The organism is Sphingopyxis sp. CR5, assembly GCF_059693785.1.
The window spans coordinates 1-53,058 of record NZ_JCATIE010000020.1 but is presented as its reverse complement, the minus strand read 5'-3'; the positions used below and the strand labels follow the sequence as shown (position 1 = coordinate 53,058).

General features: G+C 64.0%; 52 protein-coding genes, 2 tRNA genes and 4 pseudogenes. 18 read left to right on the top strand and 40 right to left on the bottom strand.

Going from position 1 to position 53,058, the window contains the following annotated elements; all coding sequences use genetic code 11:
- Window positions 1–123: pseudogene (locus AC58D2_RS20485) on the top strand (IS5 family transposase); the annotation flags it as partial.
- A 516-nt stretch (window positions 124–639) separates the two neighbouring features.
- On the opposite strand, the gene AC58D2_RS20480 reads toward AC58D2_RS20485, so the two are convergent.
- The 23 genes from AC58D2_RS20480 to AC58D2_RS20370 form a co-directional block, all read right to left on the bottom strand.
- Window positions 640–900 carry a DUF1467 family protein gene (locus tag AC58D2_RS20480; protein ID WP_497392868.1) on the bottom strand — a complete coding sequence of 87 codons (261 nt, stop codon included), beginning with the start codon at window positions 898–900 and terminating at the stop codon, window positions 640–642.
- 3 nt (window positions 901–903) lie between these two features.
- Window positions 904–2,538: a ribonuclease J gene (locus tag AC58D2_RS20475; RefSeq protein WP_497392867.1), complete on the bottom strand. Its 1,635-nt coding sequence runs from the start codon at window positions 2,536–2,538 to the stop codon at window positions 904–906.
- The gene (locus AC58D2_RS20470) at window positions 2,535–3,320 is read right to left on the bottom strand and encodes a type III pantothenate kinase (RefSeq protein ID WP_497392866.1); all 786 of its coding nucleotides are present in this window, start codon (window positions 3,318–3,320) and stop codon (window positions 2,535–2,537) included. Before AC58D2_RS20470 ends, AC58D2_RS20475 begins: the two co-directional genes overlap by 4 nt.
- A gap of 3 nt (window positions 3,321–3,323) precedes the next feature.
- The gene (locus tag AC58D2_RS20465; RefSeq protein WP_497392874.1) at window positions 3,324–4,157 is read right to left on the bottom strand and encodes a biotin--[acetyl-CoA-carboxylase] ligase; all 834 of its coding nucleotides are present in this window, start codon (window positions 4,155–4,157) and stop codon (window positions 3,324–3,326) included.
- Between the two features lie 5 nt (window positions 4,158–4,162).
- Window positions 4,163–5,593 (bottom strand): NADH-quinone oxidoreductase subunit NuoN, encoded by a 1,431-nt coding sequence (gene nuoN / locus AC58D2_RS20460; protein WP_497392865.1) that lies wholly within the window; start codon window positions 5,591–5,593, stop codon window positions 4,163–4,165.
- Window positions 5,590–7,137, bottom strand: coding sequence for an NADH-quinone oxidoreductase subunit M (locus AC58D2_RS20455; RefSeq protein WP_497392864.1), 1,548 nt, complete (start codon window positions 7,135–7,137; stop codon window positions 5,590–5,592). Before AC58D2_RS20455 ends, nuoN begins: the two co-directional genes overlap by 4 nt.
- Before the next feature lie 8 nt (window positions 7,138–7,145).
- On the bottom strand, window positions 7,146–9,215 hold the full coding sequence (gene nuoL, locus AC58D2_RS20450; RefSeq protein WP_497392863.1) for an NADH-quinone oxidoreductase subunit L: 2,070 nt from the start codon (window positions 9,213–9,215) through the stop codon (window positions 7,146–7,148).
- Window positions 9,216–9,219: 4 nt separating this feature from the next.
- On the bottom strand, window positions 9,220–9,525 hold the full coding sequence (gene nuoK / locus AC58D2_RS20445) for an NADH-quinone oxidoreductase subunit NuoK (protein ID WP_089214633.1): 306 nt from the start codon (window positions 9,523–9,525) through the stop codon (window positions 9,220–9,222).
- Window positions 9,522–10,133: an NADH-quinone oxidoreductase subunit J gene (locus tag AC58D2_RS20440; RefSeq protein ID WP_497392862.1), complete on the bottom strand. Its 612-nt coding sequence runs from the start codon at window positions 10,131–10,133 to the stop codon at window positions 9,522–9,524. Before AC58D2_RS20440 ends, nuoK begins: the two co-directional genes overlap by 4 nt.
- Before the next feature lie 12 nt (window positions 10,134–10,145).
- Complete coding sequence (gene nuoI, locus AC58D2_RS20435; protein WP_204992745.1) at window positions 10,146–10,634, bottom strand: NADH-quinone oxidoreductase subunit NuoI; 489 nt, start codon at window positions 10,632–10,634, stop codon at window positions 10,146–10,148.
- The gene (locus tag AC58D2_RS20430) at window positions 10,631–11,077 is read right to left on the bottom strand and encodes a hypothetical protein (protein WP_497392861.1); all 447 of its coding nucleotides are present in this window, start codon (window positions 11,075–11,077) and stop codon (window positions 10,631–10,633) included. Before AC58D2_RS20430 ends, nuoI begins: the two co-directional genes overlap by 4 nt.
- Window positions 11,074–12,120 (bottom strand): NADH-quinone oxidoreductase subunit NuoH, encoded by a 1,047-nt coding sequence (nuoH, locus tag AC58D2_RS20425; protein WP_497392860.1) that lies wholly within the window; start codon window positions 12,118–12,120, stop codon window positions 11,074–11,076. The genes AC58D2_RS20430 and nuoH overlap by 4 nt, the downstream gene beginning before the upstream one ends.
- Before the next feature lie 91 nt (window positions 12,121–12,211).
- Window positions 12,212–14,224: an NADH-quinone oxidoreductase subunit NuoG gene (gene nuoG / locus AC58D2_RS20420; protein WP_497392859.1), complete on the bottom strand. Its 2,013-nt coding sequence runs from the start codon at window positions 14,222–14,224 to the stop codon at window positions 12,212–12,214.
- The gene (locus AC58D2_RS20415) at window positions 14,217–14,486 is read right to left on the bottom strand and encodes a hypothetical protein (RefSeq protein WP_497392858.1); all 270 of its coding nucleotides are present in this window, start codon (window positions 14,484–14,486) and stop codon (window positions 14,217–14,219) included. Before AC58D2_RS20415 ends, nuoG begins: the two co-directional genes overlap by 8 nt.
- The gene (nuoF, locus tag AC58D2_RS20410; protein ID WP_497392857.1) at window positions 14,486–15,775 is read right to left on the bottom strand and encodes an NADH-quinone oxidoreductase subunit NuoF; all 1,290 of its coding nucleotides are present in this window, start codon (window positions 15,773–15,775) and stop codon (window positions 14,486–14,488) included. The genes AC58D2_RS20415 and nuoF overlap by 1 nt, the downstream gene beginning before the upstream one ends.
- Entirely contained in the window at window positions 15,765–15,983 is a 219-nt protein-coding gene (locus tag AC58D2_RS20405; RefSeq protein WP_497392856.1) for a hypothetical protein, read from the bottom strand. The genes nuoF and AC58D2_RS20405 overlap by 11 nt, the downstream gene beginning before the upstream one ends.
- On the bottom strand, window positions 15,983–16,144 hold the full coding sequence (locus AC58D2_RS20400) for a hypothetical protein (protein ID WP_317151121.1): 162 nt from the start codon (window positions 16,142–16,144) through the stop codon (window positions 15,983–15,985). The genes AC58D2_RS20405 and AC58D2_RS20400 overlap by 1 nt, the downstream gene beginning before the upstream one ends.
- 112 nt (window positions 16,145–16,256) lie before the next feature.
- Window positions 16,257–16,925 (bottom strand): complex I 24 kDa subunit family protein, encoded by a 669-nt coding sequence (locus tag AC58D2_RS20395; RefSeq protein ID WP_497392855.1) that lies wholly within the window; start codon window positions 16,923–16,925, stop codon window positions 16,257–16,259.
- Window positions 16,918–17,073, bottom strand: a complete 156-nt coding sequence (locus AC58D2_RS20390) for a hypothetical protein (protein WP_497392854.1) — start codon at window positions 17,071–17,073, stop codon at window positions 16,918–16,920. Before AC58D2_RS20390 ends, AC58D2_RS20395 begins: the two co-directional genes overlap by 8 nt.
- A 26-nt stretch (window positions 17,074–17,099) precedes the next feature.
- Window positions 17,100–18,317, bottom strand: a complete 1,218-nt coding sequence (locus AC58D2_RS20385) for an NADH-quinone oxidoreductase subunit D (protein WP_497392873.1) — start codon at window positions 18,315–18,317, stop codon at window positions 17,100–17,102.
- Window positions 18,318–18,352: 35 nt separating this feature from the next.
- Window positions 18,353–19,294: an NADH-quinone oxidoreductase subunit C gene (locus AC58D2_RS20380; protein WP_497392853.1), complete on the bottom strand. Its 942-nt coding sequence runs from the start codon at window positions 19,292–19,294 to the stop codon at window positions 18,353–18,355.
- Window positions 19,295–19,411: 117 nt separating this feature from the next.
- Entirely contained in the window at window positions 19,412–19,945 is a 534-nt protein-coding gene (locus tag AC58D2_RS20375; protein ID WP_497392872.1) for a NuoB/complex I 20 kDa subunit family protein, read from the bottom strand.
- Between the two features lie 17 nt (window positions 19,946–19,962).
- Window positions 19,963–20,337, bottom strand: a complete 375-nt coding sequence (locus tag AC58D2_RS20370) for an NADH-quinone oxidoreductase subunit A (RefSeq protein ID WP_497392852.1) — start codon at window positions 20,335–20,337, stop codon at window positions 19,963–19,965.
- A gap of 223 nt (window positions 20,338–20,560) precedes the next feature.
- Between AC58D2_RS20370 and AC58D2_RS20365 the strand changes: the two genes are divergently transcribed.
- Window positions 20,561–21,043, top strand: a complete 483-nt coding sequence (locus AC58D2_RS20365) for a YbjN domain-containing protein (protein ID WP_497392851.1) — start codon at window positions 20,561–20,563, stop codon at window positions 21,041–21,043.
- 157 nt (window positions 21,044–21,200) lie between these two features.
- Here the strand turns inward: AC58D2_RS20365 and AC58D2_RS20360 are convergent, their stop codons facing one another.
- The 3 genes and pseudogenes from AC58D2_RS20360 to AC58D2_RS20350 form a co-directional block, all read right to left on the bottom strand.
- Window positions 21,201–22,019: an inositol monophosphatase family protein gene (locus tag AC58D2_RS20360; protein ID WP_497392850.1), complete on the bottom strand. Its 819-nt coding sequence runs from the start codon at window positions 22,017–22,019 to the stop codon at window positions 21,201–21,203.
- A 121-nt stretch (window positions 22,020–22,140) separates the two neighbouring features.
- Window positions 22,141–22,704 (bottom strand): elongation factor P, encoded by a 564-nt coding sequence (gene efp, locus AC58D2_RS20355; protein ID WP_497392849.1) that lies wholly within the window; start codon window positions 22,702–22,704, stop codon window positions 22,141–22,143.
- A 108-nt stretch (window positions 22,705–22,812) separates the two neighbouring features.
- Window positions 22,813–24,778, bottom strand: a pseudogene (locus tag AC58D2_RS20350) (OPT family oligopeptide transporter).
- A gap of 128 nt (window positions 24,779–24,906) precedes the next feature.
- Here AC58D2_RS20350 and AC58D2_RS20345 point away from each other — a divergent pair.
- The gene (locus AC58D2_RS20345; protein ID WP_497392848.1) at window positions 24,907–25,062 is read left to right on the top strand and encodes a hypothetical protein; all 156 of its coding nucleotides are present in this window, start codon (window positions 24,907–24,909) and stop codon (window positions 25,060–25,062) included.
- Here the strand turns inward: AC58D2_RS20345 and thiE are convergent.
- Entirely contained in the window at window positions 25,059–25,697 is a 639-nt protein-coding gene (thiE, locus tag AC58D2_RS20340) for a thiamine phosphate synthase (RefSeq protein WP_497392847.1), read from the bottom strand. The two genes, AC58D2_RS20345 and thiE, sit on opposite strands and share 4 nt — an antisense overlap.
- A gap of 35 nt (window positions 25,698–25,732) precedes the next feature.
- Between thiE and AC58D2_RS20335 the strand changes: the two genes are divergently transcribed.
- A complete protein-coding gene (locus AC58D2_RS20335) occupies window positions 25,733–26,134 on the top strand; it encodes a hypothetical protein (protein ID WP_497392846.1) in 402 nt (133 codons plus the stop codon).
- An 80-nt stretch (window positions 26,135–26,214) separates the two neighbouring features.
- On the opposite strand, the gene AC58D2_RS20330 is transcribed toward AC58D2_RS20335, so the two are convergent.
- From AC58D2_RS20330 to tkt, 5 genes are all read right to left on the bottom strand, one after another.
- Complete coding sequence (locus AC58D2_RS20330) at window positions 26,215–26,871, bottom strand: O-methyltransferase (protein ID WP_497392871.1); 657 nt, start codon at window positions 26,869–26,871, stop codon at window positions 26,215–26,217.
- A 9-nt stretch (window positions 26,872–26,880) separates the two neighbouring features.
- Entirely contained in the window at window positions 26,881–27,771 is an 891-nt protein-coding gene (locus AC58D2_RS20325; RefSeq protein ID WP_497392845.1) for a fructose bisphosphate aldolase, read from the bottom strand.
- A gap of 77 nt (window positions 27,772–27,848) precedes the next feature.
- Window positions 27,849–29,045: a phosphoglycerate kinase gene (locus tag AC58D2_RS20320; protein WP_497392844.1), complete on the bottom strand. Its 1,197-nt coding sequence runs from the start codon at window positions 29,043–29,045 to the stop codon at window positions 27,849–27,851.
- 129 nt (window positions 29,046–29,174) lie between these two features.
- Window positions 29,175–30,182, bottom strand: a complete 1,008-nt coding sequence (gene gap / locus AC58D2_RS20315; RefSeq protein WP_497392843.1) for a type I glyceraldehyde-3-phosphate dehydrogenase — start codon at window positions 30,180–30,182, stop codon at window positions 29,175–29,177.
- A gap of 35 nt (window positions 30,183–30,217) precedes the next feature.
- On the bottom strand, window positions 30,218–32,185 hold the full coding sequence (gene tkt, locus AC58D2_RS20310; protein WP_497392842.1) for a transketolase: 1,968 nt from the start codon (window positions 32,183–32,185) through the stop codon (window positions 30,218–30,220).
- 153 nt (window positions 32,186–32,338) lie between these two features.
- On the opposite strand from tkt, the gene AC58D2_RS20305 reads away from it, so the two are divergent.
- From AC58D2_RS20305 to AC58D2_RS20290, 4 genes are all read left to right on the top strand, one after another.
- Window positions 32,339–32,545: a hypothetical protein gene (locus AC58D2_RS20305; protein ID WP_497392841.1), complete on the top strand. Its 207-nt coding sequence runs from the start codon at window positions 32,339–32,341 to the stop codon at window positions 32,543–32,545.
- On the top strand, window positions 32,538–33,026 hold the full coding sequence (locus AC58D2_RS20300) for a cell division protein ZapA (RefSeq protein WP_497392840.1): 489 nt from the start codon (window positions 32,538–32,540) through the stop codon (window positions 33,024–33,026). The genes AC58D2_RS20305 and AC58D2_RS20300 overlap by 8 nt, the downstream gene beginning before the upstream one ends.
- Before the next feature lie 228 nt (window positions 33,027–33,254).
- Window positions 33,255–33,836 carry a 5-formyltetrahydrofolate cyclo-ligase gene (locus tag AC58D2_RS20295; protein WP_497392839.1) on the top strand — a complete coding sequence of 194 codons (582 nt, stop codon included), beginning with the start codon at window positions 33,255–33,257 and terminating at the stop codon, window positions 33,834–33,836.
- Window positions 33,833–34,063 (top strand): DUF2842 domain-containing protein, encoded by a 231-nt coding sequence (locus AC58D2_RS20290; protein WP_497392838.1) that lies wholly within the window; start codon window positions 33,833–33,835, stop codon window positions 34,061–34,063. The genes AC58D2_RS20295 and AC58D2_RS20290 overlap by 4 nt, the downstream gene beginning before the upstream one ends.
- A gap of 88 nt (window positions 34,064–34,151) precedes the next feature.
- On the opposite strand, the gene AC58D2_RS20285 is transcribed toward AC58D2_RS20290, so the two are convergent.
- Together AC58D2_RS20285 and AC58D2_RS20280 are read right to left on the bottom strand one after the other, a co-directional pair.
- Window positions 34,152–34,228: transfer RNA gene (locus tag AC58D2_RS20285), tRNA-Asp, on the bottom strand.
- A 43-nt stretch (window positions 34,229–34,271) separates the two neighbouring features.
- Entirely contained in the window at window positions 34,272–35,492 is a 1,221-nt protein-coding gene (locus tag AC58D2_RS20280; protein WP_497392870.1) for an AI-2E family transporter, read from the bottom strand.
- A 175-nt stretch (window positions 35,493–35,667) separates the two neighbouring features.
- On the opposite strand from AC58D2_RS20280, the gene AC58D2_RS20275 reads away from it, so the two are divergent.
- From AC58D2_RS20275 to AC58D2_RS20260, 4 genes are all read left to right on the top strand, one after another.
- Window positions 35,668–36,672 (top strand): hypothetical protein, encoded by a 1,005-nt coding sequence (locus AC58D2_RS20275; RefSeq protein WP_497392837.1) that lies wholly within the window; start codon window positions 35,668–35,670, stop codon window positions 36,670–36,672.
- A gap of 11 nt (window positions 36,673–36,683) precedes the next feature.
- On the top strand, window positions 36,684–37,148 hold the full coding sequence (locus AC58D2_RS20270) for a hypothetical protein (protein ID WP_497392836.1): 465 nt from the start codon (window positions 36,684–36,686) through the stop codon (window positions 37,146–37,148).
- Between the two features lie 73 nt (window positions 37,149–37,221).
- Window positions 37,222–38,274 (top strand): hypothetical protein, encoded by a 1,053-nt coding sequence (locus AC58D2_RS20265; RefSeq protein ID WP_497392835.1) that lies wholly within the window; start codon window positions 37,222–37,224, stop codon window positions 38,272–38,274.
- An 89-nt stretch (window positions 38,275–38,363) separates the two neighbouring features.
- On the top strand, window positions 38,364–43,439 hold the full coding sequence (locus tag AC58D2_RS20260; protein ID WP_497392834.1) for a hypothetical protein: 5,076 nt from the start codon (window positions 38,364–38,366) through the stop codon (window positions 43,437–43,439).
- Window positions 43,440–43,470: 31 nt separating this feature from the next.
- On the opposite strand, the gene AC58D2_RS20255 is transcribed toward AC58D2_RS20260, so the two are convergent.
- From AC58D2_RS20255 to thyA, 4 genes are all read right to left on the bottom strand, one after another.
- A complete protein-coding gene (locus AC58D2_RS20255; RefSeq protein ID WP_497392833.1) occupies window positions 43,471–44,757 on the bottom strand; it encodes a dihydrolipoamide acetyltransferase family protein in 1,287 nt (428 codons plus the stop codon).
- A gap of 5 nt (window positions 44,758–44,762) precedes the next feature.
- A complete protein-coding gene (locus tag AC58D2_RS20250) occupies window positions 44,763–45,767 on the bottom strand; it encodes an alpha-ketoacid dehydrogenase subunit beta (RefSeq protein WP_497392869.1) in 1,005 nt (334 codons plus the stop codon).
- A gap of 32 nt (window positions 45,768–45,799) precedes the next feature.
- Window positions 45,800–47,095 carry a thiamine pyrophosphate-dependent enzyme gene (locus tag AC58D2_RS20245; protein ID WP_497392832.1) on the bottom strand — a complete coding sequence of 432 codons (1,296 nt, stop codon included), beginning with the start codon at window positions 47,093–47,095 and terminating at the stop codon, window positions 45,800–45,802.
- Between the two features lie 94 nt (window positions 47,096–47,189).
- Window positions 47,190–48,125, bottom strand: a complete 936-nt coding sequence (thyA, locus tag AC58D2_RS20240; protein ID WP_497392830.1) for a thymidylate synthase — start codon at window positions 48,123–48,125, stop codon at window positions 47,190–47,192.
- A gap of 128 nt (window positions 48,126–48,253) precedes the next feature.
- On the opposite strand from thyA, the gene AC58D2_RS20235 reads away from it, so the two are divergent.
- From AC58D2_RS20235 to AC58D2_RS20220, 4 genes are all read left to right on the top strand, one after another.
- Window positions 48,254–48,679 carry a JAB domain-containing protein gene (locus tag AC58D2_RS20235; protein WP_497392829.1) on the top strand — a complete coding sequence of 142 codons (426 nt, stop codon included), beginning with the start codon at window positions 48,254–48,256 and terminating at the stop codon, window positions 48,677–48,679.
- Window positions 48,680–48,771: 92 nt separating this feature from the next.
- Window positions 48,772–48,848, top strand: a tRNA-Pro gene (locus AC58D2_RS20230).
- A 107-nt stretch (window positions 48,849–48,955) separates the two neighbouring features.
- A complete protein-coding gene (locus tag AC58D2_RS20225; protein WP_494227980.1) occupies window positions 48,956–50,167 on the top strand; it encodes a hypothetical protein in 1,212 nt (403 codons plus the stop codon).
- A 36-nt stretch (window positions 50,168–50,203) separates the two neighbouring features.
- A complete protein-coding gene (locus AC58D2_RS20220) occupies window positions 50,204–50,926 on the top strand; it encodes a site-specific integrase (protein WP_494227979.1) in 723 nt (240 codons plus the stop codon).
- 11 nt (window positions 50,927–50,937) lie between these two features.
- On the opposite strand, the gene AC58D2_RS20215 is transcribed toward AC58D2_RS20220, so the two are convergent.
- Entirely contained in the window at window positions 50,938–51,237 is a 300-nt protein-coding gene (locus AC58D2_RS20215; protein WP_494227978.1) for a hypothetical protein, read from the bottom strand.
- Window positions 51,238–51,354: 117 nt separating this feature from the next.
- On the opposite strand from AC58D2_RS20215, the gene AC58D2_RS20210 reads away from it, so the two are divergent.
- Together AC58D2_RS20210 and dmeF are read left to right on the top strand one after the other, a co-directional pair.
- Complete coding sequence (locus tag AC58D2_RS20210; protein WP_494227977.1) at window positions 51,355–51,627, top strand: metal-sensing transcriptional repressor; 273 nt, start codon at window positions 51,355–51,357, stop codon at window positions 51,625–51,627.
- A gap of 9 nt (window positions 51,628–51,636) precedes the next feature.
- Window positions 51,637–52,578 (top strand): annotated as a pseudogene (gene dmeF / locus AC58D2_RS20205) (CDF family Co(II)/Ni(II) efflux transporter DmeF); the annotation flags it as partial.
- Window positions 52,579–52,934: 356 nt separating this feature from the next.
- Here the strand turns inward: dmeF and AC58D2_RS20200 are convergent.
- Window positions 52,935–53,058: pseudogene (locus tag AC58D2_RS20200) on the bottom strand (IS5 family transposase); the annotation flags it as partial.

The following is a 53,058-nucleotide window of genomic DNA, read 5'->3' as shown; positions in this document are numbered from 1 at the left end:
TTCAACAAACTCAAGAATTGGCGCAGGGTCGCCACCCGCTACGACAAAACCAAGGAATCCTACCTCGGCTTCGTCGCGCTCGCCTCAGTTAAACTCTGGATACCCTTTGTCCACGAAGCCTAGTCGGTGCAAAAGGTTCGAGACGTTGCTGGAGTTTGTAATGGGGAAGAACCAAAACAAGTCTACTCTCTCATGGGCAAGCAGACATAGTTTCGCGCTGACATTGCATGGCATCTGGCTCGCTGGGGGCATCTATGCGTGGGGCAGCCTTCCCTTCCTGCTATGGTCATATGCTGCTGGCTGGGTGGCGTTCGGCATATTCTTGTTGGGTCGACGGTTGATCGCAGGAGCCTGAGCGGCTCGTTCGCTCTCCACCCCAAGTCGGACACCCGCCCCGAAAAAACCGCTGTCCTACATTATTCCACTGTGCCAGCCTTCGTCTCGACTCTTTCGATACGTGGATAAAAGCGGTCACGGCGCGGTTTAGGGACACGGGCGGGAGCCGGCGCGGCATGGTCGCTGAACAGGACCCATCGGCCGCCGCACAAGGCTGAACTTTGCTGAACTTTGAAACGACGACGCGAACCCGGCTCGCGACAATCGAGTACTGCCACGGCGACAGCCCACCCAAAGCCGCCGCTACGCCCGTCCCGCAATCACGTCGGGGTCGACCCAGCCTTGTAGATAGGCGAGGTAGAAGAGCAGGAAGATCGCGGCCGTCACCACCGTCATCTGGGCCATGATTCGCAGAGGGCGAAAGCGCACGGGCGCGCCGGGCTCCTGCCCCTTGATGAAGACCTCGTCGTGGTCGTCGGCGCGGCGGCCGTGGAAGGGCAGCACGAAGAAGGCGCTGAACACCCACATGAGCAGATAGATGGCGAGGGCCGAGGTCCATTGCATGGGTCAGACCTCGACGATCAGCACGTCGACGATCGGCTTCTTGCCGGTCCAGTCGGTCGCGACGCGGCGCACGCCAAGGCGGATCGCCTCCTTCTGCGCGTCGCGATCGCGCGCCTTTTTCGACGCCGCTTGCTCCGCCGCTTCGTTCAATTCGTCGAGGAAGGTCTCGCGGTCGTCTTCGACGGGGACGCCGCGATAGTGGATTTCACTGGCAACATAGCCTTTGGCACCCAGCACCACCGCGACCGAAATCTGGCCGTTCCACGACAGCTTGCGGCGCTCGTTGATCGTCTCGCCGTCGGCGGGAAGGATCACGTCGCCGTCGAGCACGAGCCGACCCGACCGCACATGCTCGACGACCGCCGCCTTGCCCGGCGCGAGGCGACAGAGGTCGCCGTTTTCCTGTACCAAGGCCGCCGGCACACCCGTTTCGAGGGCGAATCGCGCCTGTTCGTGCATGTGGCGAACCTCGCCATGCACCGGCACGATCAGCTGTGGCCGCAGCCAGCCATAAAGCGCCGCAAGCTCGGGCTTTCCGGGGTGGCCGCTGACGTGGATATGCGCCTGCTTTTCGGTGACGGTCAGCACGTCCTTTGCCGCCAGCTGGTTCATGATCCGACCAATCGCGATTTCGTTGCCGGGTATCTGTTTCGACGAAAAGACGACGGTATCGCCCGCCTCCAGCTTGATCTGGTGCGTGTCGCCCGCCATCCGCGCCAGCGCCGCGCGCGGTTCGCCCTGCCCGCCGGTGGCGATCACCATCACCTTGTCGCGCGGCAGGCGCATCGCCTCGTCGAAATCGACCGTCGGCGGAAAATCCTTCAGATAGCCGACCGAGCGCGCGACGCTCAGGATGCGGTCGAGCGAGCGGCCCGCGACGCACAGGCTGCGCCCGGTCTCGCGCGCGACCTGGCCCAGCGTGTGCAACCGCGCCGCATTGGAGGCAAAGGTGGTCACCACCACCCGCCCCTTCGCCGCCCCCACCGCGGCGACGAGCCCGGCGCGCAAATCGCCTTCGCTGCCCGACGGCTCGGCGTTGAACACATTGGTCGAATCGCACACGAGCACGTCGATGCCCTCGTCGCCGATCGCTGTCAGCGCCGCCGCGGTCGCAGGCTCGCCAAGGATCGGTTCCTCGTCGAGTTTCCAGTCGCCGGTATGGAAAACGCGGCCATAGGGCGTGTCGATCACCACCGCGCTCATTTCGAGGATCGAGTGCGCCAGCGGCACCATTCGCAGCCCGAACGGCCCGAGGCGAAACGTCGCGTCGAGGTCGACGGTATGGACCTGAACGTCCTTTTCCAGCCCCTCTTCGGCGAGCTTGTGCGCGATCAGCCCGGCGGTGAAGCGGTTGGCATAGAGCGGCACGCCAAGGTCCGCGGCAAGATACGGAATGGCGCCGATATGATCTTCGTGCCCGTGCGTCAGCACGATGCCGAGCAGGTCGCCCGCCCGCTCCTCGATGAAGTCCAGGTCGGGCATGACGATGTCGATGCCCGGATAGTCGGGCGTCCCGAAGCTGACGCCGAGGTCGAGCATGATCCACTTGCCGTCGCAACCATAGAGGTTGGCGTTCATCCCGATCTCGCCTGATCCGCCGAGCGCGAGAAAAAGCAGTTCCTTGCCGGGAACAGTCATCGGGAAGAGCCTCTCTGATTAAATAAGTGCATAAGTCCGTTCAATGTCAGGTCGGGTTCGACGCGGTCGAAAAGATGCGCCTGTTCCTGAAACAGCGCGGCGAGCCCGCCCGTCGCGATCACGGTCACCGGGCCGCCGATTTCCACCTTCATCCGCGCCATCAGCCCCTCGATCATCGCGACATATCCCCAATAGACGCCGACCAGCATCTGGCTTTCGGTCGTGCGCCCGATCACGCTGTTCGATGCCGGCGCCTCTATCGCGATGCGCGGCAGCTTTGCGGCGGCATTGACCAGCGCCTCGAGCGACAGATTGACCCCCGGGGCAATGATGCCGCCCAGATAGGCGCCCTCGGGACCGATGTGGTCAAAGGTCGTGGCCGTCCCGAAACTGACCACCAGTTTGTCCTTGCCGGGCTCGATCGCCTGCGCCGAAATCGCGTTGCACGCGCGGTCGGCGCCCACCGACTGCGGCTCGTCGACCTTGAGCGCAATGCCCCAGCTCACCGGCGGCCGCCCGGCGACCAGCGCCTCGACGCCGAAATATTTGTCGGCGAGCAGTTGCAGATTGTGGAGCGCGCGCGGCACGACGGTCGAAATGATCACCGCGTCTATCTCGGCCCGATCGAGCCCCTCGAGGCGCAGCAACTGGTCGAGCCACACCATATATTCGTCGGCGGTCCGGCGGTCGTCGGTTGCGATACGCCAGCGCGCGAGCGGGTGCGAATCCCGGAAAACCGCGAATTTGGCATTGGTGTTGCCGACATCGATCGCAAGCAGCACGGCCTATTCCCCTTCCCTCGCCGGGCGGCGCAGTTCAACGTCGCCCGCATGTATCAGCATGACCTCGCCGCCCTCGCGGCGCAAGCGCAGCGCACCATCGGGCGCAAGGCCGTCGAAAATTCCCTCGATCGCCTGCTCCGACACGCGCAGCGGCGTCCCCACGGCATGCCCCTGCGGCAGCCAGGCCTCGACGATCCGCGCCACACCCTCGTGTCGCCACGTCCGCAGCGCATCCATCATCGCGATGGCCAACACCTCGGCGAAACGGTCGCGGTCGATCGGCGCGCCCAGCTCGGCGAAGCAGGCGGTCGCACGGTCGGGCAGTTCGGGCGCGGAGACAAGGTTGACCCCGATCCCGATCACCACCGCGTCGCCGCTGCGTTCGAGCAGGATGCCCGAACACTTCGCGCCGCCGACGAGCACATCATTGGGCCATTTGAGCTCNGCGGAGACAAGGTTGACCCCGATCCCGATCACCACCGCGTCGCCGCTGCGTTCGAGCAGGATGCCCGAACACTTCGCGCCGCCGACGAGCACATCATTGGGCCATTTGAGCTCGAAATCGACCGCCGGCGCCAATATCCGCACCGCCTGCGCCAGCGCCACCCCCGCGACAAGCGCGAGCGTCGCGGCGAGCGGGTCGCCCGGCACGAGTCGCACCACGGTCGACCCCATGAAATTCCCCGCGCCGTCACCCCAGGCACGGCCCAGCCGTCCGCGTCCCGCGGTCTGACGGTCGGCGACAAGCCAATGTCCCTCGCCCACAGGCTCTCCGCGTGCCAGCCGCGCCAGCAGGTCGGCGTTTGTCGAACCGGTCTGCTGGATCCGCTCGATCAGCGGGATCAGAACAGCACCGAAGCCGCGTGCGCCGAAGCCGTCGCGAGCGGACCGATGAACAGGTAGCCGATCACCGACAGCCACAGCGCGCTCACCGCGACGATCGTGCCCTCGACGATATTGCCGCCGCCCGACACCTCGACCTCCGACCGGTCATCGAAGAACATCGTCTTGATGACCGCGATATAATAAAAGGCGCCGATCACCGAGGCGACGATGCCCGCGACCGCGAGCGGGACGAGGTTGGCGTTCACCGCCGCCTCGAACACCAGATACTTCGGCCAGAAGCCGAACAGCGGCGGAATGCCGGCAAGGCTGAGCAGGAACACCGCCATCGCTGCGGCCAGGCCGGGGCGATACTGCGACAGTCCGGCGAGCGCCGGAATGCTCTCGATCTGGTTGCCGTCGCGGTCGCGCAGTTGCAGCACCACCAGAAAGCTGCCGATCGTCGTGACGACATAGACGAGGAGATAGGTCAGCACCGCCTCGATCCCCTGCTGCGTCCCCGCGGCAAGGCCGATCAGAATGAAGCCCACATTGTTGATCGACGAATAGGCGAGCAGGCGCTTGATATTCTTCTGTCCGATCGCACCGACGGCACCCAGGATGATCGATGCGAGCGCGAGGAAGATGATGATCTGCTGCCACGCGCCGATTGCCGGCTCCATCGCGCCGATGACGACACGCGTCAGCAGCGCCATTGCCGCGACTTTCGGTGCGCTCGCAAAGAAGGCCGTGACCGGCGTCGGTGCGCCTTCATAGACGTCGGGCGTCCACATATGGAACGGCACCGCGCTGATCTTGAATGCCAGCCCCGCAATCACGAAGATGATCCCGAACAACAGGCCGGTGCCCATTTCGCCGCCCATCGCCTTGGCGATCCCGGCGAAATCCGTCGTGCCCGAAAATCCATAGAGGAGCGAAATGCCATAGAGCAGCATGCCCGAAGCGAGCGAGCCGAGAACGAAATATTTCAGCCCGGCCTCGCTCGACCGATCGTCAGTGCGCATGAAGCTGGCGAGCACATAGGCGGCCAGGCTGTTGAGCTCGAGTCCGACATAGAGCGTCATCAGATCGCGCGCGCCCGCCATGATACCCATGCCGAGCGCGGCGAAGACGATCAGCACCGGATATTCGGCGCGCATTCCGCCGCGGAAGAAGCGCGGCGCGACCGCGATGCAGACGAAGCTCGCCGCATAGATCAGCAGTTTCGCGAAATTACCGAACGCATCGACCGCCAGCGTCCCCGAAAAGACGGTGGCCTGTGTCCCGAACAGCGCGATCACCGCAACCGCCGCTGCGGCAAGTGTCAGCAGCGAGGTAAGCTGGTAGAGGCCCACTTGGCGATCGCCGGCGAAGGTCCCGAGCATCAGCGTGATCAGCCCGCCGATCGTCAGGATCAGTTCGGGCCAGATGAGGGCAAGATCGGCGCTCATTGCACGCCTCCCGCCTGATGGGCTTCGCCGTGTCCGGACTCCCCATGCGCCTCCGCGGCGGCCGGCTTGCCGGCGGTCAGATGTGCGTCACCCGCGGGCTTGGCCGGGGCCAGCCGCGCAACCACCGTGGTCACGTCGCCGCGCATCGGCGCAAGAAAGCTCTCGGGATAGACGCCCATCCACAGGGCGACGGCGGCCAGCGGCACGAAGATCGCCCATTCGCGGGGCTGGATGTCGGACATGGCCTTCACATCGTCCTTGGTCAGTTCGCCGAACACGACGCGGCGATAGAGATAGAGCATATAGGCGGCACCCAGGATGATGCCGGTGCCGCAGACGAGCGCGACCCAGCTCGACGCTTCGTAGATGCCGGCAAGGCTCAGGAACTCGCCGACGAAGCCGCTGGTGCCCGGCAGGCCGACCGACGCCATGGTGAACAGCATGAAGAAGACCGCGTAAGCCGGCATATTGACCGCCAGCCCGCCGTAGCGGCTGATCTCACGCGTGTGCAGCCGGTCATAGATCACGCCGACGCAGAAGAAGAGCGCGGCCGATACCACGCCGTGGCTGAGCATGATGATCAGCGCGCCCTCGATGCCCTGCTGGTTGAAGGCAAAAAGGCCCGCGGTGACGATCGCCATGTGCGCGACCGATGAATAGGCAATCAGCTTCTTCATGTCGTTCTGCACCAGCGCGACGAGGCTGGTATAGACCACCGCGATCATCGACAGCGCAAAGACGATCCACATCAGCTGCGCCGACGCGTCGGGGAACATCGGCATCATGAACCGGATGAAGCCATAGGCCCCCATCTTGAGCAGCACGCCCGCCAGGATCATCGACCCCGCGGTCGGCGCCTGGACGTGCGCATCGGGAAGCCAGGTGTGGACCGGCCACATCGGCATCTTGACCGCCAGGCTGGCAAAGAAGGCCAGCCACAGCCATGTCTGCATTTCGGGCGGGAAATTATAGGCGAGCAGCGTCGGGATGTCGGTCGTCCCCGCTTCGCGGATCATCGCGATCATCGCGATCAGCATCAGCACCGACCCGAGCAGCGTATACAGGAAGAATTTGAACGCCGCATAGATGCGGTTCGCACCACCCCAGATGCCGATGATGAAATACATCGGGATCAGGCCGGCCTCGAAGAAGATATAGAAAAGCAGCAGATCCTGCGCACAGAACACGCCGATCATGATGACTTCCATCGCGAGGAACATCGCCATGTAGAGCCCGACGCGCTTGGTAATCGCCTCCCAGCTCGCGAGGATGCAGAGCGGCATCAGGAAGACCGTCAGCATGATCAGCATCATCGCCATGCCGTCGATGCCGAGCGCCCACTGGAAACGCCCGAACAGGTCGGCACGTTCGGTAAACTGCCACTGCGCGCCGCCGACGTCGAAGCGCGCCCACATAACGATGCCCAGCGCGAAGTCGACCAGCGTCGCGGCAAGCGCGATCAGGCGCGCGCTGCGGTCGGCCATGAACAGGCAGGCGATTGCCGCAACGAACGGCACCGCCAGCATCAGCGAAAGGAGACCCATACCGCCGCTCACAGGAATTTCACCATGGCCCAGCTGGCGAGGCCGACGAGCCCGAGCAGCATCACGAACGCATATCCATAAACATAACCCGATTGCAGCCGGACCGCGAGCCGGGTCCCCCCTTGAACGAGCGCCGCGACGCCATCGGGACCGAAGCGGTCGATGGTGCCTTCATCCCCGCGCTTCCAGAAGAAGCGGCCGATCGCAAAGGCGGGCTTCACGAAGAGGACATTGTAGAGCTCGTCGAAATACCATTTGTTGAACAGGAATTTGTGCAGCAGCCCGAACTGCGCGACGAACTTCGCCGGCAGCGTGGTGTTGCGGATATAGCTGTTCCACGCGAGGAACAGGCCGGTCGCCATCACGATGAACGGCATCAGCTTGATCATCGTCGGCACCTCGTGTGCGGCGTGCATCAGATGCTCGTCGAACGCGATGCTCCCCTTCCAGAATGCCATCCCCTCTTCAGGATAGATGAACGGGTGCGCAAAAACGAAACCGGCGAAGATCGCACCGAGCGACAGCACGCCGAGCGGGATCAGCATATTGAGCGGGCTTTCATGCGGGTGATAGCCCGCGGTGCCGTCGCCATGATCGGGATCGGGCACATGGTGCTGATCGCCCATGTCGGCGCTTTCCTGTGCCGGCGGATTGCCATGCTCGGGATCGTCATGGCCGTGGTGCACCGCATGCTGGATATGCTCGCTTCCAGCCCAGCGCGGCTTGCCGAAGAACGTCAGGAACACGAGGCGCCACGAATAGAAGCTGGTCAGCAGCGCCGCAAAGATGCCGACCCAATAGGCGATCTGACCGCCCTCGCCCGCGGCAAAGGCCGCCTCGAGAATGCCGTCCTTAGAATGGAAACCCGCGAAGCCGATCCCGGCGAGCGGAATGCCGACGCCGGTGATCGCCAGCGTGCCGGCGGTCATCGCCCAGAAGGTGAAGGGGATCTTTTTCCGAAGGCCGCCATAATAGCGCATGTCCTGCTCATGGTGCATCGCATGGATCACCGACCCGGCACCCAGGAACAGCAGCGCCTTGAAGAAGGCGTGCGTGAACAGGTGGAACATCGCCGCGCCATAGGCGCCGATGCCCGCGGCGAAGAACATATAGCCAAGCTGCGAACAGGTCGAATAGGCGATGACGCGCTTGATGTCCCACTGCGTCGTGCCGATCGTCGCCGCGAACAGGCAGGTCGCGGCGCCGACGAAGGTCACCACACCCATCGCGATCGGTGCGGTTTCGAACATCGGCGACAGGCGGCACACCATGAACACCCCCGCGGTGACCATCGTCGCGGCGTGGATCAGCGCCGATACCGGGGTCGGGCCTTCCATCGCATCGGGAAGCCAGGTGTGCAGCCCGAGCTGCGCCGACTTGCCCATCGCGCCGATGAACAGCAGCAGGCACAGGATCGTCATCGTGTCGAACCGATGGCCGAGGAAGCCGATGGTCGAGCCCGCCATCCCCGGCGCCGCGGCCAGGATTTCGGGGATGGACACGGTGCCGAACACCAGGAAGGTGCCGAAAATGCCGAGCATGAAACCCAGGTCGCCGACGCGGTTGACGACGAACGCCTTGATCGCCGCGGCGTTGGCGCTCGGCTTTTTATACCAGAAACCGATGAGCAGGTACGAGGCGAGGCCGACGCCTTCCCAGCCGAAGAACATCTGGACGAGGTTGTTCGCGGTCACGAGCATCAGCATCGCGAAGGTGAAGAGCGACAGATAGGCAAAAAAGCGCGGCTGGTCGGGGTCCTCGCTCATATAGCCCCAGCTATACAGGTGGACGAGAGCGGAAACGGTGGTGATGACCACCAGCATCACTGCGGTCAGCGTGTCGACCCGCAGCTCCCAGTCGAACTGCATGGCGCCCGATGACACCCAGTGCAGCACCGGAGTCACGCTCGCTTCGGCGGTGCCGGCAACGAACGGAATGAAGATCGTCCAGCTCAGGATGCAGGCAGCAAACAGCGCACCGGTAGTCAGCAGCTTCGACGCCGCGGTGCCGATCGTGCGCTGGCCAAGGCCCGCGACAAGCGCCGCCAGCAGCGGCAGGAATACGATAGCCTGGATCACCGGCTTACCCCTTCATCCGGTTGGCATCGTCGACGGCAATCGTGCCGCGGCCGCGGAAATAGATAACGAGAATGGCGAGCCCGATCGCCGCTTCGCCGGCGGCGACGGTCAGCACGAACATCGCGAACACCTGCCCGACAAGGTCGTTCAGCGCCCCGCTGAACGCGACGAGATTGATATTCACCGACAAGAGGATCAGCTCGATCGCCATCAGGATGACAATGATGTTCTTGCGGTTGATGAATATCCCCAGCACGCCGAGCGTGAACAAAACCGCCGAAACGGCGAGATAGTGGCCGATGCCGATCATAGCTCCATCCCCTGCCCGACGCCCGGATCGACGAGGCGCGTCGCGTCCTGCGGACGGCGGCGCACCTGCTGCGCGATATTCTGTGGCCGCACGCCGCCGCGGGTACGGTGGGTGAGCACGATCGCGCCGATCATCGCGACGAGGAGGACGATGCCCGCCGCCTCGAACAGGAAGATATAGCGCGTATAGAGAAGCTCGCCGATCTGCTGGATGTTGGTCTTGTCGAGGGCCGCGGGTGCGGCGCGTCCCGCCAGGTCGATCCCGCCCGCGCTCCACGCGCCGAGCGCGAACACCAGTTCGGCCGCCAGCACGATCGCGACGAGCGCGCCGAGCGGCAGATAGCGCACGAATCCGGCGCGCAGCTCGGCGAAATCGATGTCGAGCATCATCACGACGAACAGGAACAGCACCGCGACCGCGCCGACATAGACGATGACGAGCAGCATCGCGATGAACTCGGCCCCCGCGAGCAGCATCAGCCCCGCTGCGTTGAAGAAGGCGAGGATCAGCCACATGACGCTGTGGACCGGGTTGCGCGCGAAAATCACCATCGCGGCCGAAGCGATGACGATGGTCGCGAACAGATAAAAGGCGATGAGCTGAATCATGTGCGGCGCGCCTTACCGATAGGGCGCGTCGGCGGCAAGATTGGCCGCAATCGCGCGTTCCCATTTGTCGCCGTTGGCGAGCAGCTTGGCCTTGTCATAGAGCAGTTCCTCGCGCGTTTCGGTCGCGAATTCGAAGTTCGGTCCCTCGACGATCGCATCGACCGGGCACGCCTCCTGGCAAAAGCCGCAATAGATGCACTTGGTCATGTCGATGTCGTAGCGCGTCGTGCGGCGCGAGCCGTCGTCGCGCGGTTCGGCCTCGATCGTGATCGCCTGCGCCGGACACACCGCCTCGCACAGCTTGCACGCGATGCAGCGTTCCTCGCCGTTCGGATAGCGGCGCAGCGCATGCTCGCCGCGGAAACGGGGCGACAGCGGGTTCTTCTCGAACGGATAGTTGATCGTCGCCTTCGGCTTGAAGAAATATTTCAGCGTCAGGGCGTGCGCCTTCACGAACTCCCAGAGGGTGAAGCTTTTGACGAGATGGGCGATGGTGCTCACTGTACGGTCTCGCTTTGTGTGATCTTACAAAAGCCTATCGCGAAAGGCTCCATCGGGTTCGACCCGACCGGCCATCGCTCGACAGTGAGGTAACCCTTCTTAGGAGCCGCCCTGTTCCGCTGGTCATAGTGGAGCGTATAGGTGTAGTTGATACGATCTCTTGTGACCGTCTTGGTCGAATAATCGATCCAGACATTTTCGTAATCGCGAAGGGACTGTTCCGGCGACGGAGACGGATAACGCACATCGTCGCCGGAAATCTTCCAGCGATAGACTAACTCGTCCCGGCCATTCACGGGAATCGGAACAGCTTCAAGGGCGAAGGTCAAAGGTGTGTTCACTTCGTCCACTGCATGCATGTCACACGACACTACCTTGCTCTCGATCGGCCGTGGTTTCGGCGGAGGAGGCGGCGTCATCATCATGAGGATAACGCCCATCATGCCCCGTACCTCGTCAGCATCAGATAGCCGGAGATCAGGAACACCCAGATCAGCGAGATCGGCAGGAAGATTTTCCAGCCGAGACGCATCAGCTGGTCGTAGCGATAGCGCGGGACGGTCGCCTTCACCCAGCTGAAGACGAAGAAGAAGAACAGGATCTTCGCGAACAGCCAGATGATGCCGGGGACGGCATAGAGCGGCGCCCAGTCGACCGGCGGCAGCCAGCCGCCCCAGAAGAGCACCGCGTTGAGCGTGCACATCAACAGGACGTTGGCATATTCGCCGAGCCAGAAGAGCGCGAAGCTCATCGAGGAATATTCGGTCTGATAGCCCGCGACGAGCTCGCTCTCGGCCTCGGTCAGGTCGAACGGCGCGCGAGCGGTCTCGGCGAGCGCCGAGATCAGGAACATCACCGCGAGCGGGAAGAGCAGCAGGTTGAAGCCGAAGGCGTTGACGAAGCCGAGCCCGTGTCCCTGCTGCGCCTTGACGATTTCGTTCATGTTGAAGCTGTCGGCCCACAGCACGACGCCGATCAGGATGAACCCGATCGACACTTCATAGGAGATCATCTGCGCCGACGCGCGGAGCGCGGAAAAGAAGGGATATTTCGAGTTCGACGACCAGCCCGACAGGATCACGCCATACACGCCGAGCGACGAGATCGCGAGGATATAGAGCAGACCGACGTTGATGTCGGCGAGCACCGCGCCCGAATTGAACGGGATCACCGCCCACGCCATCAGCGCCACCGTGAAGGTGATGATCGGCGCGATCAGGAACAGCCCGCGGTTCGCGCTCGACGGGATGATCGTTTCCTGAAGAAAGACCTTAAGCCCGTCGGCGAAGCTCTGGAGCAGGCCGAAAGGCCCGACGACGTTCGGCCCGCGGCGCAGCGCCATCGCCGCCCAGATCTTGCGATCGGCATAGATGATCATCGCCACCGCAAGCATCAGCGGCAGCGCGATGAGCAGGATGCCGCAGATGGTGGCGACGCCCCATGCCCAATCGTAGGACATGCCCAGGCTTTGAAAAAACTCGGTCACAGCGACCACTCCCTGTCGTCATGCCGGACCTGATCCGGCATCCATGGCCCCCGGATCAAGTCCGGGGTGACGAAGCTGTTATGTGCAAGGCTCATTCGGCCGCCTCCGCGAGATCGGCGCCATGCAGGATTTCATCCGAGCAGCGCTGCATCGTCGGCGACGCGCGGCAGATGGCGTTGGTGAGGTAGAAGTCCTTGATCGGCAGGCCCATTTCGCGCGCCTCGGGCTTTGCGTCGAGCTTGGGCGGCGACCAGCCGTAATCAACGAGGCCTTCGACGCCGAGTTCCGGCACCGCCGCGATCATCGCCGCGCGGCACTGGTCGAAGCTGTCGAAACCGACGCTGACGCCAAGCGCATCGGCGAGCGCGCGGAAAATGCTCCAGTCCTCGCGCGCGTCGCCCGGCGCGAACACCGCCTTCTCGCTGCGCTGGACGCGACCCTCGGTGTTGACCGTGGTAAAGTCCTTTTCGGTCCATGCCGCGGCCGGCAGGATGACGTCGGCGGCATGCGCGCCCTTGTCGCCGTGATGGCCGACATAGACTTTGAAACTGTCGGCGAAGGTCGAAAAATCGACCTCGTCGGCGCCCAGGAAAAAGGTCAGCTTCGGCTTTTTCGCGACGATGTCCTTGATCCCGCCCGGCTGCGAATAGCCGAGCATCAGTGCGCCCATGCGCGCCGCCGAGAAATGGACGACGTTGAAGCCATTCCACCCGTCTTTCACCGCATTCACCGACTTGGCGAGCGCGAGCGCCGCGCCGTGGACGCCGGGCACCGCGAGCGCACCGCCGCCGAACACCAGCATCGGCCGCTCGGCGCCCTTCAGCGCGTCGAGTGCCGCCTTGGGCAGCTTCGCGACGAGCGCCGCGTCGTTGCCGAGCCATTCGGTCTTGTAGGTCAGGTCGACTTCCTGCCCGATCGCGAAGACCTTCGCGCCCTTCTTCCACATCGCCTTACGAACGCGCGTGTTGATCAGCGGCGCTTCCCAGCGCAAATTCGTGCCGACGAGCAGGATCACGTCGGCATTCTCGGCCTCGGCTATGCCCGTGTTGAAATTGACCGCCGACAGGCTGGTCACGTCATAGGCAAGCCCCGTCTGACGCCCTTCGAGCAGGTCGGAGCCGAGCGCATTCACCAGCGCCTTCGCCGCGAACATCGTCTCGCAATCGACCATGTCGCCCGCGATGGCCGCGACCGATTTGCCGGCCTTCACCGCCTTGATCGCCTCGAACGCCTCGGCCCACGTCGCTTCCTCGAGCTTGCCGCCCCGCCGCACATAGGGTCGGTCGAGGCGGCGGCGGATCAGGCCGTCGACATGGTGGCGCGTCTTGTCGCTCGCCCATTCCTCGTTCACATCGTCGTTGACGCGCGGCAGCACGCGCAGCACCTGCCGCCCGCGGCTGTCGATGCGGACGTTGGTGCCGACCGCGTCGGTCATGTCGATGCCGAGCGTCTTGGTCAGCTCCCACGGACGCGCTTCGAACGCATAGGGCTTCGACGTCAGCGCGCCGACCGGGCACAGGTCGACGACATTACCCGAAAGCTCGCTTCCGACCGCGCGCTCGAGGTACGAGGTGATCTGCATATTCTCGCCGCGATAGATCGCGCCAATATCCTCGACCCCCGCGACCTCTTCGGCAAAGCGGACGCAGCGCGTGCACTGGATGCAGCGCGTCATCACCGTCTTGACGATCGGCCCCATATATTTCTCGGTCACCGCGCGCTTATTCTCTTCATAGCGCGTGGCGCCGCGGCCATAGGCGACCGACTGGTCCTGCAGGTCGCATTCGCCGCCCTGGTCGCAGATCGGGCAGTCGAGCGGGTGGTTGATGAGCAGGAACTCCATCACCCCTTCGCGTGCCTTCTTGACCATCGGGCTGTCGGTCTTGATCACCTGCCCCTCGGCGGCGGGCAGCGCGCACGACGCCTGCGGCTTCGGCGGCCCCGGCGAGACCTCGACCAGGCACATGCGGCAATTACCGGCGATGCTCAGCCGCTCATGGTAACAGAAACGCGGGATTTCCTTGCCCGCCAGCTCACACGCCTGCAACACAGTCGCGCCCTGCGGAACTTCGAGTTCGAGGCCATCTACGGTTACTTTAGGCACGAAGGTCTCCATCAGTCTCAGAACCGGCGGAATTCAGCTTCCGGCCTAAAAGCAATAAGATGATCGGAGCGCCGATCAAATAGGCGGCAACTACTGCTACAAGCCACCAGTTGTCGGCGCTCCCGCCCAGCGCGGGAGATGTCGCCATCATCAGAGCCAGCAGCGCCAACAATGCCAGCGGCACGGTAATCGCATAAATCACCCACGCAGTGCGCAGTTCGTTTCGGCTTCCAAGCCTATTAGCTGGGGTGAAGAGGCCCATTATTCCGCCGCCTCCATCACCTGCCCATTTTCGCGGATCCGCCGCTCGAGTTCGGGGCGGAAATGACGGATCAGGCCCTGGATCGGCCAGGCCGCCGCGTCGCCCAGCGCGCAGATAGTGTGGCCTTCGACCTGCTTGGTGACGTCGAACAAAGTGTCGATCTCGCCGATGTCGGCGTCGCCGGTGCGCAGCCGCTCCATCACGCGCCACATCCAGCCGGTGCCTTCGCGGCACGGCGTGCACTGGCCGCAGCTTTCATGCTTGTAGAAATAGCTGATGCGGCTGATCGCCTGAACGATGTCGGTCGACTTGTCCATCACGATCGCGGCCGCGGTGCCGAGGCCCGAACCGAGTTCCTTCAGCCCGTCGAAATCCATCGGCGCATCCATGATCTGCGCCGCCGGAACGAGCGGCACCGACGATCCGCCGGGGATCACCGCGAGCAGATTGTCCCAGCCGCCGCGAATGCCGCCGCAATGGGTGTCGATCAGCTCGCGGAAGCTGATGCCCATCTCTTCCTCGACGACGCAGGGCTTGTTCACATGGCCGCTGATCTGAAAGAGCTTGGTGCCCTTGTTGTTCTCGCGCCCAAAGCTCGAGAACCAGCTCGCGCCGCGACGCAGGATCGTCGGGACGACCGCGATGCTCTCGACATTGTTCACCGTCGTCGGGCAGCCATAGAGGCCCGCGCCCGCCGGGAACGGGGGTTTGAGGCGCGGCTGGCCCTTCTTGCCCTCGAGGCTTTCGATCATCGCGGTCTCTTCGCCGCAGATGTACGCGCCGGCGCCGCGGTGGACGAAGACGTCGAAGTCGTAGCCCGATTTCGCCGCATTCTTGCCGAGCAGGCCGGCGTCATACGCCTCCTGCACCGCCGCGAACAACGTCTCGGCCTCGCGGATGAACTCCCCGCGGATATAGATGTATGCGGCGCGCGCGCGCATCGCATAGCCGGCGATCAGCGCGCCTTCGATCAGCTTGTGCGGATCGTGGCGGATGATCTCGCGGTCCTTGCACGACCCCGGTTCGGATTCGTCGGCGTTGATGACGAGGAAGCTCGGACGATCCTCGCGCGGCTCCTTGGGCATGAAGCTCCACTTGAGCCCGGTCGGAAAGCCCGCGCCGCCGCGGCCGCGCAGCCCCGACGCCTTGATCTCCTCGATGATCGCGTCCTGCCCGCGCGTCATCAGATCCCTGGTCTTGTCCCAGTCACCGCGCGCCTGTGCAGCCTTCAAATTCCACGGCTGAAAGCCATAGACGTTGGTGAAAATGCGGTCCTTGTCAGCGAGCACGATGCGGGCTCCCCTTCAATACAAACTTCGTAGAATAACCCCACAAGATGCCAAATGGGACCGCCAGCACTGCGGTAATGACGATCTGCCTGCCCGAGAAGGCCTCACCGAACAGCATGTGGATCAAGATCGAAAGCGGCACATAGAGCATAGCCCAGACCAATCCCGCTCGAAGCGGCTGTTTCCTGACGTCGAGCAGCGTGCGCATCAGCGTGTCCCACCCTTGTTCTGGATCATCTTGTAGGCGACATAGCCGAGCGCGAGGATCAGCAGCGGGCCGATCAGCGCAAAAGTCACGCGCAGCACGAATCCCAGCACGACCAGCGCGCCGATGATCGCGAGGATCGTGACGACGTCCTTCTGGGTCATGCGACCTCCCCTGCCCCGTCACCCCGAACTTGATCCGGGGTCCACGACGTCGGCGCGGCAATGGATGCCGGATCAAGTCCGGCATGACGAAGAAACGGGATGCCGATCATCCTCACCATTCCTTCCGATAGTCGTGGTTCGCATCGACCATCGCGGTCAGAGTCGTCGGGCCGCCCTCGGGCTCGCTCGTGTGGCGCTGCGGGTTCTGCGTCCCGGTCTTGGGCTGCTTGCCCGCCGCAAGGTCGTCGAGGATGCACGACATGCTGTCGAAATCGAGGTCTTCGTAATTATCGTCGTTGATCTGGACCATCGGAGCGTTGGCGCAATTGCCCATGCACTCGACCTCGGTCAGCGTGAACAGCCCGTCGGGGGTCGTCTTTCCCTTGGCCATGCCGCGGTTCTTGCACGCCGCCATCACATCGTCCGACCCGCGCAGCAGGCACGGCGTCGTCCCGCATACCTGCACATGATAGCGGCCGACCGGCGCGAGATTGTACATGGTATAGAAGGTCGCGACCTCATAGGCGCGGATGAAGGGCATATCGAGCTCGGCGGCGACATATTCGATCACCGGCACGGGCAGCCAGCCCTGCGTCTGCGTTTCGGCGCCAACCTGGCGCTGCGCGAGGTCGAGCAGCGGCATCACCGCCGACCGCTGCCGTCCCGCGGGATAGCGCGCGATAACGGTTTTCGCCTTCTCGGCATTTTCGGCCGTCCACGCAAAAGCGCCCCAGCGAGCGCGGACTTCGGCTTCGTCGGGGATTTGGGGTGCGTCAGCCATGAACAGCTACTTTCGAACGCTTTTCTAGGGTGAGCTTGGCCAATAAAGTAATCGGCCAAACAAGATTCATCAGCAATATTTCGTCATTAACCTCAAGCCCGCGCGTCCACTCCAGGAGGATGAGTACGAACGCAGCGCCGACGGCCATCTTACCTATAGTGTCAAGAAATGAGATCACCGGTCGCACTCCCCGAACACGACGTCGATCGCGCCGATGATCGCGGTCGTATCCGCGAGCATGTGCCCCTTGCACATGAAATCCATCGCCTGCAGGTGCGAAAACGCCGTCGGGCGGATCTTGCAGCGGTACGGCTTGTTGCTGCCGTCGCTGACCAGATACACGCCGAATTCGCCCTTGGGGCTTTCGGTCGCGACGTAAACCTCGCCCGCGGGGACGTGGAAGCCCTCGGTATAGAGCTTGAAGTGATGAATCAGCGATTCCATCGACTGCTTCATCTCGCCGCGCTTCGGCGGCACGACCTTGCGGTCAAGGCTCGCAAAGGGGCCGCTCGGCATTTCGCGCAGGCACTGCTTGATGATCTTCGCCGACTGATAGACTTCCTCGACGCGCACCATGAAGCGATCGTAGCAATCGCCCTTGGTGCCGACCGGAATGTCGAACTCCATCGCCGCATAGGCGTCATAGGGCTGCGACTTGCGCAAATCCCACGCGATGCCGCTGCCGCGGATCATCGGGCCGGAGAAGCCCCACGCCAGCGCATCCTCCTTGCTCACCGTCGCGATGTCGACGTTGCGCTGCTTGAAGATGCGGTTGTCGATCACCAGGCTCATCGCGTCACCGAACAGCCGCGGCAGACGTGTTTCGACCCATTCGCCGATGTCGACGAGCAGCTTTTCGGGGACATCCTGATGCACGCCGCCGGGACGGAACCACGCCGAGTGCATCCGCGCGCCCGACGCGCGCTCGAAGAAGTTCAGGCAATCCTCGCGCAGTTCGAACACCCACAGGTTCGGTGTCATCGCGCCGACGTCCATGACGTGCGACCCGATGTTGAGCATGTGATTGCAGATACGCGTCAGCTCGGCGAACAGCACGCGCAGATATTGCGCGCGCGCCGGCACCTCGAGGTCGAGCAATTTCTCGATCGCAAGGACATAGCTATGCTCCATGCCGAGCGGCGAGCAATAGTCGAGCCGGTCGAAATAGGGCAGCGCCTGCAGATAGGTCTTGTATTCGATCAGCTTTTCGGTGCCGCGATGGAGCAGGCCGACGTGCGGATCGACGCGCTCGATGATCTCGCCGTCGAGCTCCATCACCATGCGCAAAACGCCGTGCGCCGCCGGATGCTGCGGACCGAAGTTGATCGTATAGTTGGTGACCGTCTGGTCGCCCGCGGTGTCGGCGGTGTCGACCGGATAGCCTTCGAACATGTCGCTACCGTGGTGCTTCACATAAGGAGAGTCGGTCATGCGTCACCTCCATCGCTCTTGGCCGCTTTGGGCTTGCGCGGGGCACGCGGCTTCCCGGGTGCTTTCGCCTTGGTCGCGGCCTTCGGAGTCGACGCGCCTTTCGCCTTGGCGCGCGTCCCGGATTCGGCCGCGGCGTCGGGCTTCGCGGTCTTGCCGTCCTTGCTCTTCTTCGTCGCTTCCTTGTCGGCCTTCTTCCCGGCGCCGGTCTGTTCGGGCTTCTCGGTCGTCTTCGGAGTCGGCGGCGGCGCGGCCTTTGCCTCGTCCGCCTTTTTTACCTCCGACGCCGTCATGGGCGAGGGCGCGCCCTTGCCCGGCGCCTCGCCGGTCCCGCCGGCCTTTTCGTCGCCGGGCAGGATATAGTCGGCGCCTTCCCACGGGCTCATGAAGTCGAAGTTGCGGAAATCCTGCGCCAGCCGCACCGGTTCGTAAACGACGCGCTTGTCTTCTTCGCTATAGCGCAGCTCGGTGTAACCCGTAAGCGGGAAGTCCTTGCGCTGCGGAAAGCCCTGGAAGCCATAATCGGTCAGGATACGGCGCAGGTCTGGGTTGCCCGCGAACAGGACCCCATACATGTCGAACACTTCACGCTCGAGCCAGCCGGCATTCGGCCACACCGGCACGACCGTCGGTACCGGCGTCGCTTCGTCGGTCGACACCCGGACGCGCAGCCGGTGGTTCTTGGTCACGCTGAGCAGGTGATAGACGACTTCGAACCGCTCGGCCCGGTCGGGATAGTCGACCCCCGCGATTTCCATCAACTGCTGATAGCCCAGCGCATCGCGCAGCTGGACCATCACGCCGGCCACCGCCTCGCGGCGCACCGTGATGCTGTCCTCACCGACGGTGAAGACGTGCGCGAGCATGTCCTTGCCGAGCGCCTTTGCCAGCGCATCCGAAAGGTCGGCGCGCGGCGCGATCAGGGGAGCGGGACTAGCCATTCCCAACCTCCGTTCGGGCTGAGCTTGTCGAAGCCCCGTCCTTGATCTCACGGCACAGAAAGAAAAACAGCCCTTCGACAAGCTCAGGGCGAACGGACGTAAGGGCGAGAACGAGACTCATCGTTCGATCGTCCCGACGCGGCGGATCTTGCGCTGCAACTGCATCACGCCATAAAGCAGCGCCTCCGCGGTCGGCGGGCAGCCGGGCACATAGATGTCGACGGGAACGATCCGGTCGCAGCCGCGCACCACCGAATAGCTGTAGTGATAATAGCCGCCACCGTTGGCGCAGCTTCCCATGGAGATCACATATTTGGGGTTCGACATCTGGTCGTACACACGACGCAGCGCCGGTGCCATCTTGTTGCACAGCGTTCCCGCGACGATCATCACATCGCTCTGGCGCGGACTGGCGCGCGGTGCGACGCCGAACCGCTCCATGTCATAGCGCGGCATGTTGACGTGGATCATTTCGACCGCGCAGCAGGCGAGACCGAAGGTCATCCACCACAGCGACCCGGTCCGCGCCCAGTTGAACAGATCCTCGGTCGAGGTGACGAGGAAGCCCTTGTCGCCAACTTCGGCGTTCAGGTCGTCGAAAAATCCCTGGTCCGGATCGGTCCCCGCGGGGACCGGCATCGCGCCGGGCATGATGAGGCCGGTATTGCTCATTCCCAATCCAGCGCCCCTTTCTTCCACGCATAGACAAGGCCAAGCGCAAGCTCGGCCAGAAACACCATCATCGTCGCCCAGCCGGCCCAGCCGATTTCCTTCAGGCTGACCGCCCAGGGAAAGAGGAAGGCGGCTTCGAGGTCGAAGATGATGAACAAAATGGCGACGAGGTAGAATCGCACATCGAATTGGCTGCGGGCGTCTTCAAATGCGGGGAAACCGCATTCATACTCGGTCAGCTTCGCCGGATCGGGCTGGTGCGCGCCGGTCAGGCGGGCAACGCCCATCGGCAGGAACACGAACGCCGTCGAAAGCCCGACCGCAATGGCCAGGAAAATCAGAATCGGCAGATATTGAGTCAGATCGACCATGAGAGCTCGCAGTCTGGTTGTTTCTGGGTGTCTGCGCACCCGTTATGGGGGGCGCTTTAGGCCAGCGGGCCGCGCCTCGCAAGCACCGCGGGCAGGAAATTGTCCGCTCGCCCCCTCAAAAGCGCAAAGGTGGCTGGCGAGTCCCCCTATCGCTATGTTAGATCGCGCGAAATGGGGTCGATGTACCGGGTCAGCCAGCGCCCGATCGAGATGGGGAGTCCTTATGTATCGTGTCATCCTTAGAACCGCGCTCGCCGCGGGCGCCGTCCTTGCCGTCGCAGCGACTCCGGCGCAGGCGCAACTCGTCAACGCGACCAATCCACAGGCGATCAAACAGATCGTCGAGTCGCACGACTGGCCGGCAACGCTCGTCCAGAAAACCGGCGAGGACCCCTATATCGAGAGCAATCGCAACGGGCTGAAATTCCTCGTGCTGTTCATGAATTGCACCGAGAACAAGAATTGCCGGACGCTGCAATATTACATGGGCTTCAGCGACGCGAAGGACACGACGCTCGAAAAGCTGAACCAGTGGAACAAGGAAAAACGCTTCGCCCGCGCCTATCGCGACGAGGCCGGGGACCCCGTGCTCGAAATGGACGTCGACGTCGATTTCAACGGAATCCCAAAGGAGAATATCAGCGAAACCTTCAACACCTGGGCGGCGCTGATGGATGCCTATCACGAGTTCCTCTACGAGGATTGAGGTCGGGCGCGCCGACGGCTTTGGGGGGGCCATTTTGAGCGCGCACCCCCGCGAAGGCGGGGGCCGCTGGCCGCTTTTTCCTGCGATCTCGCGTAGACCAACTGCGGCTCCCGCCTTTGCGCGGGGGCGACGGATTCTTTACCCGCGCTACCGCCCATCAGGCGTTGCGCAGCGCGCCCGCGACCAGCTTCTGCAACTTCGAATGCACCGCGCTGCTGCCGGCGATGAATTCGCTGCGCTCGATCGCGCGTTCACCGCCGCGGAAATCGCTGACGAAGCCGCCGGCCTCGCGCACGAGCAGCATGCCCGCCGCGACGTCCCAGATTTTCAGGTCGCTTTCCCAGAAACCGTCGAAGCGTCCCGCCGCGACCCAGGCAAGGTCCAGGCTCGCGGCGCCGAAGCGGCGGATGCCGGCGACTTCGGGCGCCACCGCGCCGAAGATGCGGCTCCACTGCGCCATGTCGCCGTGCCCCATGAACGGGATGCCGGTGGCGATCAGGCATTCGTGCAGGCTGCGCCGCGACGACACGCGCAGGCGGCGGTCGTGCAACCACGCCCCGCGGCCGCGCTCGGCCCAATAGCTCTCGTCGGTCACGGGCTGATAGACCAGCGCCGCGGTGACGTCGCCCCAGCCGCCGCCCAGCTTTGGTTCCTGCACCGCGATAGAGATTGCGAACTGCGGGATCGCGTGGAGGAAGTTCGAGGTGCCGTCGAGCGGGTCGATGATGAAGCGCGGCTTGCCCGGCTCGCCCTCGATCTCGCCCGCTTCCTCCATCAGGAAGCCCCAGCCCGGGCGCGCGTGGGTCAGCTCGTCATAGAGCGTGCGTTCGGCGGCCTGGTCGGCCTTGGATACGAAATCGGCGGGCCCCTTCTGCGACACCTGCAGATGCTCGACTTCGCCGAAGTCGCGGCGCAGCTTGGACCCCGCCTTGCGCGCGGCGCGTTCCATGACGGTGATGATGCCGGATACGGCCATAATATCTACTCCCCCCTCCCGCTTGCGGGAGGGGTCGAGGGAGGGAATGTTTCCTTCGGAAAGACGCTGTCCCTCGACAGCCCCTCCCCTGACCCCTCCCGCAAGCGGGAGGGGAGCTCAATCAATCCGCGCGGCGGACATATTCACGGTCATAGACGTTGACCACGATGCGCGTGCCGCTGGTGATGTGCGGTGGCACCATCACGCGCACGCCATTGTCGAGGATCGCGGGCTTGTACGACGAAGACGCCGTCTGGCCCTTCACCACCGCATCGGCCTCGACGATCGTCGCTTCGATCTGTTCGGGCAGTTCGACCGAGATCGGACGCTCTTCCCACAATTCGAGTACGACCTCCATGCCATCCTGCAGGAATTCATGGGCCTCGCCGACGACCTCCTTGGAGATGTTGATCTGTTCGAAACTGTCCTTGTCCATGAACACCAGGTCGTCGCCCTCGGCATAGAGGAACTGGAAATCCTTGGTGTCGAGGCGGACCTTTTCGACCGTGTCGGCGCTGCGGAAACGGTTGTTGAGCTTGCGCCCATCGATCAGATTCTTGGCCTCGACCTGCATATAGGCCCCGCCCTTGCCCGGCTGGGTGTGCTGGATCTTGGTAACCTTCCAGATACCGCCTTCATATTCGATAATATTGCCGGGACGGATTTCAACGCCGGAGATTTTCATCGCGCACACTCGCTTCAAACAAGGATGGAAAGAGCCGCCGGCGCACGTCTTCGCGCACCGGTCACAGGAGCGCGCCCTTAGCGGGACGCGCGGCGAAGGGCAAGCGGCTTAGGGTGCCTGGTCCGCCATCGTGCGCGTCCGGCGATAGCTGAGGGCGATCGCGCCGACGAACAGGACGATGCCGATCGGGATCGCGGGCGTTGCGAACGCCTCGCCCACCACCGAGAGCGGCGCATCGCTGCCCGAGCCCGCCACGATACCGGCGAACAGCACGCCGAACAGGCTTTCGCCGACGATGAAGCCGGTTGCGAGCAGCACGCCCATGCGACCATAGAATTCCGGCTTGCGGCTTCGTGCCGCGCGCTTTTCCCACAGATGGCCGACAAAGGCGCCAATCGGGATCAGGATGGTCAGCGACATTGGCAGATAGATGCCCATGCCCACGCCCAGCGGCGGCAGGCGCATCTTGCCCATGCGGCCAAGGATTTCATCGAGCGCGACGACCGCGACGCCGATAAGCGCGCCATAGCCGATCAGGTCCCAGCGCAGGTCGCCGCCCAGCACGCCCTTCGCGAGCGCGCTGATGAGCGCGGCCTGCGGCGCGGGAAGTGCATTCGCTCCTGCGCCGGCTGCACCTGCGAAGCCGAACGCCTGGTTGAGCAGGTCGAGCACGGGCGGGATGATCAGCGAGCCGAAGCCGACCCCGATGACGAGCGCGAGCTGCTGTTTCCACGGCGTCGCCCCGACAAGCTGGCCGGTTTTCAGGTCTTGCAGATTGTCGTTCGAGATCGTCGCGACCGAAAAGACGATCGCGGTGGTGAACAGCGCATAGGCGACGAGCGCCGCGGTGTCGGCGTCGCTATGATCGCGCCCGAAGAAGAAGAGCAGCATCAGCGAGGCGGCGATGACCGACAGAATACCGACCCCGGAAACCGGGGCTGTTCGATGCGCCGATCAGGCCCGCCATATAGCCGGTGACCGCCGCGATGATCGCGCCGATGAACAGCACGAACAGCAGCGTCGCCACGATCACGCCGACCGGGTTCGCCGCGATCGGCCCGCCCTGGGCGAAGAACCACAACAGTCCCGCAATCGGGACCAGCGAGCCCAGGATCGTGCCGGCGACGATGCCGAACGACAGGTCGCGCTCGCCCAGTTCGACGACTTCGCCCTTGCCGCGCGCGCGCGACGAGGCGATCGAGCCCTGGATGCCCCGCGCGATCGGGCCGATGATCTTGAGCAAGGTCCACAGCGCCGCGACGCCGATCGTCCCGGCGCCGATAAAGCGAACTTCCTGGGAAAAGACCGCGCCGACCGCATCGTCGACCGATCCGGCGACCCCGTGCGCGGCAGTCAGCAGCGGCATCAGCCCGCCCCACGCGATGATCATGCCCGTCAGCATCGCGAGCCCGACCGACAGGCCGACGAGATGTCCGACCCCGATCAGCGCGAGCGACAGGCTGGCGCTGACCCCGCTAGCGCCCGCGCCGATCTTGAAAGTCCTGCCGACTTCGGTCGCCGCGAGCTTCATCGCGCCGAGGAGCGCAAAGCCGGCGCTGACCAGCGAACCGAGGACGATCGTCCGCAAGCCCGCCTGGTTTTCCTCGACGCCCTCCCCGCTGCGCGACCCGACCTTCAGCACCTCCGCCGCCGCGACGCCTTCGGGATAGGGCAGGTCCGATCCGGCGACCAGCGCGCGGCGCAGCGGTACCGAGAACATCACGCCCAACGTGCCGCCGATGAAGCACACCGCCGCCGTCGTCCAATAGGGAAACCCCTGCCACCAGCCGACGATCACAAGTCCCGGCAGCACGAAGATGATCGCCGCCAGCGTCCCCGCCGCGCTGGCGATAGTCTGGACGATATTATTCTCCAGGATCGTCGCGCCCGAGACGAAGCGCAAAATCGCCATCGAGATCACCGCGGCGGGGATCGAGGTCGCAAAGGTCAGCCCGACCTTCAGCCCCAGATAGACGTTCGCGGCGGTGAAAAGCAGGGTGATCAGCCCACCGAGGATGATGCCCCGGATCGTGAGTTCGCGAATCCCCGCAGGCTGCTGGTCGGCACGTGTCATGAAATTACTCCCCGGGGTCATTCTCTTGCGCCGCCGCGGCGGCAGCGCAAGCGAAAAGGCGACGAGCCGAAGCCGATTTGGCGCGCCGATCCAATCGGCGGGTGCGCGCCGCTGCCATAGGGACGCGCATGATTGACGAAAATCCTGTCAAGATCGCGCCGTCCGCCCCTGCCCCTGCCGGCATGGCGGGGCGCCGCGCACCGTGCGCCGGCCTGTTCGGCTGGCGCAAGGACGCGCCGCATCCGGAGCGGCCCGATCGCGCCGCGCCGCCGCCGCGTCCCTAATCCGCGGCGCCCGCGTCGAGCAGCACGGCAAAGGCCCGCACTGCCGCGGCCGGTCCTTCGGGATGGTTCCAGACCGCCCCCGACACCGCGAGGAAATCGGCGCCCGCCTCTATCAGCGGCGCTGCATTGTCGGGCGTAATTCCGCCGATCGCGACGCACGGAAGCTCGAACAATCCTTGCCACCAGCTCAAAATCTCCGGTTCGGCATGGTGTTCGACCGTCTTGGTCGTCGTCGGGAAAAAGGCGCCGAACGCCACATAATCCGCCCCGGCTTCGCCGGCTTCCATCGCCAGATGACGGCTGGCATGGCAGGTCACGCCGATCTGGGCGTCCGGGCCAAGCAGCCGGCGCGCCTCCCGGGGGTCGCCGTCGCCCTGCCCCAAATGCACGCCGTCGGCCTGGATGCGCTTGGCAAGTGCCGTGTCGTCGTTGACAATGAAAGCGACCTCGTGCGCCGCGCACGTCGCCTGCAACGGCCCGGCGAGTCGCGCCGCCTCGTGCTGGCTCAGCCCCTTGACGCGAAACTGGAACGCCGCGACCGGTCCGGCGGACAGCGCCGCCTCGAGCCGGTCGGGAAAATCGCCCCCGACGTCGAGCGGCGAGATCAGGTAGAGCTGGCAGGTCTGCGTGGTCATGGCGGGTTCATAGCGGCGGCTTCAGACTCCGGCAAATGCAGATATTGTCCCGCCTCGCCCTCCCCGCTCTCGCCGCCGTCTTGGCGCTTTCGGGGTGCGTAACGGGCGCATCCCAAGCCCCGCTTGCCGACGGCCGCGACGTCGCGCTCGGCCAGCGCGCAATGGTCGACGGCCCCGTCGTCCAGCCGGTCGAAGTTGTCGAGGACAGCCGCTGCCCGATGAACGCGCGTTGCGTCTGGGCGGGCCGCGTTCGCGTGAAGATGCTGTGGCTGCGTCCCACGGGCGAAAGCGACCCTTTCGAGGTTACGCTCGGCGAAGCGACCCCGATCGCGGACGGTGCGATCCGTCTCGAATCGGTGCGCCCCGAAAAACGCTCGAGCGCCCCGATCGCGGCCAAGGACTACCGCTTTTCGTTCCGCTTCGACGGCGGATTATAGCGTTAATCGCCTCGTCACCCTGGACTTGATCCGGGGTGACGAAGAAAGCGAATGGCCGCTCCCTACCCCAAGGTATCCGCTCAACGCACCCGCGCCAGCACGAACCCGTCCCAGCCCTTCGCCCCGACGGTCTGCACGGCCGTCGCGTCGAGCCGCGGATCGCGTTCGAGCAGATCGAACAGCGCGCGTGTCCCGCGGACGCTGTTGTCCGCGCTATCGGCATCCAGAACCCCGCCCCCGCGCACGACATTGTCGACGACGATGATCGTCCCGGCTTTTCCAAGCCGTACGGCTTCGTCGACGTAAAGCGGGTTGCCCTGCTTGTCGGCATCGATGAACACGAAGTCGAAAGGCCCTTCCCCCGTCATCGCGGCCAGACTGTCCTTCGCCGGCCCGACGCGGACGTCGACCCGGTTCGACAGGCCGGCGCGGTCCAGATTTTCCTGCGCCACGCGTGCATGCTTGCGATCGACCTCGAGCGTCACGAGCTGCCCGTCCGCAGGCAGCGCGCGCGCAAGCCAGATCGTCGAATAGCCGCCCAGCGTGCCGACTTCGAGGATGCGCCGAGCACCCGCCATCTGCGCCATCAGAAACAGCATCTTGCCCTGCGCCGGCGATACGTCGATCGGCGGCAGGCCTTGCGCTTCGTTGTGGGAAAGGCTGGCGGCAAGCACGTCGTCGGCGCCGAGAAACTTGTCGGCGATATAGTCGTCGACGGCTTGCCACCTCTCTCCCATCACAGGGGCCTACACCACCGAGGCCGCGTGAATGTCGTTGATCGCGCCGCCGAGCGAGCGATCGAAAGCATCGTCGTCCATCGACGCGCGCAGATCTTCGAGCAGCGCGCGGCTGAAGCTTGCAATCATGCCGCGGTTCTTGGCAAGCTCGGCGCAGGCTTCGGGGCGCGCGAAACCGCCCGACAGCGCCACGACGCGCAGCACCTTCGGATGATCGACGAGCGGCGCGTACAGGTTCGCTTCGGCCGGAATCGACAGTTTTAGCATCACCGGCGCTCCGTCCCAGCGATCCAGTTCGGCCAGGATCGCATCGAGCAGCAATCGGTCGGCGGCGTCGCGCTCGGGGCTCTTGATGTTGATCTCCGGCTCGATGATCGGCACCAGCCCGTGCGCCGCGATCCGCTTCGCCTCGGCGAACTGCTGCCGCGCGACCGCCACGATCCCCGCCGGATTGGCCAGGTTGATGACGCTGCGCATCTTGGTGCCGAACACGCCCTTCGCGACCGCACGCTCGCACAGGGCGTCGAGTTCGGGCATGGGCTTCATCAACTGGACGCCGTCGGCTTCCGCCTCCAACCCCTTGTCGACCTTCAGGAACGGAACCACGCCGCGGCCCCACAACAGGGACGGAACCGGCTTGCCATCCGCTTCGCCGTCCATCGTCCGTTCGAACAGGATCGCGCCGATCACCTTGTCACCGTTGAAGCAGGGCGCCGTCACGATGCGGCTGCGCATCGCGTGAATCAGCGCGAACATTTCCTCGTCGTTCGCAAACGCGTCCTCGCCGATGCCATAGCCTTTCAAGGCCTTGGGCGTCGATCCGCCGCTCTGGTCGAGCGCGGCGATGAAACCCTGTCCCGATTTGATCTTGTCGAGCATTTCGGCGTTGGCGGTCGTCATGGGATTTCGGGCTCCTTGCATACGTATGTTGCGGCGCGCATAGCTTCCCGCGAACCGGGATGCAATGCTGCGAAAATTCAGCCCTTCAGGGCGTCGACGCCCGGCAGCGGCTTGCCTTCCATCCACTCGAGAAAGGCGCCTCCCGCGGTCGAAACGAAGGTGAAATCGCCCGCCACCCCGGCATGGTTCAGCGCCGCGACCGTGTCGCCGCCGCCCGCGACCGAAATCAGCGATCCTTCGCGCGTCAGCGCCGCCGCGGTCTTCGCGAGCGCGACCGTCGCCGCGTCGAACGGCGGCGTCTCGAACGCGCCGAGCGGGCCGTTCCACACGAGCGTGCGGCACGTCTTGAGCACGTCGGCGAGCGCCTCGACCGCGGCGGGGCCGACGTCGAGGATCATTTCGTCGGGCGCGACTTCGTGGACGTTCACGGTGCGCGTCGGCGGATTGGGCGCGAACTCGCGTGCCACCACGACGTCATAGGGCAGGTGGATCGTGCATCCGGCGCCGTCGGCGGCCTCGAAGATCGCATTGGCGGTATCGACCAGATCATGCTCGCACAGCGACTTGCCGACATCGACTCCGCGCGCGGCGAGGAAGGTGTTCGCCATGCCGCCGCCGATAATCAGATGATCGACCTTGCCGACGAGGTTCTTGAGCACGTCGATCTTCGTCGACACCTTGGCACCGCCGACCACCGCCGCCACGGGATGCGCGGGATTGCCGAGCGCGGCGTCGAGCGCCTTGAGTTCGGCCTCCATCGCACGGCCCGCAAAGGCCGGCAGGCGATGCGCGATGCCCTCGGTCGAGCCATGCGCGCGGTGCGCCGCCGAAAAGGCGTCGTTGACATAGAGGTCGCCGACCTCGGCGAGCGCGTCGGCGAACGCCGGGTCGTTCTTTTCCTCGCCCGCGTGGAAGCGCGTGTTTTCGAGCACAGCAACGTCGCCCGGCGCCAGCACCGCCACGCCCGCCTTCGCGCCGTCGCCGATGCAGTCGGGGATGAACATCACGCTATGGCCGAGCACGTCCTCGAGCCCGCCCATGACGAGGCTCAGCGACTGGGTCGGGTTCTTGGCGCCCTTGGGACGGCCGAAATGCGCGAGCAGCAGCACGATCGCGCCCTTGTCGGACAGTTCGCGGATCGTCGGCACCGCGGCCTGCAGCCGCGTCGCATCGCTCACCGCACCGTCCGCCATCGGCACGTTCAAATCGACGCGGACGAGCACGCGCTTGCCGGTGACGTCGCCGATATCGTCGAGGGTTTTGAACGCGGTCATCGACGTTTCCCATTCCTGTTTCCGTTTGCCCTGAGGAACCGCTGAGCTTGTCGAAGCGGTGTCTCGAAGGGTCCTTCGAGACGGGTCTTCGCCAGGCTCAGTCCCTCCCCAGGACGAACGATGATCAATTCAAAGCAACCCCGCGATCACGCCCGCGGTATCGACCATGCGGTTCGAGAAACCCCATTCATTGTCGTACCAGCTGAGAACGCGGACCAGCTTGCCGTCGATCACCGCGGTTTCGAGGCTGTCGATCGTCGAACTCGCCGCATTATGGTTGAAGTCGATCGAAACCAGCGGCTCTTCGGTGTAGCCCAACACGCCCTTCAGCGGCCCTTCGGCGGCGGCCTTGAGAACCGCGTTGACCTCTTCCGCGGTCGTGTCGCGCGACGGCGTGAAGGTAAGGTCGACGACCGAGACATTCGGGGTCGGGACGCGGATCGACGACCCGTCGAGCTTGCCCTTGAGTTCGGGGAGCACGAGGCCGACGGCAACCGCCGCGCCGGTCGAGGTCGGGATCATCGACATCGCGGCGGCGCGCGCGCGGCGCGGATCGCTGTGGATTTGGTCGAGAATCTTCTGGTCGTTGGTATAGGCGTGGATGGTGGTCATCAGGCCGCGCTCGATCCCGATCGCTTCGTGCAGCACCTTCGCAAAGGGCGCGAGGCAGTTGGTGGTGCATGACGCGTTCGAGATGATCAGGTGATCGGCAGTGATCTGATCGTCGTTGACGCCATAGACCACGGTCAGGTCGACTTCCTTGGCGGGAGCCGAGATCAGCACGCGCTTTGCGCCGGCGTCGAGATGTTTCTGGCCGCCGGCCTTGTTGGTGAAAAAGCCCGTGCATTCCATCACGATATCGATGCCGTTTGCGGCGTGCGGCAGCGCGGCGGGGTCGCGCTCGGCGGTAACCTGAATGCGCTTTCCGTTGATAATCAGGTCGTTGCCGTCGACTTCGACGGTGCCGTTGAACGCCCCGTGGACCGAATCATGGCGGAGCAGACGGGCGTTCGCCTTGGCATCGCCCAGATCGTTGATCGACACCAGTTCGAGGTCATGGTCGGTGCGCTCGAGAATGGCGCGCGCCACATTGCGGCCGATGCGTCCGAAACCGTTGATTGCGACTTTCACTGCCATGTCGAAACGTCCTTTCTGCGTATGTTGGCCGGCTCTCAGTTGCTCAGCCGTGCCATGATCTTGGGCGTGATAGCATCGGCGGTCAGGCCGAAATGCTTGAATAGGTCTTCGATCGGGGCCGAAGCCCCGAAACTGTCGATGCCGAAACGCAGGCCGTCGCGGCCCGCATAGCGTTCCCAGCCAAAGGTCGTGCCCGCCTCGATCGACACGATCAGCGCGTCGCGCGGCAGGACATCGGCGCGATAGGCCTCGTCCTGTTCGTCGAACAACTCGGTCGACACCATCGAAACGACATCGGCGCCCTGCCCCGCGGCCTCCAGCCTCTCGGCGATCTCCATCGCAAGCGACACTTCGGATCCCGTTGCGACGAGCACGACGTTGCGCGCCGCGGACGCAGCGCGAAGCCTGTAACCACCTTTCAGGCAAAGATTTTCCGTGACGTCATGGCGCAAGGGCGGCAGGTTCTGACGGGTCAGCGCGAGCAGCGTCGGCCGATCTTCCTGTGCCAGCGCGATCGCCCAGCATTCGGCGGTTTCGACCGCGTCGGCAGGCCGCATCACGAGCAGGTTTGGCATCGCGCGCAGCGCCTGCAAATGCTCGATCGGCTGGTGCGTCGGCCCGTCCTCGCCCAGCCCGATGCTGTCATGGGTCATCACATAGACGACGCGCTGGCGCTGGAGCGCCGACAAGCGGATCGCGCCGCGGCAATAGTCGGAAAACACCAGGAAGGTGCCGCCATAGGGGATCACCCCGCCGTGCAGCGCCATGCCGTTCATCGCGGCCGCCATGCCGAACTCGCGGATGCCATAATAGAGATAGCGACCCGAATAATCGTCGCGCGTCAACGCTTTGGTCGACGATGTTTTGGTATTGTTGGACCCCGTCAGGTCGGCGCTGCCGCCCACGAGCGCCGCGATATCGGCGGTCAGCGCGGTCAAGGCATTTTCCGACGCCTTGCGCGTCGCGACCTTCGGCGGCTCGGCGACGAGGCCGTCGAGATAGGCCTTGAACGCCGCGCCCGGAGTCACATGACCGGCAATGCGCGCCTCGTAATCGTCCTTCTTTCCGCTCTTTGCGAGGCGATCTTTCCAGTCGGCGCGAAGTCCGTTGCCCTTCTCGCCAAAGGCTTTCCACGCTGCGGCGATATCGGCGGGGATGACGAAAGGTTCGGCGGTCCAGCCCAGCGTCTCGCGCGCCGCGGCGACCTCGTCGACGCCAAGCGCCGCGCCGTGCGTCGCGGATGTGCCCTGCTTGTTCGGGGCGCCGAAGCCGATGATCGTCCGGCACGCGACCAGCGACGGCCGATCGTCGGCGATCGCCGCGTCGAGCGCGCGGCGGATATCGGCCGGATCATGCCCGTCGCAGCTTTCGACATGCCAACCCGTGGCCGCATAGCGCGCCTTCACATCCTCGCTCGTCGACAGGTCCGTCGCGCCGTCGATCGTGATCTTGTTGTCGTCCCACAGCACGATCAGCCGCCCGAGCTTCAAATGCCCAGCCAAACCAATGGCTTCGTGGTTGATGCCTTCCATAAGGCACCCGTCGCCGGCCACGACATATGTGCGATGATCGACCAGATCGTCGCCATAGACCGCGTTCAGATGCCGCTCGGCAATCGCCATCCCGACCGCCGTCGCCAGCCCCTGCCCCAGCGGCCCGGTCGTCGTCTCGATCCCCGCGAGCTCGAAATTCTCCGGATGCCCGGCGCAGGGGCTGTTCAACTGGCGGAAATTGCGGATCTCGTCCATCGTCGGATGCGCATAGCCCGCGAGATGCAGCGTCGCATAGGCAAGCATCGAACCATGCCCCGCCGACAGCACGAATCGGTCGCGGTCGGGCCACGCCGGATCGGCCGGATCGAATTTCAGATAATCCGAATAGAGCACCGTCGCCACATCGGCCATGCCCATCGGCATCCCGGGATGGCCGCTGTTCGCGGCCTGTACGGCGTCCATCGCTAGCGCGCGGATGGCATTGGCGAGCTGGCGTTCGGGCAGTGTCATGGGTCCCCCGGAAATATGGCTGGGCTGGATGCGCGACAGCCCTTTGCGGTGCGACGGTCAGGAGTCAACCGCCCGCGGCAAGAAAAGGCGCAAAAAGGCGCATCGCTCGCTCGACAATTGCGCGGCTTCGGTGCCGCTGCTACGCCATGCTCCATGGAACTCGACCTCGACGAATCCAGCCTCGCCATCGGCCGCATCGAACGCGCGCTGAGCCGTATCGAGAAAAGCCTGTCCGATCGGACCAGTCGATCAACCCCGGCCGCGACCGTTCCGGACACGGACTCGACCGCCTTGAAGGCCGAGGTTGCAGCGGTGATCGGCGAACTCGACCGATTGATCGCGGAGGCGAAAAATGGCTGACGTCCATCTGAATGTGGCGGGGCGCCGATACGACGTGCATTGCGCCGACGGGCAGGAAGAACAACTGCACCAGCTTGCAAGCCTCGTCGACGAAAAGGCGCGCGGGATGTCTGGCAGTACCGAGGTACGCCAGCTGCTTTTCGCCGCTCTGATGCTTGCCGACGAGGCCAATGAAGCGCGCGGCAAGATCGAAAAGGCCATGCCCGAATCGGATTCGCTCCGGGCAGCGATAGCACTCGCGGAAAGCCGGGCGACCGCCGCACAGGATGAATTGCAGGCGATCCGGACGCGCGAGCAGGATGCGAAGAAGGAAGCCCGGGCCGCATCGGAACGCGAGGCGGCGGCGCTTGCGGAACTGGAAAAGCTGCGTCAGGGCGCGCCGGTTGCACCGCCAGCCCCCGGTGGCAGGCATGACCGCGCGCTCCTGCAAATCGCCGACCGGATCGAGGCGCTTGCGACGAGCATCGAGCAAATGCCTTGAGCGAAGGCCTGCGCGTCCCTAAATAGGGTGCGGCGGGTACTGCCCGGCACGAGCCGCTGCGAATATCCCTGAGGCGATACATCATCCAAGGGAGCTGTCCCTGCCCGGACCCTGGTCCGACGTATACGGCCCCCACCTGACGTTACTGGCGTCAGAGGATCTTCCGGCAAACGACCACGGCGGTCCCGCCAACCCGCCCCTGGCTTTCGACGATGGCCGAGAGAGACGATGAACGAACCGTCCACCGGCGTGGCCCGGCAGAAGCAGGAACTTCGCGAGCGCCTGCGCTTTCGTCGCAAGCATTTCGTTGCCAATCTCGACGGCATGGCGCGGCTCGCCGCCTTTCGTATCGTGCCGCAGCCGCTTGCCGAACGGCTTGCCGGACGCGATCCCGTGGCAACCTATGTCGCATGGGGCGACGAGCCTGATATACTGCCGATGCTCGCCGACTATCCGCTTGCCCTGCCCCATCATGCCGAACGCGACGAAACCATGGCGTTTCGCCGCTGGGTGGGAGGGGACCGGCTCGAAAGCGGCCCCTGGGGACCGAAGCAGCCGGAAGACGGCACCGCATCGATCGATCCCGCCCTGATTTTCTGCCCACTGGTCGGCTTCGACCGCAGCGGCGTGCGTCTGGGCCAAGGGGGTGGGCATTATGACCGTTATTTTGCGGCGCACCCTGAAATCCCGAGGATCGGCGTCGGCTGGTCGGTGCAGGAGGTCGATGCCATCCCGTCCGAACCGACCGATATCGGCCTTGATGCGATCCTGACCGAACAGGAATTCATCCTTTGTGGAGAGCGTTTGTGAGCAAGCCGTCAGCCAATCCAGAGCCGAGCTGGCGAAAACCCGCCGGTATCTTCCTGATCCTGGTATTGATCGCGGTCTGGGCGGCGATCATCGTCAGCCTGTCGCCGTGGGTCGGCGTCTGGCCGATTCCGGTGCAGGCGGTCTTTTACTTGGTCGCGGGGATCATCTGGATCATGCCGCTCAAGCCCCTTTTGCGGTGGATGGAACTCGGCCGCTGGCGCGGCTGAATGACCGCGCGCGTCATGTCGCGGTCATAAAGGCAGACGATATCGCTTGGGATCCCAGCGGCGCCTTCCTGCGCCGAATGGCAGGAAATGGCGCGAGTGACGGGGCTCGAACCCGCGACCTCCGGCGTGACAGGCCGGCGCTCTAACCAACTGAGCTACACCCGCTTGCGCTTGGGAGCCGCGCCAATATGGCCCCGGCCCCGACGTGTCAACCGTCGCTTTCACCCTCGGCGCGATTTAATCGGTCGCGCATCTCTTCAGCGGTGGTCAGCGTACCTCGTTCGAACAGGAAACCGGCCAGATCGGGGGTCCCTGTCGAATGCAGGATGGTCTGCAGGATCAGCAGCAACGGCACGGCGAGCAAGGCGCCCGGCGTACCCCAAACCCACCCCCAGAAACTCAGCGACACCAGAATCAGCAGCGGATTGATCGTCAGCCGGCGCCCGAGCACGAGCGGGGTGATCAGATTCGCCTCGATCGTGTGCACCCCGATGAAGATGAGTCCCGGCAAGAGCGCGAATCCGACCGCGTCGAAGGTCATCAGCCCACCAAGGCCGAGGAGGATCGCCGCGACGATCGGACCGAGATAGGGCACGAAATTGCAAATCGCGACGATCCCGCCCCACATGAAGGGCGACGGCATGCCCAGCACCCACAGCAACAGCGCAACGATCAGGCCCAGTATCGAATTGATCATCGTGATCGTCGCCAGATAATCGGCGGTCGCGTCGACGACATTCTGGATCACCCGGGCAGTCTGCATCGCGCCGTCGAAACTGCCGCGGCGGCGGATCGTCCCCTTGCGAAGGCGCGTCCAGCCCGCAAGGAAGAAGAAGACGACCAGGATCGCAAAGAAGAGCTGGATCGCGGCCGCGGGAGCCGACGAAATGAAATAGTCGAACACCGATGTCGGCGCGGTAGCGGCCATCGCTTGCGCCGTCGCCTCGGTTCCGCTGGCGACCGACGTCAGCGTACGGTCGACGAACCGCTGGAGCGTCGAATAAAAGTCGATGAGCGGTGCCAGATTGCTCTGGATCCGGGGAATCGATTCGGGCAGCCGCGCGAACCAGCCCGTTGCCGGAACGACGATAATCGCCAAGGCGGCGTTGATCAGCATTAGAAAGGCCGCGAGCGACAAGAAGGATGCGAGCGCCGATGGCACGCCGCGCCGTTCGAGCCATTCGAGCATCGGGACCAGCGCGATCGCGATCACGATTGCGGCGGTCAGCGGCAAGAAGAACTCGGCGCCCGCCTGAAGCGCAAAGGGCAATCCCAGGCAAAAGGCCGCGCCCAGGATGAGAGTTAGCGCGGCGAGAAGCCGGTCGCGCCGAAAATCGTCGATCTCGATCTGCTCGAGGGGATTGGCACGCGATGCGCGCACGTCGCGACGTCCCCTTCCCTCGCTCACCTTGCCAGTCTCCCGCATGATCCGACGTCTTACGCGAGCTTGTGCGTCCGCGCCAGTCGGTCCGCGCGCGATGCTACTCGCGATCTACCTGTCCGAATTCGGGTCAATACGGGCTTTGTGACCGAAGCTTTAACCAGAAATTTTCCTTTTTGCGCGATCAGCAAGGCCAACGGACCAGCCATTGGAGTCAAACACCATGATGAAAGCGCCTGTGGGGGGCGCGTTGCATCGCTATCGCATCCCTGCCATTTCCACACTCTCGTTGATCGCGGCGCTCGCGACACCTTTTGCGGCGCACGCCGCCGGCACTCGCGCTGGGTCGACCATCAGCAACACCGCGACCGCAAGTTTCGACACGGGCGCCGGCACGCAAACGATCGATTCGAACAAGGTCGACCTGCTTGTCGACGAGCTCATCGACGTTACGGTCGATTCGAGCGACCCTGGCGACGTCGCCACCACTCCGGGCGCGACGAGTCAGTTGCTGACCTATTCGGTAACAAATAACGGTAACGGCGAAGAAGCCTTTGCCCTCACGACCATCGCCAATGGCGGGGGCGACGATTATGATCCCGCCGTTACCCAGGTCTATATCGACAATGGCGACGGCAGCTTCGATGCCGGCACCGACACGCTCTACACGCCCGGTGCCAACGATCCGGTGCTGGACCCCGACGAAAGCGTGACCATTTTCGTTCTGTCGACGACGCCGGGAAGCGTCGGCGACGGCGACCGCGGTATCGTCAGCCTCGTCGCAACGTCGAAGACCGGCACCGGTGCGCCCGGTACCAGCTTCGCCGGACAGGGCGAGGGTGGTGGCGATGCCATTGTCGGAACCAGCGGCGGCGACGGGCAGGATTCGGGGGTCTACAAGGTCAGCGCAGCGACTGTCGCGCTCGTGAAATCGGCGGTCATAGCCGATCCGTTCGGCGGCAGCGAACCCGTACCGGGCGCGACGATCACCTATACGATCGTCGCGACCACGACCGGCAGCGGCTCGGTAACCGGCCTGACGGTCACCGACGCCGTTCCGGCCGATACCAGCTATGTCGCCAACTCGATCACGCTCGGCGGATCGGCGCTGACCGACGGCAGCGACGCCGACGCCGGCAGCTATGACGGCAGCAAGATCAGCGTCGCGCTGGGCAATGTCCCCGGCGGTCAGACGCGCACCGTGACCTTCAAGACCAAGATCGACTGATGGAGATGCGCATGCGTACCGCCCTCTTTCTGCTTGCCGCCTTGGCGGCGCCAGCCCAGGCCTTCGCCGCCAACCAGGTGGCGCTGGACAACAGCGTTTTCGTGGAGCGGATATCGACCGATGCCGCGGGCAAAGAGCGCGTTTTGCTCGAAGAACCGAAAGTTGTCGTCCCCGGGGACCGACTGGTGTTCGTGCTCAATTATCACAATTCGGGCAACCAGCCTGCCGACAAATTCGTGATCACGAACCCGCTTCCGTCGGCCGTGCGCTTTGCCGACGCCGGGGACGCGCAACCGATCGTATCGGTCGATGGCGGCCATGCGTGGGGCGCCCTCGCCGACCTTACGGTGCTGCAGCCCGATGGGACACGCCGCCCCGCGCAAGCGAGCGACGTTACGCACATCCGCTGGGCCTTTCAAAAGCCGATCCCCGTCGGCGGTTCGGGCAAGCTGATGTTCCGGGGAATCGTAAAATAACCTGATATTTCAAGCCGCTTACAGGTCGCCGGCGGTGGGGAACAGGCGATCGAACCAGTCCAGGAGTTCAGCCATGACCAAGCTGACAACCATGGGCGCCCTCGGTCTGGCGGTTGCATGCGGCACCGCCACGCCGGCCCTTGCGGCCGGTACGACTGCGGGCAGCTCGATTACGAATACCGCCACCGTCGACTTTCAGGTCGGTGGCGTCAGCCAGACGCAACAGAGTGCTTCCGATACCTTCGTCGTCGACCGCAAGATCGCGCTTGTCGTCGAAGAGGTCGGGACGGTGACGACCGACGTCGTTCCCGGCCAGACCAACGCGGTTACCACGTTTCAGGTGCGCAACGATTCGAACGAAACGCTCGATTTCCTGTTGGCCGCCACACAGATTGCGGGCGGTACCGCCGCCCATGGCGGAACCGACAGCTTCAATGCGAGCAACGTCCGCGTCTACCGCGACAACCCGTCGACCGGAACGGTCGGCAGCTATGACGCCGGCGATGCCCTGGTGACCTATATCGATGAACTCGCGGCGGATACGACCGCGCGCATCTTCGTCGTGGCCGATATTCCGGGCGGGCTCGCGAACAACGCCGTCGCGGGAGTGCAGCTCCGCGCCACCGCGCGCGAGGGCGGCACCGCCAGTACGCAAGGCGCGGCGATCACCCAGACCACGGGCGCCAATACCGCTGGCAAGGATACCGTCTTCGCTGACGCCGCCGGCGTCAACGACGGGGCTCGCGACGGCGCGCACAGCGCCGCCGACGACTATACCGTAAAGACGGCGACGCTGACCGTGACCAAGACGAGCCGCGTCATCAGCGACCCGCTCAACAACACGACGAATCCGAAACTGATCCCGGGCGCGACCGTCGAATATTGCATCGCAGTCGCCAACAGCGGCAGCGTTGCGGCGACCAGCGTGGCGATCAGCGACAGCGTTCCGACCCAGTTGACCTTCAATAGCGGAACGATCGTGCTGAACGGGACGGTGACGGGCTCGACGTGCAATGCCGACGGCGCTGCCGGCGGCAGCTACAGCGCACCCGTCGTGTCGGGCACAATCGCCTCCGTCGCTGCGGGCGACACCCGCACGCTCGTTTTCCGCGCCACCGTCAACTGATCGGATGCGACGGGGTGGCGGGTCCGGCCAGTGCCGGTCCCGCCGCTCGCTCGCGAACGGCGATGATCTTTTCAAAATCCCTTCGGTATGTGACCGCGGCGGTCGCGGCAGCCTTGCTGCCCGCGATCCCCGCGGCGCAAGCGCAGGTCATTTCCAATACCGCGTCCGCCAGGTGGACGCAGGGCAGCATCGCCAACGAAGCGCTTTCGAACCAGGTCGATGTCACCGTCGTGCCCGGTCCTGTCGCTCCGCCAGCTATCGCAACCTATCGCCTCGTCGGCAGTGGGGGCGACCGATCGGTGCCGCTGGTGCCGACACAGTGCGGCGCCGGCGCGGCGAGCATCTCGCGCGCGGCTCCTCCGGCGCTGGGCGGCGTCTATTCAGGCATCGCAACCGAACCTGCGGCCCTGCAAAGTACCGCCAGTTTCCACGCCGGCGAATTGCTCGTCGTCGGTGTGACCCTGGCGTCCGCCAATGGCGATCGGTCCCGGCGCGACACTCTTTCGGTCGTGCTTTCGCTCGCCAACGGCGATCGCGAAGAGATTATGCTGACCGAAACGGCCGCGGATAGCGGCGAGTTTGTCGGTTACATCGCCACGATCGGTGTGCCTCCGGCGATCGTTGCCGGCGATTGCCGCCTGTCGGTCACGACCGGTGCTCCGGTGAAGCTGCAGGTCGCTGCACAATCGGACACCAGTATCGCGACCGAGGCCGATATCGATTTTCTCGTCGATCCATTCGGGATCGTCTTCGATAGCGGCGACGGGTCGCCGGTCGCCGGCACGCGCATCACCCTTGTCGACGCCGCAACCGGTCAGCCCGCCCAAGTCTATGGCGATGACGGCGTCTCGAGCTATCCCGCCAGCGTCGTGACGGGTGAAAGCGTGACCGATTCGGGCGGCACAATGTATCGGTTTCCCGCTGGCGACTATCGCTTTCCATTCGTGGCTCCGGGCACCTATCGCCTCGTTATCGCGCCGCCCTCCCCCTTTTCGGCGCCATCGAAATCCACCGCATCGGACCTTGCCGATCTGCGGCGTCCCGATAACGGGGAACCCTTCGTCATTGCAGGCGCCAGCTATGGCGCGGCCTTCACGCTCGACAGTCCGGCGCCGGTGCGAGTCGATATTCCGGTCGATCAGCCCGGCACTCCGCTGCTGCTGCGAAAGACCACGTCGACCCAGACCGCGGTGCCCGGCGACGTGATCCAGTATCGGATCCAGGTGGCCAATCAGGACGCCCGCCGCAGCACGGGCGCGGTGACCGTCACCGATATACTGCCCGACGGCATGCGTCTGCGCGCCGATACCGTGCGCGCCGACGGCGTCCCGATAGACGCCGATATCGCGGGCAACGGACGCGAATTCAACGTCACGCTTCCCGCCCTCGCCCCCTCGGCATCGGTTCTGCTGACCTATCTGGCCGAAGTGAAAGTCTCTGCACAGCCCGGCAGCGCGCTCAACCGCGCGAGCGCCATCGACGGCCGCGGTACCGCAAGCAATGTCGCCGAAGCCGCGGTGGCGATCGAGCGCGACCAGCTCGGTGACCGCATGACCGTTGTCGGACGCATCACCGATGGGGGCTGCGCCGTCGATCCCGGCGACGCAAAGGGTATCGCCGGCGTGCGTGTCATGCTGCAGGATGGCAGCTACACCGTGACCGACGAGAACGGCCGCTATCATTTCGAAGGCGTCCGCCCTGGCACCCACGTCGTCCAGATCGACCCATCGACGCTGCCGCTCGACCGCGCACCCGCCGATTGCGCACGGTCGACTGCGAGCGCTGGAAGTGCGATTTCACGTTTCGTCGAGGGACGCGGTGGATCGCTGAAACGAGCCGATTTCCGCGCTGTGGCAAGCACACCGCGACAAGCCGCCAAAATCCACACGATCGAACGCGCGCCCGTTCGCAGCGATCCCGACGCCGCGGGCGCGGGACGCGACTGGTTTGCGGGACAGCAGCCCGGCATCGCCTGGCTTTTCCCCGACCCGGACCACAATCCCCGCGCCAAATCGGTCCGTGTCGTCATCAAGCATCTGCCCGGGCAAAAGGTCGATCTGGCGGTCAACGGCAAGCCGGTCGATACCCTCGCCTTCGACGGCACCCGCAAGTCGGCCGACGGCCGCATGGCGGTAAGCATCTGGCGCGGGATCGGCATCCGCGAAGGCGACAACCGCCTGACCGCCGATGTGAGGGACGACGCGGGCGCCCTTGTCGAACATCTCGAACGCAGCGTCCATTATTCGATCACCCCGATGCGCGCGACGCTGGTTCGCGATCGGTCGGTGCTGCTCGCCGACGGCGTGACCCGTCCGGTCATCGCCGTACGGTTGACCGACCGCGACGGCAAGCCGATCCGGCATGGACTGACCGGCGACTTCAGCGTCCCCGCGCCCTATTACCCGGCGGTCGAAGCCGACGCGCAGCAAGCACAGCAGCTCGCAGGCCTGGAAAAGGCGCGCCCGGTCTGGAAGGTCGAGGGCGATGACGGCATGGCGTACATCGAGCTCGAGCCGACAACGGCGTCGGGCACGATCAGCATCGATTTCAATTTCCGCGATGACAAGGTCGAACGCCAGCAGACGATCGAAACGTGGCTCGATCCGGGCGATCGCCCCTGGACCGTCGTCGGTTTCGCCGCCGGCACCGTCGGCTACAATACCCTCGACGACCGGATGGAGGATGTCGCCGAGAGTCTTGACGACCTGAACGCCGATGCACGGCTTGCGCTGTATGCAAAGGGCCGGATCCGCGGCAAATGGCTTATGACGCTGGCCTATGACAGCGACAAGGAAGCCGATGACGCGCGCTTCGGCGGCGTGATCGACCCGCGGGCCTATTACACCATCTATGCCGACCGGAACGAGACGCGCTATGACGCCGCGTCGGTCCGCAAACTCTATCTGCGGCTCGAGCGTCCGCAATTCTACGCGATGTTCGGCGATTTCGAGACCGGCATTTCCGAACCGCAGCTCGCCCGCTATCAGCGCGCGCTGAACGGCGGCAAGGCCGAATATCGCGGTCGCAACGTCGCCGCGACGGCGTTCGTTGCCGACACGCCGTATCGTTTTCGCCGCGACGAGATTCAGGGCAACGGACTGACCGGTCCCTACCAGCTCGGCGCACGCGATATCCTGCCCAACAGCGAACGGATCGTCATCGAGACGCGCGACAAGCTGCATAGCGAACAGATTGTCGATACGGTGACGCTTACCCGCCATATCGACTATGATATCGACTATTTCGCCGGCACGGTCCGCTTCGCCAGCCCGGTCCTCAGCCGCTCGTCGACCCTCGATCCGCAATTCATCGTCGCGGAATATGAAGTGAACGGCGTCGGCGAACGGGTGCTCAACGCCGGCGGACGCCTAAGCTATCGCAGCGGCGACGAGAAGCTGCGCGTCGGGGCAACGCTTATCCACGACGAGGATAGCGACGCCAAGACCAATCTCGGCGGCGTCGATGCCCGGTATCGGCCGGATATCGATACGGAGATTCGCGCCGAAATTGCGGTCAGCGGTGCTTCTGCCAAAGCCGGCAGCAGCGCCACCGACTCCGATGGCACCGCGAAAGCGTGGCTGGTCGAGGTCGAACATCACAGCAGCGCCGCCGATTTCCTCGCCTATTTGCGGGAGCGCGAAAGCGGCTTTGGATCGGGTCAGCTCAATGCGAGCGAAAATGGCACCCGCAAGTTCGGCCTCGATGGGCGGCTGCGGGTTGGTCGCGGACTGTCGCTGAGCGGCAGCGCGTGGCAGGAGGAATATCTCGATCTCGGTTCGCGCCGCCGCGCGGCCCAGGCGCTCGCGGAATATGACAATGGCACCACGGTGGGTCGCGTTGGCCTTACCCATGCGGACGACCTGCTGTCCGACGGCACACGCAACAGCTCGAACCTTGTCCAACTCGGTGCGACGCAGCGCCTGCTGGGCAAGCGGCTCGAACTCGACGCCCAGAGCGAGTTCGCCCTTGGCGGCGACGACGCCAGCGTCGATTTCCCGACCCGCCATCGCCTCGGCGCCCGCTTCGCGGTTACCCGCGACGTGAATCTGGTCGGCAGCTACGAAATTGCGGACGGCGACACCGTAAAGGCCCGCACCGCCCGCCTCGGCTTCGATCTCGCCCCCTGGGCGGGCGCGCGGTTGCTCGCCACCGCCAATCAACAGCAGATCAGCGAATATGGCCCGCGCAGCTTTGCCGCCTATGGTCTTTCGCAGTCGCTTCGGCTCGGCAAGCGCTGGTCGGTCGATCTGTCGGTAGATGGCAACCGTACGATCGGCGGCATCCGCGCAAAGGATGTGCTGAACGCTCAGCAACCGGTCGCATCGGGCGGCTTTCTTGGCCCCAATTCTACGCTCACGGAAGATTTCCTCGCACTCAGCGCCGGCGCCACCTATCGCGCCGATCGCTGGACTTTGACCGGACGCGCTGAATATCGCGACGGCGAGTTGGCCAATCGCTATGGGCTGACGCTCGGCGGCCTCCGCCAGCTTGGCGAGGGGCGTGCGCTCGGCGCGCTCTTCACATGGACGAAAGCCAGTGGCACCGGAACGACCCCGACCACCGAAGTCATACAGTTCGAGATGAGTTGGGCGCATCGCCCCGCCGATTCGCGGGTTTCCTGGCTCAATAAGAGCGAGTTCCGGTCGGACAAGGTGCGCGATGCCGTCGCCGGCCAGGCCGATGCGATCGGCAGCACGCTCACGATCGATGGCGATGCAACCAGCCGCCGCGTCCTCAACAGCTTCTCGCTCAACTGGACGCCCCTCGGCGATCGCTTCGGCGGCAACGACGGGCGGCAATGGTACGAACGCGCCGAATTCGCTTTCTTCTGGGGCACGCGCTACAATTTCGATCGCTTCGGCGAGGACGACGTCAAGGGATGGTCGAACCTCGTCGGCGGCGACATCCGATTCAATCTGGGCGAGCATGTCGGAATCGGCGCGTCAGGCACCGCGCGCATCGGCACTGGCGGCGACACGCTGGCCTGGGCCGGCGGGCCGACGCTGACGCTTGCGCCGATGAAGAATGCGAATGTCACGATCGGCTATAATTTTGCGGGCTTCCACGACCGCGATTTCGAAGACGCACGCTTCTCGCGATCGGGAGCCTATGTGACCTTCAAGCTGAAGTTCGACCAGACCAGCTTCGCAGGCCTGGGATTGTAAGCCAACCGCGAGCCGGATATTTCCCGGCCCCTCAATCGGCGAACAGCAGCACCGGCGTTTCGACCAGCTTCTTGAGCGCCTGGACAAAGCTTGCCGCGTCCCAGCCGTCGACGACGCGGTGGTCGCAGCTGATCGACAGGTTCATCAGCTTCGCGCGGCGGATATCGTCGCCGTCAAAGACAGGGCGCTCGACAATCTTGTTCGGGCCGATGATCGCGACCTCGGGACGATTGATCACCGGCGTCGTCGCGACACCGCCCAGCGGGCCGAGCGAGGTGACGGTCAGCGTGCCACCGGTAAGTTCCTCTACCTTCGCCTTGCCCGTGCGGGCGGCCTCGGCGAGCCGCGTGATCTCGGCCGCGAGCTGCCAGACATTCTTGTCCTGCGCGTCGCGGATCACCGGCACCATCAGCCCCGCGTCGGTCTGCGTCGCCATGCCGAGATGCACCGCGCCGTGGCGCGTCACCACGCCGCCCTCGTCGTCGTAGCGCGCGTTGATCATCGGGAAGGCGGGAATCGTGCGGCAGATTGCGACGATCAGGAAGGGCAGCATCGTCAATTTCGGGCGCTGACCGCGATTGGCGTTCAGATCGGCGCGCATCGCTTCGAGCGCGGTGACATCCATTTCCTCGACATAGGTGAAGTGCGGGATCGCGCGCTTCGACGCTGCCATATTCTCGGCGATCTTGCGCCGCATTCCGATAACCTTCACGGGTTCGTCGGCGCGCGCGCGCGGCGTGCCCGGCGCAAGATAGCCCTGCCCCGCGCTGTAGCGCAGATAGGCGTCGAGATCGGCGTGGCGGATGCGGTCGCCCTCGGCTTGAACCTGGGCCAGGTCGACGCCCAGATCCTTGGCGCGGGCGCGAACGGCGGGGGATGCGAGAACCGCACGGTCGGCCTCCGCCTTGGCGGGTGCAGGCGCCGGCTCGGGTGCCGGTGCCGACGCGGGCGCTGGCGCCGGAGTGGGAGCAGCCGCTTCCGCCTTCACGGGGGTCGCCTCTTCGGCGCCCGGCGTCTCGGCTTCGATCTCCTCTTCGGCGGCTTCCTCGGCCGGCGTCTCTTCCTCGGCCGCCTCTTCGTCGGTTTCGATCACCGCGAGCGTCGATCCGATCGAAATCAGGTCACCGACCTCGCCGGCGACCTCGACCACCACGCCCGATACGGGCGACTCCATCTCGACCGTCGCCTTGTCGGTCATCATGTCGGCAAGCTGCGCGTCTTCCTCGACGCGCTCGCCGACCTTGACATGCCAGGCGACGATCTCGGCCTCGGCGATACCTTCGCCGATGTCGGGCAGACGAAACGAATAGCGCGCCATGGCGATCAGTCCTTCATAATCTTTTCGAGCGCGGTCGCGATACGGACCGGCCCCGGGAAATAGGCCCATTCAAGGCTATGTGGATAAGGCGTGTCGAACCCCGTCACGCGTTCGACCGGTGCCTCGAGATGGTAGAAGCAGCGTTCCTGCACGAGGGCGGCAAGCTCGGCCCCGAAACCCGAAGTCCGGGTAGCCTCGTGGATGATCAGGCAGCGACCGGTCTTTTTCACCGAGGCCTCGAGGGCGTCGATATCCAGCGGCAGTAGCGTCCGAAGATCGAGGATTTCGGCGTCGATGCCCATCTCTTCGATCACCGTCTTCGCGACATGCACCATGGTGCCGTAAGCAAGCACGGTGACCGCCTCACCCTCGCGCACGGTCGCCGCCTTGCCCAGTTCGACGCGGTAATATCCCTCGGGCACCGCGCTGACCTCGTGCTTCGACCAGGGTTCGACCGGGCGGTCGTAATAGCCGCTGAACGGGCCGTTGTAGATGCGCTTGGGCTCAAGGAATACGACCGGATCATTATCCTCGATCGCCGCGATCAACAGGCCCTTGGCGTCGCGCGGGTTCGAGGGGATCACGGTCTTCACGCCGCAGATATGAGTCATGATGCTTTCGGGCGACTGGCTGTGCGTCTGCCCGCCGAAAATGCCACCGCCAAAAGGGGTGCGGACGGTCATCGGGCAAATAAAGTCGTTCGCCGAGCGATAGCGTAGCCGCGCCGCCTCGCTGACAAGCTGGTCCAGGCCGGGATAGATGTAATCGGCGAACTGGATTTCGGGTACCGGGCGCAGCCCATAGGCACCCATGCCGACAGCGACGCCGATGATGCCGCATTCGTTGATCGGCGTGTCGAAGACGCGGGTCTTGCCATGCTTCTTCTGCAGGCCGGCGGTGGCACGAAAGACGCCGCCGAAAAAGCCGACATCCTCCCCCATCACGACGACCTTGTCGTCACGGCCGAGCATGACGTCCATGGCGCTGTTGATCGCCTCGATCATGTTCATGGTCTTGGTCGAACCGGTATCGTGGGGGGTCATCATTCGGGCTTCCAGTCGGGGCCGAACTTCTTTTCCTGTTCGGCGAGCATCTGCGCGCATTGTTCCTGAAGGTGCCAGGGCATATCCTCGAAAACATCCTGGAACATCGTCTCGAACGGCTGGTGCATGCCGTGCCCCAATATGCCCAGCTTTTCCGATTGCTTCTGGCTCGTCTTGACCAATTCCTCGAGCTCCTTGCGGAGCGTTTCGTGGCGGTCGTCGTCCCATTCGCCGGCGGTTTCCAGATGATGCTTCAGCCGCGCGATCGGATCGCCGAACGGCCAGGCGCTTGCTTCCTGTGCCGCGCGATAGGCACTTGGATCGTCGGACGTACTATGTCCTTCGGTGCGATAGGTGAAATGCTCGATCAGGGTCGGGCCATTGTTGGTGCGCGCGCGATCGGCCGCCCACTGGGTGGCGGCATAGACCGCAAGCGGGTCGTTGCCATCGACGCGCAGCCCCGCAATGCCATAGCCTACGGCGCGCGCGGCAAAAGTCGTCCGCTCGCCGCCCGCGAAGCCCGAGAAGCTCGAAATCGCCCATTGATTGTTCACGACGTTGAAGATGACAGGGGCATTGTAGACGGTCGCGAATGTCAGCGCCGAATGAAAATCGCCTTCGGCCGATGAACCTTCGCCGCACCACACCGTTGCGATGCGGCTGTCGCCTTTCGACGCCGACGCCATCGCCCAGCCTACCGCCTGCGGATATTGTGTCGCCAGATTGCCCGACACGCTGAAAAAACCATGCTCGGGCGCCGAATACATGATCGGCAGCTGCCGTCCGAGCAGATGGTCGTCGCGGTTCGAATATATCTGGTTCATCATCTGGATCAGCGGATAGTCGCGCGTGATCAGAATGCCCTGCTGGCGATAGCTGGGGAACACCATGTCGCCGCGGTCGATCGCCATCGTCGAGGCAACCGACGTCGCCTCTTCGCCCGTGCACTTCATGTAAAAGCTGGTCTTGCCCTGGCGCTGCGCCCGGAACATCCGATCGTCGAACGCCCGCGTCAGCATCATGTGGCGCAACATCTGGCGCAGCCGGTCGGGCGACAGATTAGGGTTCCACGGCCCCTTCGCCTCGCCGTCGAAATCGAGAACGCGGACGAGGCCATAGCAAAGCTCGCGCATCTCGTCCGGTTTGGACGCTTCGCCCGGACGCGGTGTGCCATCGACAGGCGGAACCACGATGTCGCTGAAGTCCGGGGTATCGCCGGGCCGGTATCTCGGCTCGGGAATATGGAGCGACAGCGACGGCAGGTTGCTCGCCGCTGGCAGGGGCGTTTCCGGCATATCTTCGTCCCTTCGAGGCGCGAATCGCCGCGCCGTTATATTTCAAATCGGCGACATATTATTGCTTCCCGCATACCAATGCAATGGCCGCCGCTCACACCGCGACGGGCGCGGAAATATGCGCCTGTGGCGCGTAATCCTCGACGGCGAAATCCTCGAAGCGATAGTCGAAGATGGTCGCCGGGCGGCGCGCGATCCGCAGTTTCGGCGCGCCGCCCGGCACGCGCCGCATCTGCTCTTCGACAAGATCGGCGTGATTGAGATAAAGGTGCACGTCGCCCCCGGTCCAGATCAGTTCGCGCGCGGTCAGGTCGCATTGCTGCGCGATCATGCGGGTCAGCAGCGCCGCCTCGAACACGTTGAATGCGAAGCCGAGCCCCAGGTCGCACGACCGCTGGAACAGCAGGCACGACAGGCCACCATCGCTGCGGACGTGGAATTGATAGGTCATGTGACACGGCGGCAGCGCCATGCGATCGAGGTCGGCGACGTTCCAGCCGGTAAAGATATGGCGACGCGACCCCGGGTTGCTGCGCAGCGAGTCGATCAGCGCCGCGATCTGGTTGTGCCCATCAGCGGCGCGGCGGAAGAGCCCCTCGCCCGCCGGCTCGTAGCGCGGCCAGTTCACCCATTGATGGCCATAGACCGGCCCGAGATCGCCCCAGGCCCGCGCGAAATCTTCGTCTGCCAGGATCCGCGCCTCGAACCGCTCGGCGTCGATATCGTCGCCCGTCTCGCGGCGATAGCGATCGAGCGGCCAGTCGGTCCAGATCCGGACGCCTTGGGCAACCAGCGGACGGATATTGGTATCGCCGGTCAGGAACCACAACATTTCGCGTAGCGCGGTCTTCCAATAGACGCGTTTGGTCGTCAGCAACGGGATCGCATCGTCCTTCAACGAAAAGCGCATCGTTTCGCCGAACAGCGACCGGGTACCGACGCCCGTCCGGTCGATCCGTTCGTCGCCCTCGACCCAGATGCGCCGCATCAGGTCGAGATATTGCAGTTCATAATGGATGGTTTCGACCAAGATTCGCTCCTGTGGCAATCCGTCATTGCTAGGCCCGCGCCAGCCATGCGGCAAGCACTGCGGCGCCAGGTCCATTCCGGTCCAGTCGAGACTTGGCCGGATTAACCGGCCGGCGCACAGCGTGCACTGTGAATCGGTCGGCCCGCCTCGACGCGACAGCGCCCACACCCGAAGACGGCTTTTCTCCCCATGACACGGAGGACGAGGTCGCAGCCCTGCTGCTGCGCCCCCTGTTTCCCCTCGATCGGGAGATGGTTCTGCTCGCGGCATTCGATGCCCATGAACGGCTCGTCGCCCTGACCCCGGTCGACGGACAAAAGGCGGATCGTTGCGCGATTGCCCCGCGACATTGGCGCGCAACGCTCCGCGTCGGAACACGCCACTTGTTGATGGCCCACAACCATCCCTCGGGCGACGCCAGCCCCAGCGGGGCCGACATCGAATGGACGCGGGAAGCTGCGGCTTTCCTGCGGTTTCTGGGCGTCGACCTGGTCGATCATCTGATTTTCACCGACGCTGGCCACTTCAGCTTCCGGCGCGCGGGGCTGCTTTAGCGATGGATGTGCCGATTGCAGCTTGAAGTTCGCCGAATCCGCGTCTAGAGGACCGCCCTGCCTTGGCGCCGCTTCGTCGGCGCCGGATCGGTCGGGGAGTAGCTCAGCCTGGTAGAGCACTGTCTTCGGGAGGCAGGGGCCGGAGGTTCGAATCCTCTCTCCCCGACCATTTTATCGCTCAAACGACGGATTTCCGCCTTTTAGCATGATCATCCTATGGTGCCGTTCACATGACCGGTACACACAAGGGTGATACATGTGGGAAGGTCAGAACATTTGTCCCGCATTCCTTATGTTCACCGTCGCGCCGGCCGATATGTTTTCCGCCGTCGAATTCATTTCCGAAAAATTATCTCCAAACTCGTAACGATCGCGTTGCAAACGGCAGACCCCAAGCTCGCACGCGAGCGTGCGGCCATTCTGTCTGCTCGCTTTGTGAATGTGAAATCGAGCGTGGGAAAAATGATGGAGTGCGAAGTTGCCCTGTCCGGGGACGAGATAGAAACCCTATTTCGACAAGAATTGGAAAGCGAACTCGGCGCCCACGTCCAGCGAGCCTTTGAGAATGGCGAATGGTCCTCCTCGGCGCTTGAGCTCGCCGCAAACGATCGTGAAATGTACCGCATCCTGAGACTGCCCGATCGGTTTACTGACGGGTTGGTCGACGTCGCCGAGGATATGATATCCGATGCGTCTATCAAGCAGAGGTTGGCGGCAATCGGCGCTTCCGTGCATTCAGGGAATATCGCAGCGGCGCGGACACACCTCATTCGTGCTCGCGCGGCAGCCTGCTCTCGCGTCCAACGGCTATTCGACGATGACATATTGGACTCGGTCGATCCAGTACGGGCGCTGATGGCAGACCTGAGATCGCCGCCCGAGACGGCTTCCAGGCTTCGTCAGGCGAATCAAGTCAACTCGGTCGAACCAATGACCGCCAGTCAAGCGGCAGTGAGCCAGCTCTCGATCTATGACGACCGGCGATTCGGGGACGTCATCGACGACGTGATCGCCGAGCTCAAAGCCGAGGGTGTATGGAAACGCGACCCTGGCCAACAGCGGCGTATAATGTGGACTTTCGCATGGATCACGGGAAATCGCGAGCTCGGCTCCTATGACCACCGAGACGTTCCGGCCTTCAAGAACGGTCTTATGCGCCTTCCCACAAACTTCAAGTTCGGGACTCCATCACGGGGCGCAATGGCGCGGCCATTCAACGAAGTCGTATCGGAGACTCCCCCGCTCGAACCCCATCAGCGTCGAAACATGAAAACAGTCAACCGCGATCTCAGCACCATGAGCACGGTCGCCAAGCATTTGGAACAAGCCGCATGGAAGCCGAAAATACCGGGTGCGAAAGTGATGGACTTCAGCGGCGCGACTGTCGCGATCAAGGAAAATGATAGTACGAACCTGCGGCCACCTTGGACGACCTCCCATTTGGAATGCCTGTTCAAATCGCCAATCTATACCGGTGGAGGCGCCTAGAAACGACGCCTCAAGGAGGGAGAGCCGTACCCAAACGTGTACCACGACGCGGCATATTTTGCTCCTCTCCTCTGGTATTACACCCACGCCTGCCGCGAGGAAATCTGCGGATTAGAGGTGATGGACATGTCGATCGACCATGCGGTTCCCCATTTTGAGATTCGCGACAACCTTACACGAGGACGCAATGGTGAAATGGCTGGCGAAAAACGTATAGCCCGGCTGCGAATTTTGCCAATTCATCCCGAAATCACCCGATTGGGCTTCCTAGACTACGTTGAGGCTATCCGCGCCGAAGGACATGTAGCCCTATTTCCGGAGCTATATCTATTCAAAGCCAAGCGCGGCGGCGCACAATTCTACGACCGGTCATGGCGCTTTATGGTGGAGTGGATCGCCGACAGGATCCCGCTTCCCACGAACGGGAAAGGCAAGATTCCGGATATACACTCGATCAGGTCGCTCGGTTCGTCATTCTACGAGGTCGATGGGGTCAACGAGATTTTGCGCGCAGACATAATGGGACACGCGCGCCAAGGAACCAACGCCAAGGATTATTCGAAGCGGATACAGACGGAAGGCATCGCGGTGGTGCTTGCCGAGCGGCTAGAGTTTCTATCACGTTACGTACCCGTCCTCACCTCGCATCTTGATGTCGCGCCGATCCGATTGCTACCGATCGAACAACGGTCGCGTGTCGGTTCTGGCCGGCACCGTCAAATCCGAAGCGACGCCGGAACGAGCCCGGCTCATCGATGACAACACGTCGCTCAACCGATTCCATGGCTTCCCTTGCCCGGCAAGTTGTAGCCCGGAGGTAATTCGTCGGTCGCTAGGTCTGGCATCAGGAAATTCGTGAGTTCGGTCGCGCGCGAGAAAGTCTTCTGGATTGAGGGGGCTCGCTCTGATGCCGGAATTTCGCGCCAAGCCTCGAGGAAAACGAACGCTCGGTCTAACGTTCTACGCCAAGCTCCTCGCTCATTTTCGAATTCGGCAAGGGTCGAAGTCGCGATCATCGCGACGAAGCGCCCGTAGCTCGCTCCCTGCTGAATATGGGATTCGTCTTTCACATTCGCCTCCTTTCGCGTCCGCGGGATTTCGGATTGACCGCCGCTGCGTGGCCGGTCACCCATTCAAAATCGCGCGAGCATTGCATTGGTTTCGCATATACCCTAGCAGGGTATGGTATGAGCCATCTTACTTCCAATGCCGATCTCGTCACGCGCGTCCGCCGCATCGCCGGACAGGTGACCGCGATCGAGAAGGCGCTCGATGCCGGTGCGCCTTGCGCCACCGTCCTTCACCGTATCGCCGCGGTCCGCGGCGCCGTGAACGGCTTGCTCGACGAGGTGATCGCTGACCATCTCGAGGCGCATGTAGCGGCCCCCGGCCTGTCGGACGCCGAGCGCGCCGAGGGCACCGCGGATTTGCTGGCGGTCATCCGACGCTACTCGAAGTAGGATTTTCCCATGCCACATTCGCACACTGCGCCGACGCCGGCGCACAGCCATGACTTCCTCGGCGCGTCGCACGACGAAAATGCGCGTCGTACCCTGTGGGTGGTGTTGCTCACCGCCGCGATGATGGTCGGCGAAATCGCCGCAGGCTTCATCACCGGATCAATGGCGCTGCTCGCCGACGGTTTTCACATGGCGACGCACGCGGGCGCGCTGGGTCTCGCTGCGCTCGCCTATCGCTACGCCAAGAAACATCGTGCCGACCGGCGTTTCAGTTTCGGCACGGGCAAGGTCGGCGACCTCACCGGTTTCGCCTCGGCGCTGATCCTCGGCATCTTCGCGCTCGGCATCGCTTTTGAATCGACATTGCGGCTGATCGATCCCGTCACGGTCGATTTCGGCAACGCAGCACTCGTCGCAGTGCTCGGCCTCATCGTCAATATCGTCAGCGCGTTCCTGCTCATGGGCGGTTACGGTCACGATCATAATCATGGCCATCATCATCACAGCGAACCTGACGACGCGGGCGGCCACAGCCATCATGATCATCACCACCATGGGCATGACAACAACCTGCGCTCGGCCTATTTCCACGTCCTCGCCGACGCGCTGACGTCGGTGCTCGCGATCGCCGCATTGCTCGCGGGACGCTATCTTGGCTTTGCCTGGATGGATCCGGTTATGGGAATTGTCGGCGCGATCGTCATCGGGCGCTGGTCATGGTCGCTCATGCGCGATACCGCGGCCGTGCTCCTCGATACCACCGACCAATATGCAGAAGCGACGCTTCGCAAACGTATCGAAGCGTTGGGAGGCGTGAAGGTCACCGATTTGCACGTCTGGCGTGTGGGACCGAACGCGTGCGCTGCGATCGTCGAAGTCGAGGATAAGGAACAAGCCGTGGCGCTCGATCGGCGGCTCCTGGACATAGCCGGCATCGCGCATCTCACCATCGGCCTGGCACGCCACGCTGCGCCTGTTACGAGCACAAGCCATCCGACATCGGTCGATGCGGGGCGGGCGACGGTTATCGATCCCGTTAGCGTCCCAAATCCTGAAGCGTATGTAATATCATTACAGTATTACGCTACAATATTTCGATTTATTTCGCCTCGCTTCTTTGCAAGCCACCAGCCCGCTGCTATGCGCGCCCGATATGCGGCACCTGGTCATCTTCATGGCGAGCCTTTTCTTCCTCATCGGCACGGTGACGGAAGAACGCGCGCATGCCTTCGAGGCGCCCGTCGCCGGGATGGACCCGGCGCTCCTCGCTTTCGAGGCCGTTTCTCCGGCGCAAGCGCAGATATCTGCTAGGCTTCGTGGACAAAGGGTATCCAGAGTTTAACTGAGGCGAGCGCGACGAAGCCGAGGTAGGATTCCTTGGTTTTGTCGTAGCGGGTGGCGACCCTGCGCCAATTCTTGAGTTTGTTGAAC

Coding starts and splice junctions, on each gene's coding strand:
- AC58D2_RS20480 (WP_497392868.1), bottom strand. CDS start 900: ATGCAATGGACCTCGGCCCTCGCCATCTATCTGCTCATGTGGGTGTTC.
- AC58D2_RS20475 (WP_497392867.1), bottom strand. CDS start 2,538: ATGACTGTTCCCGGCAAGGAACTGCTTTTTCTCGCGCTCGGCGGATCA.
- nuoN (WP_497392865.1), bottom strand. CDS start 5,593: ATGAGCGCCGATCTTGCCCTCATCTGGCCCGAACTGATCCTGACGATC.
- AC58D2_RS20455 (WP_497392864.1), bottom strand. CDS start 7,137: ATGGGTCTCCTTTCGCTGATGCTGGCGGTGCCGTTCGTTGCGGCAATC.
- nuoK (WP_089214633.1), bottom strand. CDS start 9,525: ATGATCGGCATCGGCCACTATCTCGCCGTTTCGGCGGTTTTGTTCACG.
- AC58D2_RS20440 (WP_497392862.1), bottom strand. CDS start 10,133: ATGATTCAGCTCATCGCCTTTTATCTGTTCGCGACCATCGTCATCGCT.
- AC58D2_RS20430 (WP_497392861.1), bottom strand. CDS start 11,077: ATGATGGGCGTTATCCTCATGATGATGACGCCGCCTCCTCCGCCGAAA.
- AC58D2_RS20415 (WP_497392858.1), bottom strand. CDS start 14,486: ATGGGCCTCTTCACCCCAGCTAATAGGCTTGGAAGCCGAAACGAACTG.
- AC58D2_RS20405 (WP_497392856.1), bottom strand. CDS start 15,983: ATGCGCACGCTGCTCGACGTCAGGAAACAGCCGCTTCGAGCGGGATTG.
- AC58D2_RS20400 (WP_317151121.1), bottom strand. CDS start 16,144: ATGACCCAGAAGGACGTCGTCACGATCCTCGCGATCATCGGCGCGCTG.
- AC58D2_RS20395 (WP_497392855.1), bottom strand. CDS start 16,925: ATGGCTGACGCACCCCAAATCCCCGACGAAGCCGAAGTCCGCGCTCGC.
- AC58D2_RS20390 (WP_497392854.1), bottom strand. CDS start 17,073: ATGGCCGTCGGCGCTGCGTTCGTACTCATCCTCCTGGAGTGGACGCGC.
- AC58D2_RS20385 (WP_497392873.1), bottom strand. CDS start 18,317: ATGTTCGAAGGCTATCCGGTCGACACCGCCGACACCGCGGGCGACCAG.
- AC58D2_RS20380 (WP_497392853.1), bottom strand. CDS start 19,294: ATGGCTAGTCCCGCTCCCCTGATCGCGCCGCGCGCCGACCTTTCGGAT.
- AC58D2_RS20375 (WP_497392872.1), bottom strand. CDS start 19,945: ATGCCCGGCGCGATGCCGGTCCCCGCGGGGACCGATCCGGACCAGGGA.
- AC58D2_RS20370 (WP_497392852.1), bottom strand. CDS start 20,337: ATGGTCGATCTGACTCAATATCTGCCGATTCTGATTTTCCTGGCCATT.
- AC58D2_RS20365 (WP_497392851.1), top strand. CDS start 20,561: ATGTATCGTGTCATCCTTAGAACCGCGCTCGCCGCGGGCGCCGTCCTT.
- AC58D2_RS20360 (WP_497392850.1), bottom strand. CDS start 22,019: ATGGCCGTATCCGGCATCATCACCGTCATGGAACGCGCCGCGCGCAAG.
- efp (WP_497392849.1), bottom strand. CDS start 22,704: ATGAAAATCTCCGGCGTTGAAATCCGTCCCGGCAATATTATCGAATAT.
- AC58D2_RS20345 (WP_497392848.1), top strand. CDS start 24,907: ATGATTGACGAAAATCCTGTCAAGATCGCGCCGTCCGCCCCTGCCCCT.
- thiE (WP_497392847.1), bottom strand. CDS start 25,697: ATGACCACGCAGACCTGCCAGCTCTACCTGATCTCGCCGCTCGACGTC.
- AC58D2_RS20335 (WP_497392846.1), top strand. CDS start 25,733: ATGCAGATATTGTCCCGCCTCGCCCTCCCCGCTCTCGCCGCCGTCTTG.
- AC58D2_RS20330 (WP_497392871.1), bottom strand. CDS start 26,871: ATGGGAGAGAGGTGGCAAGCCGTCGACGACTATATCGCCGACAAGTTT.
- AC58D2_RS20325 (WP_497392845.1), bottom strand. CDS start 27,771: ATGACGACCGCCAACGCCGAAATGCTCGACAAGATCAAATCGGGACAG.
- AC58D2_RS20320 (WP_497392844.1), bottom strand. CDS start 29,045: ATGACCGCGTTCAAAACCCTCGACGATATCGGCGACGTCACCGGCAAG.
- gap (WP_497392843.1), bottom strand. CDS start 30,182: ATGGCAGTGAAAGTCGCAATCAACGGTTTCGGACGCATCGGCCGCAAT.
- tkt (WP_497392842.1), bottom strand. CDS start 32,185: ATGACACTGCCCGAACGCCAGCTCGCCAATGCCATCCGCGCGCTAGCG.
- AC58D2_RS20305 (WP_497392841.1), top strand. CDS start 32,339: ATGGAACTCGACCTCGACGAATCCAGCCTCGCCATCGGCCGCATCGAA.
- AC58D2_RS20300 (WP_497392840.1), top strand. CDS start 32,538: ATGGCTGACGTCCATCTGAATGTGGCGGGGCGCCGATACGACGTGCAT.
- AC58D2_RS20295 (WP_497392839.1), top strand. CDS start 33,255: ATGAACGAACCGTCCACCGGCGTGGCCCGGCAGAAGCAGGAACTTCGC.
- AC58D2_RS20275 (WP_497392837.1), top strand. CDS start 35,668: ATGATGAAAGCGCCTGTGGGGGGCGCGTTGCATCGCTATCGCATCCCT.
- AC58D2_RS20270 (WP_497392836.1), top strand. CDS start 36,684: ATGCGTACCGCCCTCTTTCTGCTTGCCGCCTTGGCGGCGCCAGCCCAG.
- AC58D2_RS20265 (WP_497392835.1), top strand. CDS start 37,222: ATGACCAAGCTGACAACCATGGGCGCCCTCGGTCTGGCGGTTGCATGC.
- AC58D2_RS20255 (WP_497392833.1), bottom strand. CDS start 44,757: ATGGCGCGCTATTCGTTTCGTCTGCCCGACATCGGCGAAGGTATCGCC.
- AC58D2_RS20250 (WP_497392869.1), bottom strand. CDS start 45,767: ATGAACATGATCGAGGCGATCAACAGCGCCATGGACGTCATGCTCGGC.
- AC58D2_RS20245 (WP_497392832.1), bottom strand. CDS start 47,095: ATGCCGGAAACGCCCCTGCCAGCGGCGAGCAACCTGCCGTCGCTGTCG.
- AC58D2_RS20210 (WP_494227977.1), top strand. CDS start 51,355: ATGAGCCATCTTACTTCCAATGCCGATCTCGTCACGCGCGTCCGCCGC.